This is a genomic window from Paracoccus sp. MC1862, from assembly GCF_016617715.1.
In the GTDB taxonomy this organism is placed as follows: Bacteria; Pseudomonadota; Alphaproteobacteria; order Rhodobacterales; family Rhodobacteraceae; genus Paracoccus.
The window spans coordinates 2282501-2338056 of sequence record NZ_CP067225.1 but is presented as its reverse complement, the minus strand read 5'-3'; the positions used below and the strand labels follow the sequence as shown (position 1 = coordinate 2338056).

Below are 55556 nucleotides of genomic sequence, written 5' to 3'. Positions count from 1 at the left end.
TGGGGCGGCTGGCCGTGGGTGATCCGCCAGAAGGCGGGGCCTCCGCGCCGCAGGAACAGGGGCAGGGCCAGCACGATCCCGGCGACGAAGCCCCCCGCATGGGCCCAGTAGGCCACACCCGCATCGCCCCCGATCATCGCGTAGCCCGAGAAAAGCTGGACCGCGAACCAGACCGCCAGCATCACCCAGGCCGGGATGGTGAACATCTTGATGAGAATGATGATGATCGCCACCACATCCACCTTGGCGCGCGGGAACATCAGCAGGTAGCCCCCCATCACCCCGGCGATCGCGCCCGAGGCGCCGACCATCGGCACGCCCAGCATCGGCTCGGCCCAGACCTGCGCCGCGGCCGCCGCCAGCCCGCAGCCGAGGTAAAAGACCAGAAAGCCAAGATGCCCCATCTGATCCTCAAGGTTGTCCCCGAAAATCCACAGGAACAGCATGTTGCCGCCAAGGTGCAGCAGGCCCGCGTGCAGGAACATGTGGGTGACCCAGCCCCACAGCAGTTCCCCATGCACCACCGCGACGGGGTAAAGCGCCAGCCGTTCCCACAGCCAGACCATGCCGCCGGCCCAGGGCATGGTCAGCAGGAACATCGCCACGTTCAGCACGATCAGCGCATAGGTGACAACGGGCGTGCGCTCGGACGGGTTGTGGTCGCGGATCGGGAACATGGCCGGCCCTTTCGGCTGCAGGGATGGTGGGGTGCGGTGCCCGACCGTGCCACCCAAACACCCCATTGTGCGGATCGGTTCACAGGCTACAGATAAGGCCGACGGGCGCCGATGGCGCCGATGCACGCCGGGGAACGCGCCGATGACCACGATGACCGACCGCAGGAACGCCGCGATCTCGCGCGGGGTGGGGATGACCACGCAGATCTATGCCGAGCGGGCCGAGAACGCCGAGATCTGGGACAAGGACGGCAACCGCTATATCGACTTCGCCGCAGGCATCGCGGTGGTGAACACGGGCCACCGGCACCCGAAGGTGGTGCAGGCAGTGAAGGACCAATTGGACCGCTTCACCCACACCTGCCACCAGGTCGTGCCCTATGAGAACTACGTTTCGCTGGCCGAGCGGCTGAACGCGCTGGTCCCCGGCGATTTCGAGAAGAAGACCATCTTCGCCACTACCGGCGCCGAGGCGGTGGAAAACGCGATCAAGATCGCCCGCTTCGCCACCGGCCGCAGCGCCGTCGTGGCCTTCACCGGGGCCTTCCACGGCCGCACCTTCATGGGGATGACGCTGACCGGCAAGGTCCAGCCCTACAAGGCGGGCTTCGGGGCGATGATGCCCGACGTCTGGCACCTGCCCTTTCCGAACGAGTTGCACGGAGTCACCCAGGCGGATGCGCTTGCCGCCGTGGACAAGCTGTTCAAGGCCGACGTCGATCCCGCCCGCGTGGCCGCGATCATCGTCGAACCCGTGCAGGGCGAGGGCGGCTTCTACCCCGTCCCTTCGGGCTTCATGCAGAAGCTGCGCCAGCTTTGCGACGACCACGGGATGCTGCTGATCGCCGACGAGGTGCAGACCGGCTTTGCCCGCACAGGGCGGTTGTTCGCAATGGAGCTGCACGGGGTCGCGGCCGACATCACCTGCATGGCCAAGGGTCTGGGCGGTGGACTGCCGATTTCCGCTGTCACTGGCCGTGCCGAGGTCATGGACGCGCCGAACCCCGGCGGGCTTGGCGGCACCTATGCCGGCAACCCGCTGGGCGTGGCCGCCGCCCATGCGGTGCTGGACGTGATCGAGGAGGAGGGGCTGGCCGAGCGGGCCGAGCGGCTGGGCCAGCGGCTCAAGCAGCGCCTCGCGTCCTTGCGCGACGATGTGCCCGAGATCGTGGACATCCGCGGCCCCGGCCTGATGAACGCGGTCGAGTTCAACGTCGCAAACAGCGACAGGCCCTCGCCCGAGTTCACCAACCGCGTGCGAGAAGAGGCGCTGAGGCGCGGCCTGATCCTTCTGACCTGCGGCGTTCACGGCAATGTGATTCGTTTCCTGCCGCCGCTTACCGTGCCCGATCCGGTCTTTGACGAGGCGCTGGACATCATCGAGGATTCAATCAGGGCGGCGCGCGTATCCTCCCGCGGGGCCTTGGAAAAAGATGGGCAACTGGCACCGGGAAAGCAGGAGGCCTGAGGCGCGGCGCACGGTCCCGGCAGTGCCGCCTGCCCGCGGAACAGGCAGACCTGCGGTGATCTGCCTGTAAACCAAGCGGCATCGAAAAACATTGTCCTTGTGTCGCCGCTGCCACAGCGGCTGTGCAAAAGGAGGATGTTCCCAATGCAGGACGACAATCGCTACGACCGTGACAACCGGCGCCGCGAGGCGGGGCGCAATGACCGGGACGACGAGTTGCGGGCCAGCCGCCGCTATGGCGACCCCGACCATCCCGGCATGATCAGCGACCGTGACTGGGCGGGGCCTTCGGAATATGGCCGTCATGACAGTGGCCGGGGCTATCGCGGCGGTGACTACGGCAGCGGCTATGGCGGCGGCGACTCGGGCCGCGGCGGTTACGGCGGCACAGAACAGGGCCGCGGTGGCTACGGCGGGGGTGGCTACGGCGGCCGAGGCTACGGTGGACAGGGTGATTACGGCCAGTCCGGCCGTGGCATGTCCACCAGCTATGACTATGCCGGCCGCAATCTCAGCGGCGGCTCGTCGCGCGGCTATGGCGGCGACTACGGCCGCAGCGGCGGCTATGGCGGTGGCGGTCAGGACCGCGACTGGAGCGACGAAGCGGACCGCGGCGCCCAGCGCGGCGGGCAGTGGCGCGGCTCGGACTTCGGGTCCGCTGGCTACTCGGGTGGCTCGGGTGGCTATGGCTCCGGCTATTCGGGCGACTACGGGTCCGGCTACTCGGGCGACTACGGCTCGGGCTACGGCGGCGGTATGGGCGCGCGGCGCGGTGCCGGAATGGGCGCGGGCATGGGCGCGGCCGGCGGCGGCTTCGGCCGGGGCGTGGACACATGGGGCGAGGACGGCTCGTTCCGCGGCGCCCAGGGCGGCAGCGGAGAGACGGGTTCCCATCGCGGGCGAGGCCCCAAGGGCTATTCGCGGTCCGATGACCGGGTGCGCGAGGACGTGTCCGACCGCCTGTCCGACGACCACATGATCGACGCCTCTGACATCGAGGTCGAGGTCAAGGGCGGCGAGGTCACGCTGAGCGGCCAAGTGGAGAACCGCCAGGCCAAGCGCCTGGCAGAGGACATCGCCGAGCGGGTCATGGGCGTGAACCACGTCCAGAACAACCTGCGCGTCAAGGGCTCGTCCTCGGGGTCGATGAGCGGGTCAGGCGGGTCCTCGGGCGGCAGCAGCGGGACGACCGGGGGCTTCGGCTCCGGCGAGTCCGGCGGCTCGTCGGGCACGATGAGCGGCTCGGTCGGGTCGGGTAGCGGTTCGTCCAGCGGTTCCAGCGGCAGCGGCTCGTCCGGCTCGTCCTTGGGCTCGTCCAGCGGTTCCTCGACGGGTTCGGGTTCGTCCAGCCGCAGTTGAGCGGAGCGGATGAAAGAGGCGGGCGGCCGACGGGCCGCCCGTTTCCGCGTCTAGAGGCCGCCCAGAAGCGCCTCGGTCAACGGATGCGCAGGGTCGGTCAGCCCGTCGATGACATCCAGGTGGTGCCGCCCGGCCTCGACCATCAGCTCGGTCCGGTTCGGGATACCCGCCCATGCCGCGTGGATCAGGCGCGACTGCTGGACAAAGACTGGCCGCTCGTCCGCGCCGACCCAGACATGCAGGTCGAGATCGCGGGCGGGCAGGTGGAACAGCGGGCTTTCGCTATGCGCGACCTCGTCCGTCAGCCCGAGGTCGCCCTGCATGGCGGTGAACTGCAGCGGCCGCAGGTCGAAGAGGCCCGAGATCGTCAGGCAGCGCCGGATGCGGGCCAGCACCGGCGCCGGAAGCGGGCTGTCCCTGCAGATCAGCCGCGCGGCCAGATGACCCCCTGCGGAATGGCCGGCTAGCGCGATCGGTCCCTTTATCCGCTCGGCCGCCATGGCCACCTGCGCCGCCACCGCGTCCCGCATTTCGGCCAGTGTGCCCGCCGGCGCAAGCGGATAGCCGGGTAGCACCACCGCCCAGCCCCGCGCCAGAGCGCCTTGCGAGAAGTGAGAGAACCACCCCGGCCCGAACTTCACCCAGTAGCCGCCGTGGACAAAGACCATCAGCCCCTTGGGTGGCCCCTCGGGGCGGTAAAATTCGCCAGCTTCGCCCGCCTCGGGTGGGTGCATGGCCCGAAAGGCGGCGGCGTCGCGCAGCCATCGGTCCGGGATCTCCGCACCGCCGGGGATATGGGCGATATTGGCATAAGCGTCGTCCCAGTCGGCGATGCCATCCACGATCATGCGGGCTTCACCTTGGCCGCCGTCCCCTTGGCGAAAGCTTCCAGCCGGGCCTTGGCGGCCTCCTGCGTGTTCACCATGCCGGCCACGACCGACTCGGCATAGGCCGCGTCCAGCGCGCTCATGTTCTGCATGTGGCTGATGGCCGAGCAGATGGCGAAGTTGGAAAGCGGCGGGTTCTGGGCCGCGGCGCGAGCGATCTCGTAGGCCTTGGCCTCGGCATCATCGACCAGATACTGGGCAAGGCCCACGTCCACCGCCTCCTGCCCGCGATACAGGCGGCCCGACAGCATCATGTCGATCATCCGCGCCTTGCCGATCAGGTCCGCCACCCGGATCGTCGCGCCCCCGCCGGTGAACAACCCGCGCTGGCCTTCCGGCAGGCCAAAATAGGTGGACTGGTCCGCGACCCGGATATGGGCGGCCGAGGCAAGCTCCAGCCCCCCGCCCACGACCGCGCCCTTCAGGGCGGCGATGATGGGGACGCCGCCGTATTCCATCTTGTTGAAGGCCTCGTGCCAGCGCAGGCAGACATGCATGAAGTCGGACGCGCTGCGGTTCGCGTGGTAATGTTCCACCAGATCCAGCCCTGCGCTGAAGTGCGTGCCTTCGCCCCGCAGCACGCAGGCGCGCACGCCCGCGCGGGGCAGGGCGGTGAAGACGTCCACCAGTTCCTCGACCGTGGCCGCGTCCAGCGCGTTGCGCTTGGCGAGGCGGTTCAGCGTCACCGTGGCGATGCCATCTTCGTCCACGTTCAGGCGGAGGTTTTCCAAGGGCAGGTCAGGGAGGGTCCGCATGAGGTTCAGCCTTTCGTAATCAGGTGGATGACATAGGGCAGGGTCAGGATGCAGCCCGCCGTGGACACGAGGATCGTGGCCGAGACGCGCTGCTCGGCCAGCGCGAAGTGGTGCGCGAGGATATGGACGGTGCCCGCGACCGGCAGGGCGGCGGCGGCGATCATCACCCCGGCGGCCGTGGGTTCGACCGCCAGCACGAAGGCCGCAAGCGCCACGGCGGCCGGGTGCAGGATCAGCTTGGCCCCGCTGAGCCACGCGGCCGGCCCCAGCCGTTCGGCCGGACGGTGCGCCAGCGAAGCGCCGATGGCGAACAGCGCGCCGGGGGTCGCGGCCCCGCCCAGAAGCGTCATGAACTCGGCCGCGGGCGCGGGCCATGGCAGGCGCAGGGCGGACCACAGCAGCCCCGCCGCCATCGAGCCGATCATCGGGTTGCGGATGATGCCCTTCAGGACCGGCAGGAAGGTGCCGAACCCGATGCGGCCGTGGCGGACCGCCGCGACGATCAGCGTGACCAGCATGGCGAAGACCGCCAGATCCAGCGCCAGCACCATCAGCACCGGCCCGACCGCCGCCGGCCCCAGCAGCACGACCAGCATCGGCACGCCCAGAAAGCCCGTGTTCCCCGTGATCGCCGTATGGGCCAGCATCGCTGCCTCGGGGGCGGGCGAGCCACGGCTACGGGCGATGGCTGCGACCAGCAGCCAGACCACGGCAGAACCTGCCACATAGGCCAGCGCGAAACGCAGGTCGAACAGTTCGCGGATGTTCAGCGAGGCGGCAAAGCCGAACAGCATCGCCGACAGCGCGAAATAGAAGACGAATTTCGTCAGCGCCGCCGTCGCCTCGGCCGAGAACAGCCGCAGCCGCCCGGCCAGCCAGCCGGTCCCGATCAGTGCAAAGAACGGCAGCGTCTTGAGAAAGATCGCCAGCACGGGCGTTCCTCCCTCGACCGCCTTCGGGGCGCGACAGAAGCATCCCCGTGCGCGGGACGCAAGATCAGCCGCGCCGCACGAGGTAGCGGCGGGCGCCGTCGGGCAGGGGGTTTGAGGCGACCAGTTCATGCCCGCCCTCGGCGCAGAAATGCGGCACGTCCAGCACCGCCGCCGGGTCGGTCGCCACCAGTGCCACCGTCGCCCCGGCGGGCAGGGAAGAGAGCGTCCGGCGCAGCTTCAGCACCGGCAGGGGGCAGAGAAGATGCCGCGCGTCGATTTCCGCGTCCGCGGTCATGCGGCGGCGCGGTGGCTGCGACACCAGCCTTCGGCCCCGGCCCAGGTCAGCGGCCGGGCATAATCTCCGGCGAAATCGATGAAGGCGGGGACAAGCTCGGGCGCGACGGCGACCAGGACGGGGGTGCCGTTTGCCAGCGCGTCGGCGATGAAGTCGCGGAAGCCCCGACCCGCGGCCTCCTGCTTGCCGAACTTGTTGACCAGCGCGAGGTCGGCGCCTTCCAGCCCCCGGGCCGCCAGCGCCGCCGCCCGTTCCAGCGCATCCGTATCCAGCCGGCAGCCCTGCGCGCCCGCGCCCAGCGATTGCGAGATGCGGATGGGCGGGGCGTCTGTGCCCAGCACCGTCAGTTCCATGTCGCAGGCGCAGTCGCCGCCGCGGTCAAGGTTGGCCTGCACGGCGCCCGCCAGCCGCAGCCCTTGCGCCGCAAGCCTGCAGGCCAGCGCGGCCATCCGGGCGTTGCCGTCGTCCTCGTCGTGGATCACATATCCCAGCATGGCCGCGATCCTAAGATGAGCGGCCTGCCCCGGCAAGCCGCTGCGTGCCTGCTTGCGGCCCTCCGACGCGCAGCGCAGACTGTGCCGGATGAGCAGGGAAATCGCGGGAATCGTGCTGGCCGGGGGGCAGTCGCGTCGGATGGGCGGCGGCGACAAGGGGCTGCTGGACCTCGGCGGGCGCCCGGTCATCGCCCATGTGATCGAACGTCTGGGCTGCGCCCGCGCGATCAGTGCGAACGGCGATCCGGCGCGTTTTGCAGACTTCGGCCTGCCCGTTCTGCCCGACAGCCTGCCGGACTGGCCGGGGCCGCTGGCGGGCGTGCTGGCCGGGATGGACTGGGCGGCGGCGCGGGGTATCCCCCGCATCGTCACCGCCGCCGCCGACACGCCCTTCTTCCCGCGCGACCTCGCGGCGCGGCTTGCAGGCGTCGAGGCGCCGGTGATCATGGCGAGCAACGACGGCGACCATCCCGCCTTCGCCCTCTGGGACGTTTCCCTGCGCGACGACCTGCGTGCCGCGCTGCACTCGGGCACCCGGCGGATGCGCGACTGGATGGACGCGCATGGCGCCGTCCGGGTCGGGTTTCCGGGCGACGATCCCTTCTTCAACATCAACACGCCCGCCGAGCTGGCAACGGCCCGCCTCAGGCTGTCGCAGGAACAGGAATGGACCTGAAATCCGCCCTCATGGGCCTGAGCTTCGCGGCGATCTGGGCCTCGGCCTTCACCTCGACGCGGATCGCGGTGATCGAAATGCCGCCGCTGCTGGCGCTGGTGATCCGATTCAGTGCCTCTGCCGTCATCGCCATCGGGCTGGCCTATGCGATGGGCCAGTCGATGCGGCTGTCGCGGGCCGAGTGGCGCACGGTGGTCGTCTTCGGCCTCTGCCAGAACGCGCTCTACCTTGGCCTCAACTGGGTCGGGATGCAGTGGGTCGAGGCGTCGGCCGCCTCGATCATCGCCTCGATGATGCCGCTGCTGGTGGCCTTCGCGGGCTGGGCCTTCCTGCGCCAGCCGCTGCGGCCGCAGGCGGTGGCGGGACTGGTGATCGGCGTTGTCGGAGTCGTCATCATCATGAGCGTGCGGATCTCGCAGGGGATGAACCTTCTCGGCCTCGCTCTGTGCCTTGCCGCCGTGGTGGCGCTGACCGTCGCCACGCTGGCGGTGCGCGGCGCGGGCGGGGGGCCGAACGTGATGATGATCGTGGGCCTGCAGATGGCGGTGGGTGCGGTGGCGCTGGTCCTGCCCGCGGCGGCGCTCGAATGGGGCCGGTCTTTCGAATGGAGCGGGCGGCTGATCGGCGCGCTGGCCTATTCGGTCCTCGTGCCCGGCATCCTTGCGACTTTTATCTGGTTCCGGCTGGTCACGCGCATCGGCGCGGTCAGGGCGGCGGCCTTCCATTTCCTGTCCCCGCCCTTGGGCGTCGCTACCGCCGCGCTGTGGCTGGGCGAAAGCTTCGGCTGGTCGGACGTGATCGGGTCCATCATCGTCGCCATCGGCATCCTGATGGTGCAGCTTGCCCGTGTCGCCCCCACGCCTGCCGTGCCGGGCCTCGCGGCGGAACCACGGAACGCATGACCCCCCGCCGAGGTTGAGCGGCGATGCGCGCCGACGATTTCCTTCATCCCACCGATGCCGGGCTTTACTGCCCTTCGGGTGATTTTTTCATTGACCCACTGCGACCCGTGCCCCGCGCCCTCATCACCCACGGCCACGGCGACCACGCCCGGTCCGGCCACGGCGCGGTCATGGCCACGCGCGAGACGCTGGAGATCATGGCGATCCGCTATGGCGAGGATTTCACTGCCTCCCGGCAGGTGGCCGACGGGCCAACGCAAGTGGGCAGCGTTGAGGTCAGCTTCCACCCCGCGGGCCACATCCTCGGCTCGGCCCAGATCCGGCTGGCCTGTCAGGGCGGGCCAGTCATCACCGTTTCCGGCGACTACTGCCGCACCCCCAACCCCGTCTGCGCCCCGTGGGAACCTGTCCCCTGCGACATCTTCGTGACCGAGGCGACCTTCGGCCTGCCGGTCTTCAAGCATCCCGACCCGGCGGCGGAAACGCAGAAGCTGCTCGCCAGCATGGCCGAGTTCCCCGACCGCCCGCATCTGGTCGGCGCCTATGCCTTGGGCAAGGCGCAGCGGGTGATCGCCCTGCTACGGCAGGCGGGCTACGACGCGCCGATCCACCTGCACGGCAGCGCCCAGCGGCTGAGCGACTACCATGTGGCCGAGGGCATCCCGCTGGGCGACTTGCGCCCCGCCACCACGCCGAAACAGATCGAGGGGCAGGTGGTCATCGCCCCCCCCTCGGCTTTCGCCTCGCCTTGGGTCCAGCGCTTCCGCGATCCGGTGATCTGCTTCGCCTCCGGCTGGATGGCCGTCCGCGCCCGTGCCCGGCAAAGGGGCGTGGAACTGCCGCTGGTCATCAGCGACCACGTGGACTGGCCACAACTGACGCAGACGCTCACTGAACTGCGCCCCTCGGAAGTCTGGGTCACCCATGGCGCCGAGGAAGCGCTGGTCCGCTGGTGCGAGCTGAACCAGCTTCGCGCCCGCCCCCTGCGGCTGGTCGGCTACGAGGACGAGGAAGAATGAGAGGTTCTTCTTCGGACAAATATCCCCGGGGGGCTCGGGGGGCAGGCAGCCCCCCGTCCGGCGGTGCCGCATGAAGGCCTTCGCCGCCCTGCTGGAACGGCTGGCCTTCACGCCCGCGCGCAATGCCAAGCTGCAGATCCTGCAGCACTACCTGGAACGCACGCCCGACCCCAACCGCGGCTATGCCTTTGCCGCTCTGACGGGCAATCTCAAGCTGCGCGCCGTCACACCCGGCCTGCTGCGCGGCCTCGCGGTCGATCGCTTCGACGAGCTGCTCTTCGCCCTGTCCTACGACTTCGTCGGCGACCTCGCCGAAACCATCGCGCTGATCTGGGAAGGCGAGCCGCAGGGTGACCTGTCCATCACCGAAGCCGTTCACCTGCTGGAAACCACCGGCAAGGCCGGGCTGCCCGCCGCCATCGCCGGCGTTCTGGACCGGCTCGGCCCCTCCGAGCGGCTGGCCTTCCTCAAGCTCGCCACCGGCAACCTGCGGATCGGCCTGTCGGCGCGGCTGGCGCGCACGGCGCTGGCGCAGATGGGGGCGCCCACGCTGGGCGAGATCGAGGAGGTCTGGCACGGCCTCAAGCCCCCCTATCCCGAGGTCTTCGCCTGGGTCGAGGGCGGCCCGCGCCCTGACCGCGCGGCGCTGGCGCCCTTCCGGCCGGTGATGCTCTCGACCCCCACGGACTTGGACGAACTCCGCGCGCTCGACCCTGCCGACCATGTCGCGGAATGGAAATGGGACGGCATCCGCGTGCAGGCTGTCAGCGAGGGCGGGGTCAGCCGCCTTTATTCCCGGACCGGAGAGGACATTTCCGGCGCCTTCCCCGACCTGATCGCCGAGATGACCTGGGAAGGCGCGGTCGATGGCGAGCTTCTGGTCCGCAACGAGGGCGGGGTCGCCACATTCAACGACCTCCAGCAGCGGCTGAACCGCAAGACGGTCAGCCGCGCCATGCTGCAAAGCCACCCGGCGGGCCTGCGCGTCTATGACCTGCTGATCTGGAACGGCGAGGACCAGCGCGCCCGCCCCCTGACGGACCGCCGCGCCGTGCTTGAGACGGCGGATTTCCGGTCCGACCGCATCGACATCTCGCCGCTTCTGCCGTTCGGGACATGGGACGACCTCGCCGCCCTGCGCGCCGATCCGCCCGACCCGGTGATCGAGGGGGTGATGATCAAGCGCCGCGACGCGCCTTACACCGGCGGCCGTCCCCGTGGTCCCTGGTTCAAGTGGAAGCGCGACCCCCGCGTGGTGGACGCGGTGCTGATCTATGCCCAGCGCGGGCACGGCAAACGCTCGGGCTATTATTCGGACTTCACCTTCGGCCTCTGGGATGGCGACACGCTGGTCCCGGTCGGCAAGGCCTATTTCGGCTTCACTGATGAGGAGCTGCGCGAACTTGACCGCTTCGTCCGCAACAACACGACGGAACGCTTCGGCCCCGTCCGCGCCGTCGCCCCGAAGCTGGTGGTCGAGGTCGCCTTCGAGGGCGTCAACCGATCCGCCCGCCACCGTTCCGGCGTGGCCCTGCGCTTCCCGCGCATCAGCCACATTCGCTGGGACAAGCCGGCGGTCGAGGCGGACCGGCTGGACACGCTGGAAGCGATGATCGACGCGCCCAATGTCTTCGACGCCGAGGCAGCTCGGGCCGGCGTGCGCCACGGGCGGACGAAGCGGCGTAACGGGGCGAGCGATCTGCCCGAAGAAGCGGGGGCTTCGCGCCCCCTGAATGGCGTCGAGACGCCATCCACCCCCGCGGGATATTTGGACGAAGAAGAATGAGCCTTCCCCCCGCCTTCGCCGACTGGTTCGCGCGGCAGGGCTGGACTCCGCATCCGCACCAGCTTGCGCTGCTGGAGGCCACGGGCGACAGCCTGCTGATCGCGCCCACGGGGGGCGGCAAGACGCTGGCCGGGTTCCTGCCCTCGCTGGTGGAACTGGCCGGGGGGTGGAGGGGGCTGCACACACTCTATGTCTCGCCGCTGAAGGCGCTGACGGCGGACATCGGGCGCAACCTCGCGCGCCCTGTCGCGGACCTGAACCTGCCCATCCGGGTCGAGGATCGCACCGGCGACACCAAGGCCAGCGCCCGCCAGCGCCAGCGCACCGACCCGCCGCAGATCCTGCTGACGACGCCCGAAAGCCTCGCGCTGATGCTGAGCTACCTCGAGGCGCCGAAGATCTTCGGCAGCCTCCGCCGCGTGGTGCTGGATGAATTGCACGCGCTGGCGGAATCCAAGCGCGGCGACCAGTTGATGCTGGGACTCGCGCGGCTGCGCAGCCTTTCGCCCGGCCTGATCGCCACCGGCCTGTCGGCGACGGTTGAGGACCCGCAGGCGCTGGCCGGGTTCATGGGCGGGGCGCAGGTCGTCCATGCCGATCCCGGCCCCGACCCGGACATCGCCATGCTGCCGACCAGCCGCCCGCCGCCCTGGGCCGGGGCAGGGGGGCGCTATGCCGTCAGCGACGTGCTGAAGGCCGTGGCCGAGGCCCGCACGACGATCATCTTCATCAACACCCGCGCCCAGGCCGAGCTGTTCTTCCAGGCGCTCTGGGCCGAGAACGACCAGAACCTCCCCATCGGTCTGCACCACGGCAGCCTTGCGCGCGAGGCGCGCGCGCGGGTCGAGGCCGCGATGGCCGCGGGCGAGTTGCGGGCAGTTGTGGCGACGGGCAGCCTTGATCTCGGGATCGACTGGGGCGACGTCGATCTGGTGATCCAGGTGGGCGCGCCCAAGAACGTCAAGCGGCTGGTCCAGCGGATCGGACGGGCGAACCACCGCTACAACGCGCCGTCCCGCGCCCGCATGGTCCCCGCCAACCGATTCGAGGTGATCGAGTGCATCGCCGCGCTGGAAGCCGTGCGCGAACGCGACCTTGATGGCGACGCGAGGGGGCCGGGGCCGCTTGACGTCCTCTGCCAGCATATCCTGCTGACCGCCTGCGCGGGGCCTTTCGACGCCGATGCGCTGTATGCCGAGGTCCGCTCCGCCGGTCCCTACCGTGACCTGTCCCGCGCCGATTTCGACGATTGCCTGAACTTCGCGGCGACGGGAGGCTATGCGCTCCGCGCCTATGACCGCTGGCAGCGGCTGATGCAGCGGGGCAACCTGTGGGGCCTGCGCGACCCCCGTGCCGCCCGCGACCTGCGGATGAACGTCGGCACCATCGTGGAAGCCGAGATGACCAAGGTCCGCTGGAAGCGCGGCGGCGGGCTGCTGGGCGAGGTCGAGGAATCCTTCGCCGCCAGCCTCGTCCCCGGCGACAGCTTCCTGACCGGCGGCAAGATCGTCCGCTACGAAGCCCTGCGCGAGTTGGTGGTCGAGGTCAGCCCCAGCCCCCGCAAGGAACCCAAGATCGCCGTCTTCACCGGCGTCAGGATGCCCATGTCGGCGGAACTGAGCCACCGCGTCCTGTCCCTGATCGGCGATCCTTCCCGCTGGGAGGTTCTGCCCCGACCCACCCGCGACTGGCTGTCCCTGCAGGCCCAGGTTTCGGCCGTGCCCCGCCCCGGCACGCTGCTGGCCGAGACCTTTCCGCACATGGGCCGCTGGCACATCGCGGTCTATGGCTTCGCCGGGCACAATGCCATGCAGACGCTGGGCCTGCTTCTGACGCGAGCGATGGAGGAGTCGGGGCTTGGTCCGCTAGGGTTTTCCTCGACCGACTACGCGCTGCTGATCTGGTCGCTGGACCCGGTGAGAGACCTTGCGCCGCTCTTGGACCGTGACAAGCTGCGGGCGGGCCTGGGGGACTGGCTCGCGGGCAATGCGGTGATGAAGCGGACCTTCAAGAACGTCGCCATCATATCTGGCCTGATCCAGCGCAACATGCCGGGCGGGCGGCGGTCGGGCAAGCAGGCGACCTTCTCGACCGACATCCTTTACGACACCCTGCGCCGGCACGACCCCGACCACCTGTTGCTGCGGATCACGGCAGCCGAGGCCGGTCGCGGCCTGGTCGATTTCGGCCGTATTGAGGAGATGCTGGACCGCTCGCCCGTCCTTGACCACCGGCAACTGGACCGCGTATCCCCGCTGGCCGCGCCCCTGATGCTGGAAATGGGGCGCGTCAGGATCGAGGGGCAGGGTCGGATGCGGCTGGCCGAGCAGGAGGCAGAGGCTTTGATGCAGGCGGCAGGATTGCAGTTTACCGACGATCCGGCGGGCTTCGACACGCCGGCCGAGCCGCCGCATCGCTCGCGCCGGGCGCGATGACCGGCTTTGCCTTCACTTGGCACGGGCTTCAGCTTGAGGCGCGCTGCTCGGGCGCGCTGTGGTGGCCCGAGGAGCGCTGGCTGGTTGTGGCCGACCTGCATCTCGGCAAGTCCGAGCGCATGGCCCGGCGCGGCGGCGCGCTGCTGCCGCCCTATGAGGGGATCGAGACCCTGCGCCGCCTTGAGGCAGAGGCCGAGGCGCTGGACCCGGCAGTGATCGTCAGCCTCGGCGATGGCTTCGATGACGACGCGGCCGCAGAGGGGCTGGATCCCGCTGTGGAAAAGGCCGTCGCCGCGCTGGGGCAGGGGCGGCGCTTGCTGTGGATCGCGGGAAACCACGACCCGAAAACCGGTGCCGAGACGCTGAAGATGGGCCGGGCCACCCTGCGGCACGAGCCGGAAGGGGACGGCCCCGACATCAGCGGCCATTTCCACCCGGTCGTGCGGCTGGCGGGGGCGCGGCGGCGGGCGCTGCTGGTCGGGCCGTCGCACATGATCCTGCCGGCCTTCGGGGCCTATACCGGAGGGCTGGATGCGGGCTCGCAGGCGATCACCCGCTGGGTGCCGCATGGGTTCGCGGTCGCTTGCCTGCACAAGGCCCTGCCGGTGCCCCTGCGGGCCGCATGATCGGAAAAGGCCGCCGGAAGAACCGGCGGCCTGCATCCTTGCCTGCGTCCCGCTCAGAAGCGGAAGTTCAGGCCGACCTTGACGTTGTGGAAGCTGGACGAGGCGGAAGTGTTCGCCCCCAGAATTTCGACGTCGGTCGTGCCGAAATCGCTGTACTCCCATTCACCCGTGACGGAGAGGCGATCATTGATGAGCCGCTCGACACCGAGGCCGACGACATACCCATCCGCGTCATATTCGACGTCGCTTCCGCCGGCCGACAAGGTGAAGTTACCCTCCTGATAGCCGGCGATGCCGTAAACCAGGGTATCCGGCCGCGCCAGATAGCCGGTCTTCAGCTTGAGTGCCCAAAGATCGTCCACTTCGGATTTGAACGTTCCGCTTCCCAGACCGGGAATATCATAGCCGAAGTCATCCGAGATGTTGCTGAAGGTGTAAGAGAGTTCCGGTCCGATCACCCACCGATTGCGCTGCCAGCGATACCCGACGTGCAGCCCCCCGTTGGCCCCCGAAATTTCCGCATCCCCCAGGTTGGCGATGAACCGGTCGTCGGCAGTATATGCGCCAACCCTGTCATCCCCCCCGAACGCATAGCCCAGCGTGATGCCGGCATAGCCGCCCTGCCAGTCGGACGCGGCCGGTGCGACGACGACCGGTGCGGGTTCGACATCGACGACGGGGGCGATATAGCCGCCGGCGTAAGCGGAGGGGACCGAGAACAGGACAGCGGCAGAGGCCACGACGAGGTTGATGCGCAAGGTGAACCTCACTTCATAAGGATTCGATTCCGGGCAGGGCCCGGACCATCTATGACTGACAACTGGCATGAAATCGCTCTGTTCCCAAGGGGATGAGCGGAAAACTACGGGTTTGTGTGACGGCATGGGCACGATCCCGAAAGGGGCAGCGGATCATGGTCGGGACCGGCCCGTCGAAGCCTGCTTTCCGTAACTGTCTGATACGAAATCCATTTTCCCGGACAGCTCCGGTGCCCCCCTCGGTCGCGCAGGCCCGAGCCTGTCAGGCGAGGGTGGCGGATTTGTCACGTATCAAGGTTTTCGACGCTCAGCGCATTGGCCTGGATGAAGTCCCGGCGCGGTTCAACCACGTCGCCCATCAGCTTGGTAAAGATGTCGTCGGCCTCGGCCACGTCCTCGACCCGGACCTGCAGCAGGGTGCGGGCCACCGGGTCCAGCGTGGTTTCCCACAACTGCTCGGGGTTCATCTCGCCCAGTCCCTTGTAGCGCTGAAGGGTCAGGCCCTTCTCGCCTTCCGCGAAGATCGCGTCCAGCAGCGACAACGGCCCGTGGATCGGGATGCTGCGGTCCTTGCGGACCAGCGTCGCCCGGTCGCCGTAAACTTCGCGCAGGGCGTCGGTCAGGGTGCCCAGCCGCCGGCTTTCGGCCGAGCGCAGCATCGGGCCGTCGAGCAGCCGCGACTCCTCGACCCCGCGCAGCAGGCGCGACAGGCGGATGCCGCCGTCCTGCGTGGGGCGCGCGGACCAGCCGCGTTCATATTCCTCGGCGATGGCGTCCAGCCGGGCCGCCACGGCCCCGCCGACGCCTGCCGCATCGCTGTCGATGGCGCCGGGAACCATCGCGCCTGCAATGGCCGCCTGTTCGGTGATGTGATGCGGATAATGGGTCGGATAGGTGGCGATGACGCGGCGGGCAAGCCGCGCCTCCTCGACCACGCGGGCGAGGTCGGCGCCGGTGATCTCCTCGCCGGAACCGAGCCGCAGGGCAGTGCCCTCGATCCCCTGCTGGATCAGGTAATCCTCGAGCGCGGCCTGGTCCTTGAGATAGACCTCGGACCGGCCCCGCGCGACTTTGTAAAGCGGGGGCTGGGCGATATAGAGATGGCCTGCTTCGATCAGTTCCGGCATCTGCCGGAAGAAGAAGGTCAGCAGCAGCGTGCGGATATGCGCGCCGTCCACGTCGGCGTCGGTCATGATGACGATCTTGTGGTAGCGCAGCTTCTTCAGGTTGAACTCGTCCCGCCCGATGCCGGTCCCCAGCGCCGTGATCAGCGTGCCGATCATGTCCGAGGACAGCATGCGGTCGAAGCGGGCACGTTCCACGTTCAGGATCTTGCCCCGCAGCGGCAGCACCGCCTGGTTCTGGCGGGAACGCCCCTGCTTGGCCGACCCGCCGGCCGAGTCACCCTCGACAATGAACAGTTCCGCCAGCGAGGGGTCTTTTTCCTGACAGTCGGCCAGCTTGCCGGGCAGGCTCGCCACGTCCATAGCGGTCTTGCGACGGGTGAGTTCGCGGGCCTTGCGGGCAGCTTCGCGGGCCAGGGCGGCCTCGACGATCTTGCCGACGATCTGGCGAGCCTCGGCGGGATGCTCCTCGAACCATTCGGCCAGCTTCTCGTTCACCAGGTTCTCGACCGCAGGTCGCACTTCCGAGGACACCAGCTTGTCCTTGGTCTGGCTGGAGAACTTGGGGTCCGGCACCTTGACCGACAGCACGCAGGTCAGTCCCTCGCGCGCGTCGTCGCCGGTGAAATCGACCTTTTCCTTTTTGGCGATGCCGCTGTCCTGGGCGTATTTCCCGATCACCCGCGTCAGCGCGCCCCGGAAGCCCGCAAGATGGCTGCCGCCGTCGCGCTGGGGGATGTTGTTGGTGAAGGGCAGCACGGTTTCGTGATAGCTGTCGTTCCACCACATGGCGATCTCGACGCCGATGCCGTTGCGTTCGCCCACGATGAAGATCGGCTCGGGCATGACCGGGGTCTTCGAGCGGTCGAGGTATTTGACGAACTCGCGGACCCCGCCCTCGTAGAACAACTCGGTCCGCAGCGGTTCGGCGGGGCGTTCGTCTTCCAGCAGGATGCGGACGCCCGAGTTCAGGAAAGCCAGTTCCCGCAGCCGCGTTTCCAGCGTCTTGAACTGGTAGTCGAGGTTCGAAAAGGTTCCGCCCTGCGCGTTCTCCTTGCAACTGGCGAGAAACCGCACCTCGGTCCCCTTTTCGCCCGGCGCGGCGTCGCCCACGACGCGCAGGTGTTCCACCGTGTCGCCGTTCTCGAAGCGGACGAAATGCTCTTTCCCGCCCCGCCAGATGCGCAGTTCCAGCCAGTCCGACAGGGCGTTGACGACCGAAACGCCGACGCCATGCAGCCCGCCCGAGACCTTGTAGCTGTTGCTGTCGAACTTACCGCCTGCGTGAAGCTGGGTCATGATGACCTCGGCGGCGCTGACGCCCTCGGTCGGGTGCATGTCCACGGGGATGCCGCGGCCGTTGTCGCGGACGCTGACGCTGCTGTCGGCGTGGATGGTGACGCGGACATAGTCGGCGTGGCCCGCCAGCACCTCGTCGATGCCGTTGTCCACGACCTCGGTGACCATGTGATGGAGGCCCGAGCCGTCATCGGTATCGCCGATATACATGCCGGGCCGCTTGCGGACGGCTTCCAGACCCTTCAGAACCTTGATGGAATCGGCGCCGTATTCGATCGGCTGCGCGGTGGCTGCGCTCATTGCTGACATTATCCTGCGATTGTTGCCCATCATATAGGGCTCGCGCGCGCGAATGTCACGGGAAACACACAAGATTTTGCGGGTTTCCGGGGGGTTCCGGCAGGGTCTTGCCTAGCGTTCCTTGACGTAAGGCTCGCCCCCCGCGCGGGGCGGCGTGGCGCGGCCGATGAAGCCCGCGAGGATGATGACGGTCAGCAGGTAGGGCAGGGCGCTCATGACCATCGAGGGAATGGTGACGGGGCCGAGGTCGATCTCGGGATAGCGGTTGGCGACCGCCTCCATCAGCCCGAAGAGGAAGGTTGCCCCCAGCGCCCGCCAAGGCAGCCAGTTGGCGAAGATCAGCGCGGCCAGCGCGATATAGCCGCGGCCCGCCGTCATCTCCTTGACGAAGCCCGCCGAGAGGCCGGTGGCGAGGTAAGCCCCCGCCAGCCCCGTCAGCACCCCGCAGATCGCCACCGCCGCCCAGCGCAGGCGCGGCACCGACACGCCCGCCGTATCGACCGAGGCCGGGTTTTCCCCCACCGCCCGCAGCCGCAGCCCGAAGCGGGTACGGTAAAGCAGCCACCAGGTCCCCGGCACGAGCAGCGCCGCGACATAGACCAGCGCCGTGTGGCCCGACACGACCTCGGCGTAGAAGGGGCCGAGGACGGGGATGCCCCGCAGCGCCTCGGCCCCCGGCAGGGTGATGCTGCCGAAACGCGCCGCGCCCTCCAGCGAGGGCGTGCGGCCGCCCAAGCCGAACCAGCTTTGCCCCAGCAGCACCGTCAGGCCGGAGGCGAGGAAGTTGATCGCTACCCCCGAGATCAACTGGTTGCCACGAAAGGTGATCGCCGCCAGTCCGTGGATCAGCGACATCCCCACGGCCGCCAGAACCCCCGCCAACAGCCCCAGCCAGACGCTGCCCGTGATCGCCGCCGTGGCCGCCGCCGAGAAGGCCGCCATCAGCATCTTGCCTTCCAGCCCGATGTCGAAGACGCCCGCGCGTTCGGAATAAAGCCCGGCGAGGCAGGCCAGCAGCAGCGGCGTCATCAGCCTGACCGCGCTGTCGAGGATCTGCAGGACCGTCGCGTAATCCATCAGCGTGCGCCGAACAGACGGTTGAGGGGCATCCTGACCATGTTGTCCAGCGCCCCCGTGAACAGGATCACCAGCGCCTGGATCACCACGATCAGCTCGCGCGGGATCGAGGTCCAGAGCGCCAGTTCCGCGCCGCCTTGGTAGAGGAACCCGAACAGCAGCGCGGCCAGCACGATGCCGACCGGGTGGTTGCGCCCCATCAGCGCCACGGCGATGCCGATGAAGCCCGCGCCCTCGGCGCTGTTCAGAAGCAGCCGCCCGGCCTCGCCCATGACGTTGTTGATGGCCATCATCCCGGCCAGCCCGCCCGAGATCATCATGGCGATGACGATGATCCGCGTGGGCCGGATGCCCGCATAGCGCGCGGCGCGTTCGGACCGGCCGAAGGCGCGTATCTCGTAGCCCAGCGGCGTGCGCCAGATCAGCAGCCAGACCAGCAGGCAGGCGGCAAGGGCGATGAGGAAGCTGATGTTGGCCGGCGTGGACTTGCCCCACTCGATCCCCATCGCCGCCGCCATGTCGGTCACGCGCGGCAGTTGCGTGCCCTCGGGGAAGCGCGCCGAGGCCGGGTCCATGCTGCCCACGGGGCGCAGCACGTTGACCAGCAGCCAGTTCAGCAGCGCGGCGGCGAGGAAGTTGAACATGATCGTCGTGATGACGATGTGGCTGCCGCGTTTCGCCTGCAGGATCGCCGGGACGAAGGCCCACATCGCCCCGAACAGCGCCGCCCCCACCATCGCGGCGGACAGGGCCACGCCCCAATGCGGCCAGGGCAGCGACAGCGCCACCAGAGCGACGCCAAGCCCGCCAAGGCTCGCCTGCCCCTCGGCCCCGATGTTGAACAGCCCCGCGTGGGCGGCCACTGCCACCGCGAGCCCAGTGAAGATGAAGTTCGTCGCGTAATAAAGCGTGTAGCCCCAGCCGTAGGAGGACCCAAGCGCCCCCGTGACCATCACCCGCAGCGCCTCGATGGGGTTCTGGCCGATGGACAGGATCACCAGCGCCGAGATCGCGAAGGCGAGGGCCAGCGAGATCAGCGGCACCAGCACGAGGTCGGCCCAGCGGGGCAGGCGGGTCATCAGATCATCCCCTTGGTGGGCCCGGGTTCAGGGACATCAGGAACACCCGGCTGGCCTGTCTCGGGCGGGATGCCCGAGGGCGAGGCTCCCGCCATCAGCAGCCCCAGTTCGGCGGCCGAGGTCCGGTCGGGCAGCCGCTCGCCCATGATGCGGCCATCGAACATGACGGCGATGCGGTCGCTGAGCGCCATGATCTCGTCCAGTTCCACCGAGACCAGCAGGATCGCGGCGCCGGCGTCGCGCAGTTCGATCAGGCGGCGGTGGATGAACTCGATGGCGCCGATGTCCACGCCCCGCGTCGGTTGGCCCACCAGCAGCAGAATCGGGCGGCTCTCGATTTCACGTGCGACCACGATCTTCTGCTGGTTGCCGCCGGAAAAATTGCGGGCGGGCAGGTCGGGGTCGCGGGGGCGGACGTCGAAACGCTCCATCTTGGCGGCGGCTTTGCTGCGGATGGCGACGTTGTCCATCAGCGCCCCGCCCTCGCGGTGGTGGCCGAGGACCGTGTTCTCCCAGGCCGAGAACTCCATCACCAGTCCCTCGGCCTGCCGGTCCTCGGGGATATTGGCGATCCCCAACTGACGCCGCGCCCGGGCGTCGGTGCCGGAAAGCGCCAGGGGACGGCCCGCGACCCGGGCGGTGCCCGTGACCTGCGCACCCGCCTCGGGATAGCCCCCAAGAATGTCCAGAAGCTGCGTCTGCCCATTGCCGCTGACGCCCGCGATCCCGAGGATCTCGCCCGCCCGCACCGTCAGGTCGATGCCGCGCAGCCGCTCCACCCCCGCCCGGTCCACCATCCGCAGCCCGCCCAGTTCCAGCACCGGCGCGCCCGGCGCGGCAGGTGCCTTGTCCACCCGCAGCAGCACCTTGCGGCCGACCATCAGTTCGGCCAGCGCCTCGGGCGAGGTTTCGCGTGTGGGCACCGTCGCCACCATCTCGCCGCGCCGCATGACGCTGGTGTTGTCGGTGATCTCCATGATCTCGCGCAGCTTGTGGGTGATCAGGATCACCGTCTTGCCACGATCCCGCAGGCCCTTGAGGATGCGGAACAGGTGGTCCGCCTCGGCCGGGGTCAGCACGCCTGTCGGTTCGTCGAGGATCAGGATGTCGGCCTGCCGGTACAGCGCCTTGAGGATTTCCACCCGCTGCTGGTGGCCGACCGACAGGGTTTCCACCACCGCATCGGGGTTCACGTTCAACTGGTATTCCGCCGCGAGCCGCCGCAACTCCTTGCGCGCCCGCGTCACCGAAGGCGCCAGCAGCGCCCCGTCCTCGGCCCCGAGGATGACGTTCTCGACCACCGTGAAGTTGGGCACCAGCTTGAAATGCTGGAAGACCATGCCGATCCCCGCCCGGATCGCCGACTGGCTGTCGGTGATCCCGGCGTCGCGCCCGCCGACCATGATCTGCCCCGCGTCCGGCCGGTAGAAGCCGTAAAGGATCGACATCAGCGTGGACTTGCCCGCGCCGTTTTCCCCCACGATGCCGTGGATCGTGCCCGAGGGCACGACCAGGCTGATGTCGCGGTTGGCCTGCACCGGCCCGAAGGCCTTGGAGATCCCGCGCAGCTCGATCGCGGGCGGCGCGGGGGCCGGGGTGACCATGCGCCGTCAGTCCGCCGGGCAGGCGTTGTCGGTCATGTAGTCATGCGGCACGATTTCCCCGGCGATGATCTTGGCCTTGGCCTCCTCGACGGCGGCGGTCATCTCGGGCGTGATGAGGGGCGCGTTGTTTTCATCCATCGCCAGACCCACGCCGTCGGCCTTGAGGTCCATCAGCTTGACGCCCGGCTCGACCGCCTCGCCCGCCGTGAACGCCTCGTAGACCGAATTGTCCACGCGCTTGACCATCGAGGTCAGCACCTTGCCCGGATGCAGGTGGTTCTGGTTGGAATCGACGCCGATGGACAGGATGCCCTCGTCCGCCGCGGCCTGCAGGACCCCGATGCCGGTGCCGCCCGCCGCCGCATAGATCACGTCCGCGCCCTGCGCCTTCTGCGCGCGGGCAAGCTCGCCGCCCTTCACAGGGTCGTTCCAGGCCGCAGGCGTGGTGCCGGTGAAGTTGGTGATCACCTTGCCGTCCGGCCGCACGGACTTGAAGCCCTCGGCGTAGCCGCAGCGGAACTTGTGGATCAGCGGGATGTCCATGCCGCCGATGAAGCCGACGGTGCCGGTCTGCGACGCCATCCCCGCCAGAATCCCCGCGAGATAGGACCCCTCGGGTTCGGCATAGACGTTGGACTGGACGTTCGGCTGGTCCACCACCGTGTCGATGATGACGAAGCGGGTGTCGGGATAGTCGGGGGCCACCTTGTTCAGCACCTCGCCAAAGGCGAAGCCCGTGGTCACGATGGGGTTCAGCCCGGACTCGGCCAGCCGCCGCAGCGCCTGCTCGCGCTGGGCCTCGGACTGCATTTCCAGTTCCTTGTAGCTGCCCCCGGTTTCCTCCTTCCAGCGGGTCGCGCCGATATGGGCGGCCTCGTTGAAGGACTTGTCGAACTTGCCGCCGAGGTCGAAGACCAGCGCGGGCTCGGCCCAGGCGGCGGCGGTAGACAGCGCCAGCGCGGCGCTCGCCAGGCGAAGGGTCAGGGTCATGGCGGCTTTCTCCCGTTGGGTCTGGCGGGATTACAGGAAAAGCCCCGTGCGGCGTCAATCGGAAACGCCGCGGATGGCGCAGCGTCCGTTGGACAGGCGGCGGCGTTGCTGCTAACCGGCGGGGCAGACCAGACGAGAGGCCGCCATGAACGCTCCCACTGTTGCCCCCGTGACCGGACGCAGGCACTGGACCGCGGCCGAGGCGCGGGCCGTCATCGACCAGCCCTTCATGGACCTGCTGTTCCAGGCCCAGACGGTGCATCGCCAGCACTTCGACCCCAACCGAATCCAGTTGTCGCGGCTGCTGTCGATCAAGACCGGCGGTTGCCCCGAAGATTGCGGCTACTGCAGCCAGTCCGCGCGGCACGGCTCGGACCTGTCGGCCTCCAAGCTGATCGAGGTCCAGCGCGTGATTGCCGAGGCCGCGAAGGCCAAGGCGGCGGGCGCCACCCGCTACTGCATGGGCGCGGCCTGGCGCAGCCCCAAGGAACGCGACATGGGCGCGGTTCTCGCCATGGTGGAAGGCGTCAAGGCGCTGGGGATGGAGACCTGCATGACGCTGGGGATGCTGGACGCCGGACAGGCGCGGCGGCTGAAGGACGCGGGGCTGGATTACTACAACCACAACGTGGACACGTCCGAGTCGCATTACGCCAACGTGGTCACGACCCGAACCTATGCCGACCGGCTGGAGACGCTGGCGGTGGTGCGCGACAGCGGCATCAAGGTGTGTTCCGGCGGCATCATCGGCCTTGGCGAAGGCCAACAGGACCGCGTCGAGATGCTGGTGACGCTGGCGAACCTGCCCGAGCCGCCGGAGTCGGTGCCGATCAACCTGCTGATCGCCATTCCGGGAACTCCGATGGAAAACGCGGCCCCCGTCGATCCCATCGCCTTCATCCGCACGATTGCGCTGGCGCGGATCATGATGCCCCAAAGCCATGTGCGGCTGTCGGCGGGCAGGACCGAGATGTCGGACGAAATGCAGGCGCTGTGTTTCTTCGCGGGGGCGAACTCGATCTTCATGGGCGACACGCTGCTGACGGCGGCGAACCCCGGCGACGACCATGACATGAAGCTGCTGGCCAAGCTGGGGATGCAGCCGATGGTCGCCTGGGAACACGCGCCCGAGGACGTGGCCGCGCCCGCACCGGGCGAGATGCCGGTGCCGATCCTGCGGTGAGCGTTTCTGCAAAGGACCGGCTCGCGCCCTTCCGCGCGGACCTCGACGCCATCGCGGCGGGCGGGCGGACGCGGCGGCTGATCGGGCGCGCGGGGGTGGATTTCGCGTCGAACGACTACATCGGCCTTGCGGGCTCGCTGCGGCTGGCCAATGCCGTGCGCCGCGCACTGGAGGAAGGCGTGCCGGTCGGCGCTGCCGGTTCCCGCCTGCTGCGGGGCAATACCGAGTGGCACGAGGGCTTCGAGGACACCGCCGCGCGCTTCTTCGGGGCCGAGTCCGCGCTGATGCTGGGCGGCGGCTATCAGGCCAACGTGGCGGTGCTGGCGACCCTGCCCCAGCGTGGCGACCTGCTGCTGATGGACGGGCTGTCCCATGCCTCGACGCGTGAGGGCGCGCGGCTGACCCGCGCCGAGGTTGCCGAGTTCCGCCACAACGATGCGGGCCACGCGGCCGAGGTGATCGCGGGCTGGCGCGCGAAGGGGGGCAAGGGCGCGGTCTGGATCTGCGTCGAAAGCCTTTACAGCATGGACGGCGACCGCGCGCCGCTGGACGCCCTCGCGCCGCTGGCCGACCGCGAGGGCTTCCTTGTGGTGGACGAGGCCCACGCCACCGGCGTCTGGGGGCCTGACGGACGCGGGCTGTCCCATGCGCTGGAAGGCCGCGAGAACGTCGTCACCCTGCACACGCTGGGCAAGGCGCTGGGCGGCTCGGGCGCGGTGCTGACCCTGCCGCGGGTCTTGCGGGACGTCATCGTGAACCGCGGGCGGCCCTTCATTTTCGCCACGGCTCCCTCGCCGCTGATGGCCGTGGCGGCGACCGAGGCGCTGGCGATCCTGCGTGACGAGCCCGAGCGGCGCGCGGCGCTGCAGGGCCTGATCGACCTGTTCACGGCGGAACTGGCGCGGCGGCTGCCGCATCTGCCGCCCTCGGGCAGCCAGATCGCGCCGCTGATCGTGGGGGCCGAGGAGCCCACGATGCGCCTCGCCGCCCGTTTGCAATCCGAGGGGCTGGACGTGCGCGGCATCCGCCCGCCAACCGTGCCCCCCGGCACCTGCCGCTTGCGGGTGTCACTGACGCTGAATGCCCGACCTGCCGATGTCACCCGGCTGGCCGAGGTGCTGGAGGACGCATGGCCCGCTTCGTGATCACCGGCACCGGGACCGACATCGGCAAGACCGTCTTCGCCGCCGGGCTGACCGGACTGATCGGCGCGGATTACTGGAAGCCCGTGCAGACCGGTGTCACGGGGCATGGTCCCGCGCCAAAGGGCAGCGACGCCGCCTTCGTTCATGGGATGACCGGCGCGCGCATCCACGGCAGCCTCGCGATCCTGCCCGTGCCGCTGTCGCCCCATCGCGCGGCGGAACTCGCGGGCGTGACCCTGGAGCCGGACACCTGGACACTCCCCGACGCCGACCCGCTGGTGATCGAGGGGGCGGGGGGCGTGCTGGTGCCGATCACCCGGCAGCTTCTGTCGGCCGACCTCTTCGCCCGCTGGGGTATCCCCGTTGTGCTGGTGGCGACCACGGGACTGGGGACGATCAGCCACAGCGTCACCGCCGTCGAATCCCTGCGCGCGCGGGGCGTGCCCGTGCACGGCATCGCATTCGTGGGCGACGACAACCCCGACAACATCGCCACCATCGCCGACCTGACCGGCGCGCGGGTGCTGGGGCGGCTGCCGCGCCTTGATCCGCTGACGCCCGACGCCTTGCGCGCCGCGATGCAGGCCGCCTTCGACCCGCAGGATTTCACATGAGCGACTCGCCCGTCTGGCGCCCCTTCACCCAGCACGCGACCGAGCCCGAGCCTCCGGTCGTGCGGCGCACCCATGGGGCGATCATCGAGACCGACCACGGCCTCCTGATCGACGCGATCTCAAGCTGGTGGGTCATTACCCACGGCCACAGCCATCCGCCCATCATGCAGGCGATCCGCGAAGCCTCGGAAACGCTGGATCAGGTGATCTTCGCCGGGCTGACCCATGAACCCGCCGAATCCCTTGCCCGCGAACTGGTGGCACTGGCGCCGAAGGGACTCACACGCGTCTTCTACTCCGACAGCGGCTCGACCAGCGTCGAGGTCGCGCTGAAGATGGCGCTGGGCTTCTGGCGCAATACCGGCCGCCCGCGCCACCGCATTGCCGTTCTGCAGGACGGCTATCACGGCGACACCATCGGCACCATGAGCGTGGGCGAGCGCGGCGTTTTCAACGCGGCCTACGAGCCGCTGATGTTCGCCGTGGACAGGCTGCCCTTCCCGGAAGGAGACGGCGCGGAAACCCTTTCCGCCTTCGAGGCGATGGCTGCGGGTGGCGACATGGCCGCCATCATCCTTGAACCGTTGGTGCTGGGCGCGGGCGGGATGCGGATGTATGACCCGCAGGTGCTGGACGGCATCCGCCGCATCTGCGACCGCCACGGCGTGCTGATGATCGCCGACGAGGTGATGACCGGCTGGGGCCGCACCGGCCGGACCTGGGCCTGCGATCACGCGGGGGTCTCGCCGGACATCCTCTGCACGTCCAAGGGCCTGACCGGCGGCGCGATTCCGCTGGCGGCCACGCTGGCGACCGAGGACATCTTTCAGGCCCACTGGTCCGAGGACCGCAGCCGCACATTTTTCCATTCCTCCAGCTACACGGCCAACCCCCTCGCCTGCGCGGCGGGGCTGGCGAACGCCCGCATCTGGGCGGCAGACGGGATGCAGGCGCAACTCGACGCGGTCGCTGCCATGCAGGCCGAGCGGCTGCAGGCAATCGCCCGTGGCAGCCCCTTCACCAACGCCCGCCAGACCGGCACCATCGCCGCCATCGACCTGAGGGTGGATGCGGCGGGCTATCTCGCCGCGGTGGGGCCGCGGTTGCGGGCCCATGCGCTGGATCGCGGTGTGCTGCTGCGGCCCTTGGGGAACACGGTCTATGTCATGCCGCCCTATTGCATCACGGCGGATCAGCTTGATCAGGTCTGGCAGGCCATCGCGGATTTCGCCGGCTGAAACCGCCTGCTGATGCGCGATTGTGACAGGGGCGCCACCTTGCAACCCTGTGATCCCGCGCATGCTTTCCGGCTGCCGGACCCCCGCTTATAGTGGCCGGACCCGGAAAGCGCCGGAACAGGCCGCCCGACGAACAGACTCCAACAACGGTTGATGCGATGACAAGACTGACCGCCCTTGCCCTGACCACCGCCATGCTGGCTGGCTGCGTGGCCGTCCCGCCGCCCGCGCCGGTCGTCATCGACCCGGCCCCGGTGGCCGTCCCGACCGTCACCGGCGTCGCCGGTCTGCAATCGCGCGAACCCGACGGCTGCAAGGCGGGAACCTACCGCAGCGCCATCGGTCAGCCCGGCGCGGCGATCCCGACGCTCGGCATCACGCGGGAATATCGCATCGTTGAATACCGCGGGATCGAGCCGCAGGAGTATGATCCGCTGCGGCTGGTGTTCCGCCTGGACTCCGCCGGCAACATCCAGGCCGTCGATTGCGGCTGACCGAAAAGGAAACGACGATGCGCGCGCTTGCCCTTCTTCCCCTGCTGGCGCTGGCCGCCTGCGTCCAGCCGATCCTCGTTCCGGTCGAGGAACCCGACACCGACCAGTGCAACGCCTCGGCGCTGCAAGGCCTGATCGGCCAGCCCGCCACCGTGCTGCGCGACATGATGCTGAAGGCCGGCACCCGGGTCATCAACCCCGGCGACGCGGTCACGATGGATTTCCGCCCCGACCGCATGAACATCGAGATCGGCGCCTCGGGCCGGATCGAGAAGGTCGCCTGCTACTGAGGCGACCCTGACCGGCAGGCAAGGCGCGGGCGGTCCCGGACGGGGCCGCCCGTTTCCATGCGAGGGCTTTGCGGGCCGACGCGGCGGCGACCCGCATTTTGCCCGTTGATCGCATTCCGGCGCGGTGTCACGCTGGGGGCATGACGGTCCATCCCCTGCCTCCGCCCGGCCCCGCGCCCGATGTCGTTTCCTTCGACCGGCAGGAACTGGGGGTGATCCTGTCGCTTTACGGCCGGATGGTCGCGGCCGGGGAATGGCGCGACTACGGCCTGTCCTTTCTGCGCGAGATGGCGGTGTTCTCCGTCTTCCGCCGCGCGGCCGAGAACCCGCTTTACCGCATCGAGAAGCGGCCGAAGCTGAGGAATGCGCAGGGGATGTATTCGGTCGTGGCCATGGACGGCCAGATCCTGCGCCGCGGCCATGACCTGGCCACCGTTCTGCGCGTCCTGGAACGCAAGCTGATCCGTCCGGTCTGACCCGCGCAAGGGAACCGCGTCCCCTTGCCGCGGTTTGGGGCAGGAAGGCGGCCAGCCCGCTCAACCGGATGGAGATCAAGCGATGAGATGGACCCATGTGCAGGCGAACTGGTCTGCCTTCTACGAGGCCATTCTTGAGAAATGGGAGGATGCCGAGGAATCGATGCTGGACGAGATCGACGGCGACCAGCGCGCCTTTGTCCGCTACATCGCCGAGATCACCCAGCAGGAGCCCGAGGAAGCCCGCGACGAGATCAAGCAATGGCTTGCCGGGGAAATCCCTTCGGACATCGTGATGGACCCGCTGCACGACAATCACTCGATCGCGTTGTCGGGTAAGTATGTGGGCGAGGGCGAGGACGAATACTCGGACGATGCCCGCTTCGGGGATGACGACGATTATCCCGACGACGGCGACAACGAAAGCCGCTGAGGCTCAGTCGTCCGCCCGTTCCGACCACCACAGGTCCGGCAGGAACCCCGGCCAGTCGCCGTATTCGGTGGGCCGCGCCGGATAGCGCAGCCACGAGGCATGGGCGATGCGGCTGACCGGCGAATAGCTGACCGGGATCACATAGCGGCCCGTGGTCAGCAGCCGGTCGAGCGCGCGGATGGCGGCGACATGCCTGGCCTCGGTTTCCGCGTTCACCGCCTCGGCGATCATCGCATCCACCGCGGGTGACCTGACCCCCATCCAGTTGCGCGAACCCTGCTGGTCGGCGCTGGCCGATCCCCAGTAAAGCGCCTGCTCGTTGCCCGGCGACAGCGACAGCCCGCGTTCATACCAGCTCATGTCGAAGGCGAAGCGGTTGGTGCGTTCCACATACTGGGCGCTGTCCAGCACCGTAACGCGCGGTTCGATCCCCAGCGGCCGCAGGGCCTCGGTGTAGATGTCGACGATCTGCTGGACCTCGGACCCGGCGCGCATGGCGCTGCCCGACTGGTTCAGCACGATTTCAGGCGCGAAGACCAGCCCCTCGGCGTTCCTCAGAACCCCGTCGCGCACGGTCCAGCCCGCCTCGGCCAGCAGCCGCATCGCCTCGCGCAGCGACGCGCGGTCCAGCATCCGGTCGGAACCGGGCGGCAGGGCATAGCCCTGGAAGGTGCCGGGCGGCACCTCGGCCGCAAAGGGGGCCAGCAGCGCAGCCTCGCGCCCCTCGGGCGGGCCGGGGCGCATGGCAAGGTCGGAATTGGCGAAATAGCTGGTGATCCGGGGATCGGTGCCGCCGGTCAGGGTCTGGTTGATGAAGCGGTAGTTGAAGGCCAGGATCATCGCCTCGCGCACCCGCCAGTCGGAAAACAGGGGCGAGCGGGTGTTCATCGCCAGCCCCATGATGCCGGATGGCCTGCGGTGCGGGATCTCGGACTTGACGACCCGGCCGCTGGTCATGGCCGGGAAGTTGTATTCCGTCGCCCATTTGACCGGGCTGAATTCGCGCCAGACATCGACCGCCCCGGCCTTGAAAGCCTGAAACATGGCGCTGCTGTCGGCGAAATAATCGTAGCGGATGGTGTCGAAGTTGTGCATCCCCCGCGTCAGGGGCAGGTCGCGCCCCCAGTAGTCGGGGTTGCGGCGGAAGCTGATGGACCGGCCCGGATCGACCCGGTCCACGACGTAAGGCCCCGACCCCACCGGCACCTCCAGCGACGAGGCGGCGAAATCCCGGCCGTCCCACTGGGCCTTCTTCAGAACCGGGCGCAGTCCCATCAGCAGCGGAAGCTCTCGGTCCTGTTCCGAGAACTCGATCCTGAGCGAGCGTTCCCCCGTCCGGCTGATCGAGGCGACCTTGGCCCAAGCCCCGGCATAGCGCGGATGCCCCTCGGTCCCCAAGGTCTGGAAGGACCAGATCACATCCTCGACCGTGACCGGCGAGCCGTCGGAAAACCGGGCCTCGGGACGCAACGTAAAGGCGACCCAAGAGCGGTCCTGATTCGTTTCAACGGTCTCGCACAAAAGACAATACAGCGTGAAAGGCTCGTCCAGGGACCGCAGCATCAGCGGTTCCGCGACATGCACGCCGACCGCCCAGGCCGGGTTGCCTTTCAGAACCCAGGGCTTGAGAGAATCGAAATTTCCGGGTTCGGCGAAACGAATCATTCCGCCTTTCGGGGCGGCGGCGTTGGCGTAGGGCATCTGCCGCAGGTCCGGCGGCTGCGCCGGTTCTCCAAACATTGCAAGGGCATGGGAGGGTTCGGCAGCACTTGCCAGCGGCATCGCTGCAACAGTCGCCAGCCCCAGCAAGATGCCGCGCATTCGGCGCCCGGTCGCGAAATCTTTAACAAACTTGAGGATTCGCATGGTCGCCTGTCCCGCTCTGCACGGCTTGGTTGCCGGTTCTCAGCCGGACACTACCTCTGCCTTAACCTCCCGGCAAACGAAGGCCTTGGCCTCGCGAGGTCTTGGGCGTATATCGAACTCACTGCTCGATAGGTTTCTTGCCTGTATGAAACCTGCCTCAGACTTGGCGCCCGCTTCGTGCGGGCGCCTTTTTTGTCTGGATGCAGTCTTTGCGCAAGTGAAAAACAACCTTGGGATGTTTGCGCTCAGCGGTGCCGGCGGCGTCGTCCGGTCGGCCCGTCCAGCAGCCGCAGCGTGCCTTCCAGCACCGCGCCATAGACCAGATGCGCGACCAGGCCCCGCGCATGGGCCTGTCATGGATATTCCGCGGGCCGCGCGCCAAGGCCGCTGGCAGTGTTCATCCCCTCGTCATGGAGGGCGAACATCCCCAGCCCGAACAGCGTCCCGCCCCCCGCGGTCAGCGAAGGGGCGCGGTTCCGCAGGGCCGCATAGGCCAGCGCTGGCACCATGCCGATGGCAAGATGAACGGCGACCCCGGCGGGATGCTGGTTGTCCCGGCCCTGCGGCTTGATGTCGGTGCCCAGCGCGCGGGCCGCCTTGCGGGCGATCAGGTGGCCGGGGTCCAGCCCCTCGGGGCGGACGCTGCGGGTCCGCTGGCGGGTCTCGGGGCTGAGGTTGTTCCACATGAACCAGTCCAGCCGGTCCAGCGCCACCGTGGCCGCGACCGCCGCCACCGTCCCCTTCAGCAGCGCGCGGCCGAGGTCGTCGTCGTTCCTGTTGCCGTGATGCGCCATGATCGTCGTCCTCCATCGGATCGGCCGGGAATCGAACGGACGGCGAACGCCCCGGTTCCGGCAGGCGGCGCGAGACGTTCCGGCAGGGGGCTGGCGGATGCGCTTTCCTGCGCTAAGGTCGCGGCGCAACGCGAATGAAGGGTGCAGGACATGGCGGACAGGATTCTGGCGGGCAAGGCGGCGGTCGTCACCGGATCGAACAGCGGCATCGGGCTGGGCGTGGCCGAGGCGCTGGCGGCGGCGGGCGCCGACGTGGTCATCAACAGCTTCACCGACACCCCCGAGGATCACGCGCTGGCAAAGCGGCTTTCGGCCGAGCATGGCGTGACCGTCCGCTACATCCAGGCCGACATGAGCAAGGCCGAGGACTGCCGCCGGCTGGTGGAAAGCGCGGGCCGCTGCGACATCCTGGTGAACAACGCGGGCATCCAGCACGTCGCCCCGATCCCCGAGTTCCCGGCGGAAAAATGGGACGCGATCATCGCCATCAACCTGTCCAGCGCCTTCCACACCACCGCCGCGGCGCTGCCGATGATGCGGGCTGCGGGCTGGGGGCGGGTGGTCAACATCGCCTCGGCCCATGGCCTGACAGCCTCGCCCTTCAAGTCGGCCTATGTGGCGGCCAAGCACGGGGTCGTCGGGCTGACCAAGGTGACGGCGCTGGAAACCGCGACCGATCCGATCACCTGCAACGCCATCTGCCCCGGCTACGTGCTGACGCCCATCATCGAGGCGCAGATCCCCGACCAGATGAAGACCCACAACATGGGCCGCGAGGAGGTCATCGCCAAGGTGATGCTCGCCCGCCAGCCCTCGGGCGAGTTCGCCACGGTCGAGCAGATCGGCGGCACCACGGTGTTCCTGTGTTCCGAGACGGCGACGCAGGTCACCGGCACGACGATCTCCGTGGACGGGGGCTGGACGGCGCTCTAGGCGCCGTCCCCTGCCACCTCGGCCAGCAGGAAGCGGCGGAAGGCGCGGATCGCGGGGCGGTTGCGCCGCGCGGGCGGGTGGACCAGCCAATAGGCCTTGCCGTCCGTCGCGGTCAGCGCAAAGGGCTGCACCAGCGCCCCGGCGGCAAGTTCAAAGCGGAAGAAGCGCGGCGTCAGCATCGCCACGCCATTGCCCGCCATCGCCAGCCGCGCCTCGTGGATCTGGGTGCCCAGCGTCAGCGAGGGGCGGGGCGGGTCGTCGCAGGACAGCCGCACCCCGGCCGCCGCCAGCCAGATGCCCCATGAGGGATCGTCGCGGGCGATCCAGGGCAGGGGCACGATCTGCTCGGGGCCAGTCAGCGGCCCGTGCCGCGCGATCAGGGCGGGCGACAGCATCGGCGTGAAATCGACGGTGAACAGCCTCTGCGCCGCCAGCCCCGGCCAGTTCCCGTCGCCGAAGCGGATCGCCACGTCGATATCCTCGCGGGCGAAATCGACAAGGTGGTCCGAGGCTTCCATCCGCACGGACAGATGCGGGTTCTCGGACTGGAAGTGCCCCAGCCGCTGCGAAAGCCAGTTCCCGGCCAGAGTCTGCAGGGTGGAAATCGACAGCGAATCCGCCTCGGCCTGCGGCGCATAGGCCGCGCGCAGCAGGTCGAAGGCTTCGCGCGTCGGTCCCGCAAGGCGCGCGCCCAGCGCGGTCAGCTCGATCCCCTTCGGCTTGCGCAGGAACAGCGGCCCGCCCAGCCGCTCTTCCAGCAGCCGGACCTGGTAGCTGACTCCCGCCTGCGTCATCCCCAGGTCGCGGGCGGCGGCGGTGAAGGACAGGTGCCGCGCGACCGATTCGAAAACGCGCAGCGCCGCCAGCGGAGGCAGGTTTTCCATCAGCCGGGCTTATGCCCCCATGCCGAGCCATGATTGGCGCAATAACGGCAGAGTGGGCATCTTCGGATCAGGCATCAAGCCTGATGTGAAGGATCAGCGACATGGCAACGGTTATGGAATGCGGCGTGGCGCCGGCCACGCGGGGATGGCGGCTGCGCGGCTTCTGGGCCGCGCGGCGGACGCGGGCGCGGCACCGGGCGGAAATCGCCCGGCTGCAGACGATGCCCGACTATCTGCGCAAGGATATCGGGCTGGACGGCGGGCTGCCGCCGACGGGATACGAGAACGGCGGGCGGACATTCGTCAGCCACGGGCTGATCGACCGCACGCTGAGCGACTGGCATTGGTAGCCCCGCGCCAGCACCCGCGGGGCTGCGCCCCAAGGCCCTGCGGGCCGGTCGACACGGGCTTGCGCATGGGACGCATGGTCCTAGACTGAAGCCCGGGACCGCGTCCCCGCCGATGCGCCCGACCGGGGAGGAAGAACCATGACAACAGCCAGCCAGAACGCCGAGCCCGACCGCGGGACCGGCACCGCACCCGCCCCCGCGCGGCCCCGCCTGTCCGCCGACCGCGTCAAGGACATCCTGATCGTCGATGACCACCCGCTGATGTGCGACGCGCTGGCCCTGACGCTGAAGATCAGCTTCGGCCGCAAGACCGTGCGGACGGCGCGCAGCCTTGCCGCCGCCGTGGAACAAATCCGCACCCACGGGGCGCCCGACGCGGTGATCCTGGACCTCAACCTGCCCGATGCGCGGGGAGCGGAAGGCATCGTCACCCTGCGCCGGCAGTTGCCGGACGTGCCGATCACCATGATCTCGGCCGATCTGGAAAACGCCATGATCTCGGCCGCCATCGCCGCGGGGGCGCAGGGCTATATTTCCAAGTCGCTGGGCCGCGAGGCGCTGGTGGACAGCCTGCGCCGCATGTGGGAGGGCGAGCGCGTCACGCCCGAGGGCTACGAGCCCGAGGATGGCGGGACCGAGGAGGACGCGCGGGCCGAGCTTGCCCGCCGCTTCGCCACGCTGACGCCGCAGCAGATGAAGATCCTGCGGCTGATCTGCCAAGGCAAGGCCAACAAGGAAATCAGCTACGAGCTGTCGATCGCCGAGGCGACGGTCAAGACCCACATCACCGCGATCATGTCCAAGATCAACGCCCGCCGCCGCACACAGGCCGTGCTGCTGGCCAACAGCGCCCGCCTGTTCGAGCCGGGCTGAGCGCGATGACAGTCGCCGGCCTTGCGCCCGTCACGGTCAGCGTCCAGGCCGACGATCCGGGCGGCGCCGCAGCCTTGGCGCGCGGGCTCTCCGGCTGCGACCCGGCACTGGTGCTGATGTTCGGCTCGCCCAAGGCGGCGCTGGGCGGGATCGCGGGCGAACTGACCGGGATGCTGCCGGGCACCCGCATCGCCGGCTGTTCCTCGGCGGGCGAGATCGGCGCGCAGGGCTACCAGCGTGGCACCGTGGTCGCCATCGGCTTTCCCCGCCCCGCCTTCCGGGTGGGCGCGCTGGCGCTGGCCGACCAGTCGTCGATCCCGGTCTCGGCCTGGCTGTCGCAACTGCGCCAGTTGCGCGACGGCTTCGCGCCCGACCCTGCCCGCGCGCAGTTCGGCATCCTTCTGGCCGACGGCACCGCCTGCAACGAGGACGTGCTGGTCTCGACCCTCGACGCTGCCTTCCCCGGCCTGCCGGTGGTGGGCGGCTCGGCCGGCGATGGGCCGGATTTCCAGGATAGCTGCCAGATCCTCGACGGCGAGGTGGTCCCCGGCGCCGCCGTCTTCGTGCTGGTCGAAACGGTGCTGTCGGTGTCCGAGGTCAGCTTTGCCCATTTCGCCCCGACCCCCCGGCGCGCTGTCGTCACCCATGCCGATCCCTGCAAGCGCGAGATCCTCGAACTGAACGCCGAACCCGCCGCCCAGGAATACGCCCGCCTTGCGGGCCTCGACCCCGACCACCTGAAACGCGCCGATTTCGCCCGCCACCCGCTGCTGCTGAAGACGGGCCGCCGTTATCACGTCCGCGCCATCAGCGAGGTCGGCGAGACGGGCAGTCTGCGCCTGATGTCGGCGGTGGAACCGGGAACCGTTCTGACGCTGGGGCAGGCGGGCGACGTGACCGCGGGCTTTGCCGACGCGCTGGACGCCCTGCCGCGCCCGCCGCTGATCGTGCTGGGCTTTGACTGCATCCTGCGAAGGCTGGCGGTGGAACAGGCCGGCATGACCGAGGCGATGGCCGACCTGTTTCACCGCTACCGCGTCTGCGGCTTCAACACCTATGGCGAGCAGATGAGCGGGATGCATGTCAACCAGACCTTTGTCGGCCTGGCGCTGATGGAGCCTGACCCGCCGCAATGCTGAGAAACAGTGACGATCCCGTCCGGCGCGCCGAAAAGCTGGAACGCATCGCCGAGGTGCTGATCGAGCGCGTGGACCGGCTTGAGGAAACGCGCGGTTCCGCCTGGTCGATGTTCCAGGCCGCCGTGGCCCTGGAACGCGAGGCGCTGGCCCGCACCCGCGATCTTGAACAGGCGCTTGCGGACCTGTCGGAAAAGAACCGCGACCTCGCCGTGGCCCGCGCGGCGGCCGAGGAGGCCAACCGGTCCAAGACCCGCTTCCTGCGCGCGGCCAGCCACGACCTGCTGCAGCCACTGGCTGCCGCCCGGCTGTTCCTGTCGGCGCTGACCGACACGAACCTCGACCCTCTGCAGCAGGAGCTTGCGGGCCGCCTTGCCGGGGCCTTCGAGTCGGTCGAGGAACTGATGCACGCCGTTCTCGACATCAGCCGGCTGGACAGCCAGCGGATCGAGTTCCACCGCAAGCCCGTCGAACTCGACACCCTGTTCCGCCGCCTCGCCGTCGAATACGCGCCGATGGCCGAGGCCGCGGGGCTGCGGCTCAGCTTCGTGCCGACCTCGGCGGTGGTGGACAGCGACCCGACATTCCTGCGCCGCATCGCCCAGAACCTTGTGTCGAACGCGATCAAGTATACCGAAAGCGGTGGCGTGGTCGTGGGCGTCCGCCGCCGCGCCGGGCTGATCTGGCTTGAGGTGCACGACAGCGGCACCGGCATCAGCGAATCCGACCGCGCCCGCATCTTCGACGAGTTCCAGCGCGCCGTGCGCGACGGCGGGCCGCAGGGCATGGGCCTGGGCCTGTCGATCGTGCGCCGGGCCTGCGTCAAGCTGGGCCACCCGCTGGAGGTGGAGAGCCAGCCCGGCCGCGGCACCGTCTTCCGCGTCGGCCTGCCGCCGGTCCAGCCCAAGGGCGAGTGTCAGGGATGCCCGGATGCCGCCCCCCACGCCCTGCGCGCCCGCGTGGCGCTGATCGTGGAAAACGACGCGGCCATGCGGCGGGGGTATGAGCTGATGCTGGCCGGACGCTTCGGCATGGTCGTGCGCGCGACCGGCGGCACCGCCGAGGCGCTGGCGGCGATGGGGCAGGACGATCCGCCCGACGTGATCCTGGCCGACTACAACCTCGACAACGGCGATACCGGCATGGCCGCGATCCGGGCGCTGCGCGCCGCCGCCGGCCAGCGGGTGCCCGCGGTGATGGTGACGGCCCAGCGCGACCCGCAGATCGCCCGCGACTGCGCCGCGCTGGACGTGCCGCTGGTCGAAAAGCCGGTCCGCCCCGAGGAACTGGGCGCGATCCTGCTGCGGGTGCTCTCACGCTGACGGATGCGCGGGCAGGCAGGGGCTTGGCAAGTGCCGGGCGCCGCTTCATCGTGACCCGCAACGGAGGAGACCCGATGCGATACCTGAAAAGCCTGCGCGCAGGACTGGCCGCCGCGCTGCTGGCCTGCGGCCTCGCCGCGCCGCTTGCCGCCAGCGAGGCGGGCGACCTGATCTTTGCCGAACGTGGCCCCTGGGCCTTGGGCGCGCGGACCCTGACCTGGGCCGAGACGCAGGAAGGCCCGGCGCTGCCCGGCTTCCGCCAGATCCGCGACGGCCGGCTGGTGCTGTCCGAAGCCAGCGATACCTCGGATGGCAAGCCGGTGCTGCAGCTTGAACAGTCGGCGGGCGAGACCAGCCGCAGGATCGGCCCCTTTCCGGTCTCGGGCGGCGATCCGGTGGTGATCCTCTTTCTTGAAAACACCGTCCGCGACATGGCGACCCTGACCGGCGGCAATCCCCATTACATCCGCAACCGCATCAAGGACGCGGTGTTCCGGGGCGGCTCGGTCCAGCGGGAAGGCGGCGTCACCACCGTGGTGGCGCGGCCCTTCGACGGCGACCCCAACGCCGAACGCATGGGCGGCTTCGCCGCGCTGGAACTGCGCTTCGTCATGGGCGAGGACGCCACTGCCCCCATCCGTGAGATGGTGGCCGAGACGGGCCAGCCTGTCGCCGTGGAAACCCCGCGCGAGATGGCGGGGCAGGTGATCGCCCCCGCCCCCTACCGCCATGCGCTGGTGATGCAATGAGGGCCGCTTTCGCCCTGTCGGGGCTGCTCGCCGCCGGCGCTGCGGCCGCGCAAGAGGTGAACGACTACCCGACCGCCAGCCGCGTCGAATACGCGGTCGCCTGCATGGCGGCCAATGGCGAGACACCGGATGCGCTGCAGCGCTGTTCCTGCGCCATCGACGCCATCGCCGACGTGCTGCCCTTTGACGATTATGCCGCCGCCGAGACGGTGCTGCGGATGCGCCAGACCACCGGCGAGCGGTCCGGCATGTTCCGGGGCGGCGGGATGATGGAGATGATGGTCGCCGACCTGCGCCGCGCCGAGGCCGAGGCCGAGATCCTCTGCTTCTAACGCGCACTTGACCTTGGAGGCGGACAAGGGTTCGTTCGGCCAGCACATCGAAAGGGGTTGACCATGGATCTGGGCATCAGGGGCAAGAAGGGGCTGGTCTGCGCGGCTTCGAAGGGCCTGGGGCGCGGCTGCGCCGAGGCGCTGGCGGCCGAGGGCGTGGACCTCGTGATCAACGCGCGCGGGGCCGAGGCGCTGGAACAGGCCGCCCGCGAGATCGCGGAAGCTCACGGCGTCACCGTCATTCCCGTCGCCGCCGACATCACCACCGCCGAAGGCCGCGCACAGGTGCTGGAGGCGCTGGGCGGGCAGGCCGACATTCTCGTGACCAACGCCGGCGGCCCACCCCCCGGCATCTGGACGGACTGGAGCCGCGAGGACTTCATCCGCGCCATCGACGGCAACATGCTGTCGGCCATCGCGCTGATGCAGGCACTAGTGCCCGGCATGATGGACCGCAACTGGGGCCGGGTCGTCAACATCACCTCGGCCGCTGTCCGCGCGCCCATCCCGCAGCTTGGCCTGTCGAACACGGCCCGGAACGGCCTGACCGGCTTCGTTGCCGGCATGTCGCGGCAAGTCGCCGAAAAGGGCGTCTGCGTGAACAACCTGCTGCCCGGCATTCACGACACCGACCGTGCGACCTCGCTGGACCAGGGCGTGTCCAATGCCCAGGGGATCACCCCCGACGAGGCTCGCCGCCAGCGCGAAGCCACGATCCCGACCCGGACCTATGGCCGGGCCGAGGATTTCGGCGCCGCCTGCGCCTTTCTCTGCGCGCAGCAGGCGCGGTTCATCGTGGGGCAGAACCTTGTCCTCGACGGCGGCGCGCTGAACGTCACCGTCTGACGCGCGCGAACAGGGCCGCGTCCTGGCGGCGCGGCCCTAGTGTTTCTTCTTCGTAGAAATATCCCGGGATCGTCGTATACGACGATGGGGCAGCGCCCCGGTCCGACAGTGCCGTCAGGCGCCGACCAGCACCGTCCACCAGATCTTGTTGGTCGGTTCCTGGAACCAGCCCATGCCCAGTTCGCGCGCCGCCGGGTCCATCAGGATGTCGCGGGTGTCGCGGGACTGCATCCAGGCGTTCAGGGTGCCGATCTCGTTCTCGTAGGTTTCCGAGATGTCCTCGCCCAGCAGCCGCCCGGCATACCCTTGCCGCCGCGCCCGGTCCAGGGGTGACGACCCGTCCGAGCCGAAGTGCCAGGCCCGGTTCTGCGCCGACATGTCGCGCGAATGCGCCATCGCCGCCGCGCCCAGTTGCGGGCTCAGCACCAGCGCCTGCAACCCCTGCTGGGTCCGCAGCATGTTGATCTGGGTCAGCGCCCGCGTCGGGATCTCGGCGGCGTCGCGGGCCGAGATCCGGTAGGCCACCGGGATCGGCTGCCCGTCCGGGCCAACGGTGGCCTGCGGTTGGATGGCGCAGGCCGACAGCGTCATCACGGCAAGGGCGGCGGCAAGGGTCAGCTTGGTCATGTCAGGTCCGTTCAAGGGTTTGCGCCCGATTATCGGGCCGCATGGGGTCCTTCAAACCCAAGAATGCGTGTGGGGCGACAATCGCGCCGCAAGCGTTGCATCCCTGCCGTAAAAGGCCAGCCGTAAAGGACCTGCCGTGGCGGGGATCAGGCGGGCGCGCCTTCGTCCTCGACCGACAGGATCGCGGGGACGGCGGGGCAGGGCAGCAGCCCGTTCATCGCCACGTCGCCCAGCGTCGTGTTGTGCAGGAAGACATAGACATGGGCCGACAGCCCTTCCCACAGCCGGTTGGTCAGCGACTGCGCCCGCGTCCCGCTTTGCCCCCCCGAGGCGCCGGCGCCGACATGCAGCGCGCTGACCGTCTCGTCCACCGCGCCCAGGATGTCCGCCACCCGAATCGTTTCGGGCGTGCGGGCCAGCCGGTAGCCGCCCCCCGGGCCGCGCACGCTTTCGACCAGCCCGGCCCGGCGCAGGCGCACGAAAAGCTGTTCCAGGTAGGGCAGCGAGATGTTCTGCCGCTTCGAGATCGCCGCCAGCGTCGTCAGCCGCCCCGGACTGGTCGCCAGGTCGACCAGCGCGACCATCGCATAGCGGCCCTTTGTGGAAAGCTTCATCTGCCCCTCGTGTGATCACGGGCGGGACCGATTGACGCCGTCTCGCGCCCTGCGCTAAGCCCGCCCTGCCGTTTCTTGCGAAATCCGGTCGCGCGTCCCAGATTTCCGTCTAAGGTCTGCCATCCGCTGCGTCAAGGAACCCGCCCGGGCCACACCGCCGCAGGGCGCAGCCGAACAGGAGTGTCATGCCCGAGCTTATCTTCCCCGGACCCGAAGGCCGCCTGGAAGGCCGCTACCACCCGCAGCCCAAGCCCGACGCGCCGCTGGCGATCGTGCTGCACCCGCATCCGCAATACGGGGGCACGATGAACAACCGGGTGGTCTACAACCTGCATTACGCCTTTCACCGGATGGGCTTCACCGTGCTGCGCTTCAATTTCCGGGGCGTCGGCCGCAGCCAGGGCGAGTTCGACCAGGGCATCGGAGAGTTGTCGGACGCGGCATCCGCGCTGGACCACCTGCAGGCGATGAACCCCAATTCCAAGCACTGCTGGGTCGCGGGCTTCAGCTTCGGTGCCTGGATCGGGATGCAGCTTCTGATGCGCCGCCCCGAGATCACGGGCTTCGTCAGCGTCTCGCCGCCCGCGAACATGTATGACTTCAGCTTCCTCGCGCCCTGCCCGTCCTCGGGCCTCATCATCAACGGCACCGCCGACCGGGTGGCGCCCCCCAAGGACACCAACGCCCTTGTGGGCAAGCTGCGCGAGCAGAAGGGCATCACCGTCACCCACGAGGAAATCGAGGGCGCCGACCACTTCTTCCGCGACGACGAGGCCCACATGAAGCCGATGATCGACACCGTGCAGGCCTATGTCCGCCGCAGGCTGACGGAAACCACCCGCTGAAGGACGCAGGCCCCCCGCACCGTGCGGGGGGCCTGCGCCGGATCAGCCGGCCAGCGCGACGCGGTTCTTGCCGTGGCGCTCGGCCAGCTTGCGGGCCAGCCGGCCGGGCACCAGTTGGCGGGCGGGAGGAAAGCTGCCCTCATCCTCGCGCAGTCCGGGGAAGATCGCGTGGATTTCCGCGGCCGCCTCCGCGCCCAGCGCGGCGATCGCCATCGGGCCGGGGTAAAGCGATTCCGTCTCGGCACCGTTCGAGACCAGCACCTCGTGACGGTCGAACATCAGGTGCAGGTAGGTGACGCCGCCCGCGCCGGCCTCCGCCTCGATGCCCGGCAGCGACAGAAGCTGCTTGGCCGCGACCAGCACCTCGGGCGCGCCGAACATCCGCATCGCGATGGACGAGCGCACCAGGACCCGGTGCTGCGGCGAGACGACAAGATCCTGCAGGGGCAGGCCCCCGCCCAGCGCCCCCGCCCCGATGCGGATGGGGCGCAGCTGCGGCCGGGCGGCAAGCTCGGCTTCGGACAGCATCCGCCGCCCGGCCCAGCGGACGGGCTGCAGGCCGTTGTCGCGGGTGCTGACAAGATCGCCGACGGCGATGCTTTCGACGGGACGTTCGGTGTCGCCGGTGCGGATCATGGTGCCCACGGTGAAGCAGGGAACGATGGGAAGATCGAAGATCTCGGCGGTGAAGGAGGTCCGCGACGAGGGATAGGTGCTGGCCGGAAGCGGCTTTGCCTTGAGGATCGTGACCCCGCGCAGCCCGTCGATTCCGTCCCAGTCCTTCAGCGTGTTGACCGAAGGGCGGAAGAACATGTCGCCATTGGCCATCTGGATCAGCACGCCGGACTGCCGGACCGTGGTCTCATCGGGCAGGGTCAGTTCATAGTCGACCTCGAAGAAGCCCGTGATCCGGCTTGAGACCCTGGTTCCGTCCTCGGGCGAGGCATAGGTCATCGCCGAGGCCGCCTGGCTGCCGTAGGTGGTCGCAAAGCCCCAGTCCGGCTTCCACCAGGTGCCGACGTTGTATTCCTTGCCGCTGACCGCGACCGCCTTGATCTCGGAAGGGCCGAAAGCCTCGTGGCCGACCAGCTTGTCGGCTTCCTTCTGCGTCGCCGTCGAATTGGGGGTGGTGTTGAATTGCGGCTTGTTGCCGAACCAGAGCAAATTGACCGTCGCCATGAAAACATCCTGACCTGAAAACTGGTAATGGATGTCGTGCTACATTCCCTTTCAATTTCGGCGAACCTGTGCTTCCAGACAGTTTTACGAGAATTATTAGCTATTTAGACAGGTCAGGCCGATTGACGTAGCGGCAGGCTGCGGGACTGATGGCCTGCGGCATACCATCGCATACCGTCTTCCCATCCGCGGGGATTGGCGCTATGAGCCTGCGACACCAACGCCAAAGGGGGACCCCCATGTCGAAGATCAAGGTCGCCAACCCGGTCGTCGAACTCGACGGCGACGAGATGACCCGGATCATCTGGGACTTCATCAAGCAGAAGCTGATCCTGCCCTACCTGGACATCGACCTGAAATATTACGACCTCGGGATCGAGGAACGTGACCGGACCGAGGACCAGATCACCATCGACGCCGCCAATGCGATCAAGCAATACGGCGTCGGCGTGAAATGCGCGACCATCACGCCCGACGAACAGCGGGTCGAGGAATTCGGCCTCAAGAAGATGTGGAAGTCGCCCAACGGCACCATCCGCAACATCCTGGGCGGCGTGATCTTCCGCGAGCCGATCATCTGCAAGAACGTGCCCCGTCTGGTGCCGCACTGGACCCAGCCGGTCATTGTCGGCCGCCACGCCTTCGGCGACCAGTACAAGGCCACCGACTTCCTGTTCCCCGGCAAGGGCAGGCTGACGATCAAGTTCGTCGGCGAGGATGGCGAAACCATCGAGCACGAGGTCTTCCAGGCCCCCTCCTCGGGCGTCGCGATGGCCATGTACAACCTGGACGACTCGATCCGCGACTTTGCCCGCGCATCCATGAACTACGGGCTGAACCGCGGCTATCCGGTCTACCTGTCCACCAAGAACACCATCCTGAAAGCCTATGACGGCCGCTTCAAGGACCTGTTCCAGGAGGTCTATGAGGCCGAGTTCGCCGACAAGTTCAAGGCCGCCGGCATCACTTACGAACACCGCCTGATCGACGACATGGTGGCGTCCAACCTGAAATGGTCGGGCGGCTATGTCTGGGCCTGCAAGAACTATGACGGCGACGTGCAGTCGGACACCGTGGCGCAGGGCTTCGGCAGCCTCGGGCTGATGACCTCGGTGCTGATGACGCCTGACGGGCAGACCGTCGAGGCCGAGGCGGCGCACGGCACCGTCACCCGCCACTACCGTGAGCATCAGAAGGGCAAGGAGACCTCGACCAACTCCATCGCCTCGATCTTCGCCTGGACCGGCGGGCTGAAGCACCGCGCCAAGCTGGACGGCAACGAGGAACTTCAGCGCTTCGCCGAAACGCTGGAGCGCGTGACCGTGCAGGCGGTCGAGGACGGTCACATGACCAAGGACCTCGCCCTGCTGGTCGGGCCGGACCAGAAGTGGCTGTCCACCATGGGCTACCTGGAAAAGGTGGACGAATACCTGAACAAGGCGCTGGCGGGCTGAGCCTGCGCCCATCAACGGAAAGGGCCGGGCAGCGATGCCCGGCCCTTTTTCCATGCGCCGGGATCAGCCTTCGGGCGCGGCGGCAATGGAATCCACGATCTCTCCGGCCAGCGCATGGGCGCCCCCGACCACGGCAGGGTCGAGTTCCGTGACCTCCTGGCCCGTGACCTCGCCGACCTGCACGTTCAGCGCCCGGCCCCGCACCTCGGCCACGCAGAGCGCGTAGGTCACATCCTTCACCTGGGTTCCCATGCACTCCATTCCGGTGCCGGCAGGGCTTCGGACCGTGGCGCGCGTCATCGGGATGTCCCCGTCCGCCATGTAGGCCGCAGCCCGTTCCACGTTGCCCGCGATGCCGCCCTCATACAGCCGATACAGCAGCACCTGCACGTTCCGGCTGTCGTCCGGGTGATGATAGGTCGCGGCGATCCGCCCTTCCTGTGGCTTGCTCTGGATCGAGGCGCGGGTCAGGCCGTCGATCTCTTCGGGAAAGCCCGGAAGGAAGGCGTTGGTGGGATGGCCCTGCACGACATTGGGCGGGCCGTCGGTCTGGGCGGCAGCAGGGGTGCCAAGCGCGGCAGCCATGGCCGCCGCGAGCAGGACTCTGGTCATGGGTTCTCCTTGTCCCGCGTCACTCGCCCGTGGGATTGTCCGAGGCGGGATACCAGTCCACGATCACGACCTCGGTCCCGGCCCCCGTCGCCTGCAGCTTTTCGGCGAACTCGGCCGGGTCGCTGCCCTTGTGGTGATAGGGGGTGACCATGCGCGGGGCCATTTCCGCCACGCCTTCCACCGCCTGATCCACCTCCATCGTGTAGGGCAGGTTCATCGGTACGAAGGCGACCGCGATGTCGGCCTGCGCGCGGAACTCGGGCGTGGCCTCGGTGTCGCCGGCGATATAGATGCGGCCGTGGTCGGGCGAGGTCAGGACATAGCCGTTGTCGCGGCCCTGCGGGTGATACTGCATCCGCTCGGGCGTGATGTTATAAGCGGGCACGGCCTCGATCGGGATGCCCGCGACCTCGCCGCTGTCGCCGTTGGCCATGACTGTGGCGCGGGCGCGCAGGTCCTCGGGCAGCTTTTCGGCCACGGCGGGGTTGACGACCAGCGCCACGCCCTCGGTGACGATGGCAGCCAGTGTGTCGGGGTCGAAATGGTCGCCATGCTCATGCGTGACCAGCACCGCCGTGGGCGTGCCCGCCGCGGCATATTGCCCGGCGTCCCCCACCGGATCGACAAGGATGCGCTGGCCGCCCAGGGTCAGCATCAGGCTGGCGTGCTCGAAGGGCGTCAGGAACTCCGGCGCCCCGGCGCTGCTGGCGGCAGGAACGGCGGCCTGCGCCCGCAGCATCGCGGGCAGGCTGGCGGCGGTCCCTGCGGCGAGCGCGGCGGCGAGGGTCTGGCGTCGGTTCAGGCGCATGGTGTCTCTCCACGGAACGGGGGTCCACGGTCAATTCCGGCCGGGCGCCTGCGGTTCCCGGCCCCCCAGCCCTTTTCCCGGAGGCCCCGAGGGGCTATCTCCACCTCGTCCCCAGCCCCGGAGCCTTTGCCGATGAAAGCCGCCGTCATCACATTCCCCGGTTCCAACTGCGACCGCGACCTCCTCGTTGCGCTGAAGTCCGCGGGCGCCGGGGTTTCCCGCGTCTGGCACAAGGACGACGCGCTGCCCGAAGGGACCGACCTCGTGGCGGTGCCCGGCGGCTTTTCCTTCGGCGACTACCTGCGCTGCGGGGCCATCGCCGCCCGCTCGCCAGTCGCCGCCGCGATTCGCACCCATGCCGAACGGGGCGGCTATGTGCTGGGGGTCTGCAACGGCTTCCAGGTGCTCACGGAACTCGGCCTGCTGCCCGGGGCGCTGATGCGGAACGCGGGGCTGACCTTTCTTTGCAAGGACGCCCCCCTGCGCGTCACGGCCCGCGACAACCCCTTCCTGTCCGCCTTCTCGGACGCCGAGGAGATCAGCCTGCCCATCGCCCACCATGACGGCAACTACCAGATCGACGCCGAAGGGCTGACCCGGCTCAAGGCCGAGGGCCGCATCGCCCTGACCTATCGCGCCCCGGTCAACGGCTCGGTCGCCGACATCGCGGGCGTCTTGTCGGAAAACCGCCGTGTTCTTGGAATGATGCCGCATCCCGAACGCGCCGCGGAAGCGGCGCATGGCGGCTCGGACGGCGCGCGGCTGTTCCACGGGCTGATCGATTCGACCGTCGCCGCGTAACCCCCGCGCCCCGCAGCGGACGCTTGAGCGGAAGCCCGCCAACCCATAGATTGGCCGGCATGGCAGACCGCGGCCAAGAGATCGAGGACGACCCCGGACATCCCGCCGCGCTGCGCGCGCGCGCGGCCGCACGCAGCCGCCTTGTGAACCGGATCAGCGTCGTCCTGCTGCTGCTGGCGGCGATGGGCGCGATCTGGTGGACCAACGTCTGGCTGACCGATCGGTTCTCGGAAAACACCCGCGTCCGGGCGGAACTGCGCTCGGCGCTTTACACCGGCAACCTTTTGTCCGAACTGCAGCGCACGGCGGTGGTGCCCCTGCTCTTGGCCCGCGACCCGGCGCTGATCGGGGCGCTCAGCAGCAAGGACTACGCCACCGTCTCGGCCCGGCTGATCGCCGCGCAGAAGGAAATCGGCGCGGCCTCGATCCGGCTGCTGGACAACTCGGGCCGCACCGTGGGGGCCACCGACCGCAAGCTTCTGGGCAGCAACTACGTCTCGGCCCCCTTCTATGTCGAGGCGCTGCGGACCAACGACACCGTCTTCACCGTCTCGCCGGGACCCGCCGGCGGCTTCGATTTCACCTACTCCCGCGCGGTGATGCGCGACGGGCGGGCGGTCGGCGTGATCGTGGTCGGGGCCGACCTTTCCCGGCTGGAACGGTCATGGGCGGGGATCTCGGACGCGGTGGTCGTCACCGACAGTTCCGGCCAGATCATCCTGTCCACCGAACCCCGCTGGCGGGGCCATGGCCTGCAGGACGCGCTGGCCGTCAGGTCCGCCCCGACGGCCATCGAGCGCGCTTTCCAGGTCACCGCCGACTGGTCGAACCGACCCGTAGATGCCTATGTCGGCGGCAAGGCGGTGATGGAAACGGAAACCCGCATCCCCTTTCGCGGCTGGCGGATGACGCTGTTCACGACCTTCGATTCGGTGCGCGAAAGGGTGAACACCTTTCTTGCGCTGGAAATCATGGGCTTTGCCATCCTGATGGCGGCGGGCTTCTACATCCTGTCCCGCCGCGCCAGCGTCCAGTCCGCCCGCTATCGCCGCGAATCGGCCGACCTGCGGGCGCTGAACAACCGGCTCACGCGCGAGATCGCCGAACGCGAACGGATGCAGCGCGAATTGCGCGTGGCCGAGCAGACCGTCCAGCAGGCGTCGAAACTGGCCGCGCTGGGCGAGATGTCGGCAGGCGTCAGCCACGAGCTGAACCAGCCCCTTGCCGCGATGAAGACCTATCTCGCCGGCTCGCGCCTGCTCTTGGAACGGGGCCGGGGGGACGAGGCGCTGACCTCGTTCCAGCGCATCGACGACCTTCTGGACCGCATGGGCACGATCACCCGGCAGTTGAAATCCTATGCCCGCAAGGGCGGCGAGGCCTTTGAACCCGTGGACCTGCGCGTGGCCCTGTCGGGCGCGCTGACGATGATGGAACCCCAGTTGCGCAACCGCCGCGTCCGGCTGCAGCGCAGCCTGCCGCGCGAGCCGGTGATGGTCTTCTGCGACCGCATCCGGCTGGAACAGGTCATCATCAACCTGATCCGCAACGCGATGGACGCGACCAAGCAGATCCGCGACCCCTCGATCGAACTGGTGGTGGACAAGCTTTCGCATGCCCATCTGTCGGTCCGGGACAACGGGCCGGGGGTCGAGGACCTGGAACAGTTGTTCGAGCCTTTCTGGACTACGAAAAGCCCCGGCGAGGGCACGGGGCTGGGCCTCGCCATCTCGTCGGGGATCGTTGCCGATTTCGGCGGCCGGCTGACGGCGCATAACCGCGACAGCGGGGGCGCGGTCTTCGATGTCGAGCTGCCATTGTTTGAACCCGCCCGGCATGGCGCAAGGCCGCTGGCTGCGGAATGACGAAAGGAAATGACATGGCGCAGACGATGACGGTCGCGATCGTGGACGACGAACCCGACATGCGCGAATCGATCAGCCAATGGCTGACGCTGTCGGGCTTCCGCACCGAAAGCTACGCCAGCGCCGAAGAGGCGCTGAAGGCCATCGGCCCCGACTGGCCCGGCGTGGTGATCTCGGACATCAGGATGCCGGGGATGGACGGCATGGCGTTTCTCAAGCGGCTGATGGGGCAGGATTCGGGCCTGCCGGTCATCATGATCACCGGCCACGGCGACGTGCCGATGGCGGTCGAGGCGATGCGGCTGGGCGCGATGGACTTCATGGAAAAGCCCTTCAACCCCGACCGGATGACGGAACTGGCCAAGAAGGCCACGCAGGCCCGCCGGATCACGCTGGACAACCGCGCCCTGCGCCGGGATCTTTCCGAAGGCCAGCAGGTCATGTCCAAGCTGGTCGGCGCCTCGCCCGCGATGGACCGGCTGCGCGAGGATATCCTCGATCTGGGGCAGGCCGACGGCCACGTCCTGATCGACGGCGAGACCGGGACCGGCAAGACGCTGGTGGCCCATGCGCTGCATGCGGTCGGGCCGCGGGCGTCCAAGAAGTTCGTCCCCATCAGTTGCGCCGCCTATAACGACGAGGCGCTGGCGACCCGGCTTTTCGGCCCCGTCGAGGAGGGCCTGCCCGCGGTCGAGGAGGCCCGCGGCGGCACCCTCTGCCTTGAGGATATCGAGGCGCTGTCCGATCCGCTGCAGGCCCGGCTGCTGGCCTTCATCGCCGACCAGGGCGCGCCCGCCGAGACGCGCATCATCGCCATTTCCAACGCCCGCGCCGAGGGCCGCCGGGCCGAGGACAGCCTGCGCCCCGACCTGTTCTACCGCCTGTCGGCGCTGAAGATCACCGTGCCCGCCCTGCGCCAGCGGGGCGAGGACATCCTGTCGCTGTTCACCCGGATGACGGAACAGTTCGCCGACGAATACGGATGCGAGCCGCCCCAGGTGACCGCGCAGGAGGCTGCCCAGCTTCTGCAGGCCCCCTGGCCCGGCAACATCCGCCAGCTCATCAACGTGGCCGAGCGCGCGGTCCTGCAGAACCGGCGCGGCACGGGGTCCATCACCTCGCTGCTGATGGGCGACGGCGAAGAGGCGCAGACCGACGCGACGACAACTGAGGGCAAGCCGCTGAAGGAATATGTCGAAAGCTTCGAGAAGATGCTGATCGACAACACCATGCGCCGCCACAAGGGCTCGATCAGCGCGGTGATGGACGAGCTTTGCCTGCCGCGCCGGACGCTGAACGAGAAGATGGCGAAATACGGCCTGAGCCGCGGCGACTATCTCTAGTCGTATCGGACGTGCATCGCCTGTGCATTGAGCGTGCATCGGATGTGCGGCCGGATTCCTGCAACCAAGGGCTGAAATCGGCGGTGACGCTTTCGCATTGTCATTTGCCGGCGTCACGCCCTATGTTGCCCCCATGCGGGGGCACGGCCTCTTGTCGGCCGCGTCCGTCCCGCACCCGGTTTCGCAACGTGGCCGCCCTGCCGGAGCTTCCGGCAAGCGGTCGCGTGGGAAAAGCCGGCGGTCTCGCCCGTCCCCGGACAAGCCGACCGCCTGAACATTCGCCGCCTTCGTTCCTGCAACATGGTCCGAAGGCACAGGAAAAAAGAGACGCGATGGATCGCGCGGTGGACGACGATGGATGGAACCGGCGGGGCGCAAGGCCCGCGGGCCCTGCCGCCACCGGTCCCGCAATCCCGCCCGGCGCTCGTCCCGCGTCCGCATCACACCGCACCCCTTGTCCCTCACCGCCGTTGCGCGGGCGGGCAGGGCTGCGCGAAAGAACACTTCATGGCAAAGAAAATGCTGATCGACGCCACGCATCCCGAGGAAACCCGGGTCGTCGTGGCGGATGGAACCAGGGTCGACGACTTTGATTTCGAGACCCTGAACAAGCGCCAGTTGGCCGGCAACATCTACCTGGCCAAGGTCACGCGGGTCGAGCCGTCGCTGCAGGCGGCCTTCGTGGATTACGGCGGGAACCGCCACGGATTCCTCGCATTCGCCGAGATTCACCCGGATTACTACCAGATCCCCGCAGCCGACCGCCGCGCGCTGATCGAGGAAGACCGCGCCGCCGCCGAGGCCGAGGAGGAGGACAGCGCGCAGGAGCGCCGTCCCCGGAACACCCGCTCGCGCAGCCGTGGTGGCCGCGAGGAACGGGCCGAGCGCGCCTCGCAGGACGACGCGGTGACGAAATCCGACGCCGTGCCGGGGATGGAGGTCATTGACGCCTCGACTGAACAGCCGTCGGCCGAGGATGCCGCCGTCGAATCCGGCTTCTCGGCGGCTGGTGGCGATGCGGTCGATCCTTCGGTCGAAGGGCAGGGCGGTGATGCCAACGCCCCCGAACCCACCCCCGTTGACGCCCCCGAACGGGCCGAGGCGCAGGCGGAAGCCGGTGATTCGGACGACGACCATGCCGAGGACAGCGGCTCGGACGACGAGATCGAATCCGTCGCCGAGGAGGACGTGGCCGAGGAGATCCGCCCCGCCCGCAAGCCCCGCGCGCGCCGCTACAAGATCCAGGAAGTCATCAAGGTCCGGCAGATCATGCTGGTGCAGGTCGTCAAGGAGGAACGCGGCAACAAGGGCGCGGCGCTGACCACCTACCTGAGCCTCGCCGGCCGCTATTGCGTGCTGATGCCCAACACCGCGCGCGGCGGCGGGATTTCCCGCAAGATCACCAATGTCGCCGACCGCAAGAAGCTGAAGGACATCGCCGCGCAGCTTGAGGTCCCGCAGGGCGCGGGGCTGATCATCCGCACGGCGGGCAGCCAGCGGACGCAGACCGAGATCAAGCGCGACTACGAATACCTCATGCGTTTGTGGGAGCAGATCCGTGAGCTGACCTTCAAGTCGGTCGCGCCCGCGCCGATCTACGAGGAAGGCGACCTCATCAAGCGGACGATCCGCGACCTTTACAGCAAGGACATCGACGAGGTGCTGGTCGAGGGCGAGCGCGGCTATTGCACCGCCCGCGACTTCATGGCGATGATCATGCCCTCGCAGGTCCGCGCCGTGAAGCATTACACCGATCCCATGCCGCTGTTCACGCGGCACGGGGTGGAAAGCTACCTGTCGGGGATGTTCAACCCGACAGTGCAACTGAAATCCGGCGGCTATATCGTCATCGGCATCACCGAGGCGCTGGTCGCCATCGACGTGAACTCGGGGCGGGCGACCAAGGAAGGCTCGATCGAGGATACCGCGTTCAAGACGAACTGCGAGGCGGCGGACGAGATCGCGCGGCAGTTGCGCCTGCGCGACCTTGCCGGGCTGATCGTCATCGACTTCATCGACATGGACGAGCGCAAGAACAACGCCGCCGTGGAAAAACGCTTCAAGGATGCGCTGAAGAACGACCGCGCCCGCATCCAGGTCGGCCGCATCTCGGGCTTCGGCCTGATGGAAATGAGCCGCCAGCGGCTGCGGCCGGGGATGCTGGAATCGACGACCCAGCAATGTCCGCATTGCCACGGCACCGGGCTGATCCGGTCGGATGATTCGATGGCGCTGACGATCCTGCGCGCGATCGAGGAAGAGGGAACCCGCAAGCGGTCCCGCGAGGTGCTCGTCAAGGCGCCGGTCGCGGTCGCGAACTACCTGATGAACCAGAAGCGCGAGCATATCGCCACGATGGAAGCGCGGTATGGCCTGTCGGTGCGGGTCGAGGCTGACCCTGGGCTGATCTCGCCCGACTACACGCTTGAGAAGTTCAAGACGGCGACCCGCGCGGTGCCCGAGCCGAGTTCGGCTGCGCTGTCGGTCGATGCCCGCCTGATGGCGCAGATCGACGAGCACGAGGATGCGGCCGAGGAGGAAATCGAGGCCGAGATCGAGACCGAGGCGGATGAATCCGCGGCGCATGAGGTCGTCGAGGATGAGAACGGCAACGGCTCGCGCCGCCGCCGCCGCCGCCGCCGCCGCGGTGGCCGCAACGGGGACGAGGCGAACGACGAGCAGCATCCGGAGGATGACGGTGAGGCGGATGCCGAAATCGCCGAGGACGAAAGCGGGAATGTGGAGGATGAGGCGGGTGGGGACAGCAAACCTGCCGGTTCCAGCCGCTCGCGCCGCTCGCGGTCACGGTCCCGCCGTCGCGTCGAGGATCGGGGCGAGGCTTCAGGGGAAACCACCGGGGGCATCATCGACGAAAGCCGCGACGTTCCGGCGGGCGCGGGCGAGCCGGTGGAAACCGGCGGCATCCCGGCGAATGCGGACGGGTTGGGTGATGATGCAGAGGAGGATGCGCAGGAGGCCGACGGTTCGGCACACGCGCCCGAAGGTGCGATGATAGAAGCCTCGCGGGCATCCGGTGAAGAGCCTGCCCGTGAAGCTGCCGAGCCGCAGGCTGGAAGCGTTCAGCCGCAGGATGCGGGGGAAGAAGCTGCCCCGGTTGCTGCCTCTGATCAGGCCGTGGCTGAGGCAGATCCGGTGTTGGAAGATGCCGGTGCTCAGCAAGGGGAGGCCGCGGCTGAAGCGATCCCGGACGAGCGCGCAGGCGAGGCTGCGATGGCCGATGTGGCAGGTCCGGCGACCGAGGCTGAGGGCAGCCCCGCCGATGAGGCTGCCGCCGGTAAGGACACCGATAGCCCGGCGTCTGCTGTCGATAATGCAGAAGAATACAGGCCCGAAGCGGAGCCGGCCGGAACGGAGGCTTCAGGCGCCGAAGCGGCTGAGGGCGCGAGCGAGGCAGAGGTTGCTCAGCTTGAGCCTCGGGCTGAGGCTGCGACCATCGACGAGCCTGCAGCCGAGGCCGAGCCGCAGCCTGCGCGGCCCAAGCGGCGCGGCTGGTGGTCGAACTGATCCGCTGACGCAGCCGTGACGTTCTGACGCGAGGCCGGGGCTTCCCCGGCCTCGTTCTTTTCTTCATGGTGCCGCCCATGTTTGGGATCGAACTTGCCGACGCCGCCATCCTGCCGGCGGCCCTTGTCGCCATGCTGGCGGGAATCCTGTCCTTCCTGTCGCCCTGCGTCCTGCCGATCGTGCCGCCCTATCTGGCTTACATGACCGGGGTGAAGGTCTCGGCCCTGAAGGAACGCCAGCGCAGCGCGGTGCTGCCGGCGCTGTTCTTCGTCATGGGGCTGTCCACCGTCTTCCTGCTGATGGGCTATGCGGCCTCGGCCTTTGGCCGGGCCTTCCTGCAGTATCAGCCGATGCTGGTGACGATCTCGGGCATCTTCGTGATCCTGCTGGGGCTGCATTTCCTGCATGTCTTCCGCATCCCGATCCTCGACCGCGAGGCGCGGATCGAGGCGGGGGACAAGGGTGGCACGGCGATGGGGGCCTATCTGCTGGGCCTCGCCTTCGCCTTTGGCTGGACGCCCTGCATCGGGCCGCAATTGTCCATGATCCTGACGCTGGCCGCGACCGAGCCCGCTCGCGGCACGACCCTGCTGGGAATCTATGCGCTGGGCCTCGGCATCCCGTTCCTGCTGTCGGCGATCTTCATCGAGCGGTCCATCGGGCTGATGAACCGGCTGAAGCGGCACATGGGGGTGATCGAGCGGATCTCGGGCGTGCTGCTGATCGGGGTGGGCGTGCTGCTTCTGACCGGCTGGCTGGGCGTCATCAGCTACTGGCTGCTGGAAACCTTTCCGGCGCTGGGCGTCATTGGCTGAACGGCCCAGGACGGCGGGCGCTTTTCCAGAAAGGCGGTCAGGCCCTCGTCCGTGTCGGGCAGCATCAGGTTCTCGCACATGACCGCGCCGGTCTGCCGGTAGGCGTCGGCGAGGCTCTGGCCCAGTTGCTCGCGGAAGGCGCGCTTGCCCAACCGCACGGCCGCCGGCAGCTTTGTCGCGACAAGCTGCGCCAGCGCCATGGTTTCCTCGGCCAGCTTTTCGGGCGGGACGACGCGGTTCACCAGCCCCAGCTCGCGGGCACGCTGGGCGTCGATGAACTCGCCCGTCACCAGCATTTCGAAGGCCGCGCGGGGGTGGATGGCGCGAGTCAGGGCCACCATCGGGGTCGCGCAGAACAACCCGATATTGATGCCGTTGACGCCGAAACGGACGCCCTCGGCGGCCACCGCCATGTCGCAACTGGCGACAAGCTGGCAGCCAGCGGCGGTGGCGATGCCCTGCACCTCGGCGATGACCGGCTGGGGCAGGGCGCCGATGGCTTGCATGAGCGTGGCGCATTCGGCGAACAGGGATTCGTAGGCCGCGCGGCCGCCGTCATCGCCTTCCCGCGCCGCCTGCATCTGCCTGAGGTCGTGGCCGGCCGAGAATGCCTTGCCCTCGGCGGCGAGGATCACCGCGCGCACGGGCTGGTCAGCGATCCCGGAGAAGGCCTCGGTCAGCGCGGCGATCATCTCGATCGACAGCGCGTTGTAGTTGGCGCCGCTGGTCATCACCAGCCGGGCCACCGGGCCGTGATCCTCGCGCCGGATCAGTTCACCTGCGTTCGCCATTGTCACCCTCTGCTTCGTCACGCCAAACTCTAGGCCCGCAAGGAGGGTCTGGAAAGCATGATGCAACCGCACGAGATTCAGGCGTTCATCGCCCGCGAGTTCCCGCAGGTCAGCGGCTACAGCGTCACAAGGGTGGACGGCGAAGGCGTGGGGATGCGGCTGGCGGTCGAGCACCGGCATCTGCGTCCGGGCGGGACGGTCTCGGGCCCGACGATGTTCGAGTTGGCAGACCTGGCCATGTATGCCGCGGTTCTGTCGCGGATCGGTCCGGTGGCCCTGACGGTGACGACCGGGGCCAGCATCGACTTCATGCGCAGGCCCGCGGCCGGGCGCGACTTGCTGGCCGAGTGCCGGCTGCTGAAGCTAGGGCGGGTCCTTGCAGTCGGGGACGTGCTGGTCCGCAGCCAGGGCATGGAGGAGCCGGTAGCGCGAGCATCGCTGACCTATTCGATTCCGCCGAAAACAGGCGAGTAGGATAAGGTATCTTATTACCTATACTACAATCCATTGTTTAATATGGATTTTTATATGTGTGCCGTCGTTGACCTTCGGGGCTGCTTTGGTGCATAGACCCCTATCCGAATTCACACCCCCGAAAGGGACGACCGATGAAGACCTATACCGCGAAACCGGCGGAGATCGAGAAGAAGTGGATCCTGATCGACGCCGAGGGCGTCGTTCTGGGCCGCCTCGCCACGATCGTCGCCAGCCGCCTGCGCGGCAAGCACAAGCCGACCTTCACGCCGCACATGGACATGGGCGACAACGTGATCATCATCAACGCCGACAAGGTGCAGATGACCGGCGACAAGCGTGACGACAAGAAATACTACTGGCACACCGGCTATCCGGGCGGGATCAAGCACCGCACCGCCCGCCAGGTGCTGGAAGGCGCCCATCCCGAGCGCGTCGTCATCAAGGCCGTCGAGCGCATGATCAGCCGCAACAAGCTGGGCAAGCAGCAGATGACCAACCTGCGCGTCTATGCCGGCGACCAGCACCCGCACGAGGCCCAGCAGCCCGAAGTGCTGGACGTCAAAGCGATGAACCCCAAGAACACCCGGAGCGCCTGAACATGGCCGAAGACATCAAATCGCTGGACCAGTTGAGGGATGCGGTCACGGCCAGTGCCGGCGCCGTCCAGGGCTCGACCTCGGAAGAAGCGCGCAGCCTGCAGGACGCAGTCGTCCGTGAACCGCAGCGCGACGCGCAGGGCCGTGCCTATGCCACCGGCAAGCGCAAGGACGCGGTGGCCCGCGTCTGGGTCAAGCCGGGTTCGGGCAAGGTCACGGTGAACGGCAAGGACATGGCGGAATATTTCGCCCGTCCCGTGCTGCAGATGATCCTGCGCCAGCCCTTCGACATCGCAGGCGTCGCCAACCAGTATGACGTCTATGCAACTGTTGCGGGCGGGGGGCTCTCGGGCCAGGCCGGTGCGGTGAAGCACGGCATCTCGAAGGCGCTGCAGTTGCATGAGCCCAGCCTGCGCGGCGCGCTGAAGGCCGCGGGCTTCCTGACCCGCGATCCGCGCGTGGTCGAGCGTAAGAAATACGGCAGGGCCAAGGCGCGCCGGTCGTTCCAGTTCTCGAAGCGCTGATCGCTTCGAATCGCACAAGCTCGAAGGGCGCGGCATCTGCCGCGCCTTTTTTCGTTTCGGCAGGCCGATTTCTGCGAGTCGCGACTCGCACGGCAACCGATTCCGTCACCGAAGCGTTGCGATTCCATGTAAGATCCGGCTTGGGAAGCTATCCGGGTCCTGAAACAGCCGTTTCGAGGC

The 55556-nt window shown here is 68.5% G+C and carries 55 protein-coding genes (1 of these 55 cut by a window edge); 34 read left to right on the top strand and 21 right to left on the bottom strand.

What is annotated here, in order from left to right; translation table 11 throughout:
* A protein-coding gene (locus tag JGR78_RS11550) for a rhomboid family intramembrane serine protease (RefSeq protein ID WP_182792094.1) crosses the window boundary here: on the bottom strand, positions 1-677 show its 5' portion. The gene continues 49 nt to the left of window position 1, outside the view; only the first 677 of its 726 coding nucleotides appear in the window; it begins with the start codon at positions 675-677; the stop codon falls past the left edge of the window.
* 142 nt (positions 678-819) lie between these two features.
* Between JGR78_RS11550 and JGR78_RS11545 the strand changes: the two genes are divergently transcribed.
* Both JGR78_RS11545 and JGR78_RS18185 read left to right on the top strand, forming a co-directional pair.
* The gene (locus JGR78_RS11545; RefSeq protein WP_182792095.1) at positions 820-2145 is read left to right on the top strand and encodes a 4-aminobutyrate--2-oxoglutarate transaminase; all 1326 of its coding nucleotides are present in this window, start codon (positions 820-822) and stop codon (positions 2143-2145) included.
* A gap of 144 nt (positions 2146-2289) precedes the next feature.
* Positions 2290-3504, top strand: coding sequence for a BON domain-containing protein (locus JGR78_RS18185; protein WP_234450730.1), 1215 nt, complete (start codon positions 2290-2292; stop codon positions 3502-3504).
* A gap of 50 nt (positions 3505-3554) precedes the next feature.
* On the opposite strand, the gene JGR78_RS11535 is transcribed toward JGR78_RS18185, so the two are convergent.
* The 5 genes from JGR78_RS11535 to JGR78_RS11515 form a co-directional block, all read right to left on the bottom strand.
* The gene (locus tag JGR78_RS11535) at positions 3555-4352 is read right to left on the bottom strand and encodes an alpha/beta hydrolase (RefSeq protein ID WP_182792096.1); all 798 of its coding nucleotides are present in this window, start codon (positions 4350-4352) and stop codon (positions 3555-3557) included.
* Positions 4349-5146, bottom strand: a complete 798-nt coding sequence (locus JGR78_RS11530; protein WP_182803775.1) for a crotonase/enoyl-CoA hydratase family protein — start codon at positions 5144-5146, stop codon at positions 4349-4351. The genes JGR78_RS11535 and JGR78_RS11530 overlap by 4 nt, the downstream gene beginning before the upstream one ends.
* Before the next feature lie 5 nt (positions 5147-5151).
* A complete protein-coding gene (locus JGR78_RS11525) occupies positions 5152-6078 on the bottom strand; it encodes an AEC family transporter (RefSeq protein ID WP_182792098.1) in 927 nt (308 codons plus the stop codon).
* Between the two features lie 64 nt (positions 6079-6142).
* The gene (locus JGR78_RS11520; protein ID WP_182792099.1) at positions 6143-6373 is read right to left on the bottom strand and encodes a sulfurtransferase TusA family protein; all 231 of its coding nucleotides are present in this window, start codon (positions 6371-6373) and stop codon (positions 6143-6145) included.
* Entirely contained in the window at positions 6370-6867 is a 498-nt protein-coding gene (locus JGR78_RS11515) for a DUF2478 domain-containing protein (protein ID WP_182792100.1), read from the bottom strand. Before JGR78_RS11515 ends, JGR78_RS11520 begins: the two co-directional genes overlap by 4 nt.
* A gap of 88 nt (positions 6868-6955) precedes the next feature.
* Between JGR78_RS11515 and mobA the strand changes: the two genes are divergently transcribed.
* The 6 genes from mobA (at position 6956) to pdeM (ending at position 14311) form a co-directional block, all read left to right on the top strand.
* Entirely contained in the window at positions 6956-7543 is a 588-nt protein-coding gene (mobA, locus tag JGR78_RS11510; RefSeq protein WP_182792101.1) for a molybdenum cofactor guanylyltransferase MobA, read from the top strand.
* The gene (locus tag JGR78_RS11505) at positions 7534-8445 is read left to right on the top strand and encodes a DMT family transporter (protein ID WP_182792102.1); all 912 of its coding nucleotides are present in this window, start codon (positions 7534-7536) and stop codon (positions 8443-8445) included. The genes mobA and JGR78_RS11505 overlap by 10 nt, the downstream gene beginning before the upstream one ends.
* A gap of 23 nt (positions 8446-8468) precedes the next feature.
* Positions 8469-9464, top strand: a complete 996-nt coding sequence (locus tag JGR78_RS11500; RefSeq protein ID WP_182792103.1) for a ligase-associated DNA damage response exonuclease — start codon at positions 8469-8471, stop codon at positions 9462-9464.
* Positions 9465-9534: 70 nt separating this feature from the next.
* Positions 9535-11250, top strand: a complete 1716-nt coding sequence (locus tag JGR78_RS11495; protein ID WP_182792104.1) for a cisplatin damage response ATP-dependent DNA ligase — start codon at positions 9535-9537, stop codon at positions 11248-11250.
* The gene (locus JGR78_RS11490) at positions 11247-13685 is read left to right on the top strand and encodes a ligase-associated DNA damage response DEXH box helicase (RefSeq protein ID WP_182803773.1); all 2439 of its coding nucleotides are present in this window, start codon (positions 11247-11249) and stop codon (positions 13683-13685) included. Before JGR78_RS11495 ends, JGR78_RS11490 begins: the two co-directional genes overlap by 4 nt.
* Positions 13682-14311 carry a ligase-associated DNA damage response endonuclease PdeM gene (gene pdeM / locus JGR78_RS11485; protein WP_182803771.1) on the top strand — a complete coding sequence of 210 codons (630 nt, stop codon included), beginning with the start codon at positions 13682-13684 and terminating at the stop codon, positions 14309-14311. The genes JGR78_RS11490 and pdeM overlap by 4 nt, the downstream gene beginning before the upstream one ends.
* Before the next feature lie 53 nt (positions 14312-14364).
* Here the strand turns inward: pdeM and JGR78_RS11480 are convergent, their stop codons facing one another.
* The 6 genes from JGR78_RS11480 to JGR78_RS11455 all read right to left on the bottom strand — a co-directional run bounded on the left by JGR78_RS11480 (position 14365) and on the right by JGR78_RS11455 (position 22542).
* Complete coding sequence (locus JGR78_RS11480; protein ID WP_234450729.1) at positions 14365-15069, bottom strand: outer membrane protein; 705 nt, start codon at positions 15067-15069, stop codon at positions 14365-14367.
* A 284-nt stretch (positions 15070-15353) separates the two neighbouring features.
* Positions 15354-17792, bottom strand: a complete 2439-nt coding sequence (gene gyrB, locus JGR78_RS11475; RefSeq protein WP_182792108.1) for a DNA topoisomerase (ATP-hydrolyzing) subunit B — start codon at positions 17790-17792, stop codon at positions 15354-15356.
* A 111-nt stretch (positions 17793-17903) separates the two neighbouring features.
* Entirely contained in the window at positions 17904-18869 is a 966-nt protein-coding gene (locus JGR78_RS11470) for an ABC transporter permease (protein ID WP_182792109.1), read from the bottom strand.
* On the bottom strand, positions 18869-19948 hold the full coding sequence (locus tag JGR78_RS11465) for an ABC transporter permease (RefSeq protein WP_182803767.1): 1080 nt from the start codon (positions 19946-19948) through the stop codon (positions 18869-18871). The genes JGR78_RS11470 and JGR78_RS11465 overlap by 1 nt, the downstream gene beginning before the upstream one ends.
* Positions 19948-21552 carry an ABC transporter ATP-binding protein gene (locus JGR78_RS11460; RefSeq protein WP_182803765.1) on the bottom strand — a complete coding sequence of 535 codons (1605 nt, stop codon included), beginning with the start codon at positions 21550-21552 and terminating at the stop codon, positions 19948-19950. The genes JGR78_RS11465 and JGR78_RS11460 overlap by 1 nt, the downstream gene beginning before the upstream one ends.
* A gap of 6 nt (positions 21553-21558) precedes the next feature.
* Positions 21559-22542, bottom strand: a complete 984-nt coding sequence (locus tag JGR78_RS11455) for a BMP family protein (RefSeq protein WP_182803763.1) — start codon at positions 22540-22542, stop codon at positions 21559-21561.
* Positions 22543-22687: 145 nt separating this feature from the next.
* On the opposite strand from JGR78_RS11455, the gene bioB reads away from it, so the two are divergent.
* The 8 genes from bioB to JGR78_RS11415 all read left to right on the top strand — a co-directional run bounded on the left by bioB (position 22688) and on the right by JGR78_RS11415 (position 28415).
* Positions 22688-23725, top strand: coding sequence for a biotin synthase BioB (bioB, locus tag JGR78_RS11450; RefSeq protein ID WP_182803761.1), 1038 nt, complete (start codon positions 22688-22690; stop codon positions 23723-23725).
* Entirely contained in the window at positions 23722-24870 is a 1149-nt protein-coding gene (locus JGR78_RS11445; RefSeq protein ID WP_182803759.1) for an 8-amino-7-oxononanoate synthase, read from the top strand. Before bioB ends, JGR78_RS11445 begins: the two co-directional genes overlap by 4 nt.
* The gene (bioD, locus tag JGR78_RS11440) at positions 24855-25484 is read left to right on the top strand and encodes a dethiobiotin synthase (protein ID WP_182803757.1); all 630 of its coding nucleotides are present in this window, start codon (positions 24855-24857) and stop codon (positions 25482-25484) included. The genes JGR78_RS11445 and bioD overlap by 16 nt, the downstream gene beginning before the upstream one ends.
* Positions 25481-26722: an adenosylmethionine--8-amino-7-oxononanoate transaminase gene (locus tag JGR78_RS11435; RefSeq protein ID WP_182803755.1), complete on the top strand. Its 1242-nt coding sequence runs from the start codon at positions 25481-25483 to the stop codon at positions 26720-26722. Before bioD ends, JGR78_RS11435 begins: the two co-directional genes overlap by 4 nt.
* Before the next feature lie 158 nt (positions 26723-26880).
* Complete coding sequence (locus JGR78_RS11430; RefSeq protein WP_234450728.1) at positions 26881-27216, top strand: hypothetical protein; 336 nt, start codon at positions 26881-26883, stop codon at positions 27214-27216.
* 17 nt (positions 27217-27233) lie between these two features.
* The gene (locus JGR78_RS11425) at positions 27234-27506 is read left to right on the top strand and encodes an I78 family peptidase inhibitor (protein WP_182792116.1); all 273 of its coding nucleotides are present in this window, start codon (positions 27234-27236) and stop codon (positions 27504-27506) included.
* A gap of 140 nt (positions 27507-27646) precedes the next feature.
* A complete protein-coding gene (locus JGR78_RS11420) occupies positions 27647-27982 on the top strand; it encodes a DUF2794 domain-containing protein (protein ID WP_182792117.1) in 336 nt (111 codons plus the stop codon).
* Positions 27983-28064: 82 nt separating this feature from the next.
* On the top strand, positions 28065-28415 hold the full coding sequence (locus tag JGR78_RS11415; RefSeq protein WP_182792118.1) for a hypothetical protein: 351 nt from the start codon (positions 28065-28067) through the stop codon (positions 28413-28415).
* A gap of 3 nt (positions 28416-28418) precedes the next feature.
* Here JGR78_RS11415 and JGR78_RS11410 read toward each other — a convergent pair whose 3' ends face one another.
* Both JGR78_RS11410 and JGR78_RS11405 read right to left on the bottom strand, forming a co-directional pair.
* Complete coding sequence (locus JGR78_RS11410; protein ID WP_182792119.1) at positions 28419-30281, bottom strand: extracellular solute-binding protein; 1863 nt, start codon at positions 30279-30281, stop codon at positions 28419-28421.
* A gap of 353 nt (positions 30282-30634) precedes the next feature.
* The gene (locus JGR78_RS11405; protein ID WP_182792120.1) at positions 30635-31075 is read right to left on the bottom strand and encodes a DUF1440 domain-containing protein; all 441 of its coding nucleotides are present in this window, start codon (positions 31073-31075) and stop codon (positions 30635-30637) included.
* Positions 31076-31225: 150 nt separating this feature from the next.
* Between JGR78_RS11405 and JGR78_RS11400 the strand changes: the two genes are divergently transcribed.
* Complete coding sequence (locus JGR78_RS11400) at positions 31226-32008, top strand: 3-hydroxybutyrate dehydrogenase (protein WP_182792121.1); 783 nt, start codon at positions 31226-31228, stop codon at positions 32006-32008.
* Here the strand turns inward: JGR78_RS11400 and JGR78_RS11395 are convergent.
* Positions 32005-32892, bottom strand: a complete 888-nt coding sequence (locus JGR78_RS11395; RefSeq protein WP_182803753.1) for a LysR substrate-binding domain-containing protein — start codon at positions 32890-32892, stop codon at positions 32005-32007. The two genes, JGR78_RS11400 and JGR78_RS11395, sit on opposite strands and share 4 nt — an antisense overlap.
* Positions 32893-32993: 101 nt before the next feature.
* Between JGR78_RS11395 and JGR78_RS11390 the strand changes: the two genes are divergently transcribed.
* The 7 genes from JGR78_RS11390 (at position 32994) to JGR78_RS11360 (ending at position 38500) form a co-directional block, all read left to right on the top strand.
* Complete coding sequence (locus JGR78_RS11390; RefSeq protein WP_182803751.1) at positions 32994-33242, top strand: hypothetical protein; 249 nt, start codon at positions 32994-32996, stop codon at positions 33240-33242.
* 138 nt (positions 33243-33380) lie between these two features.
* Positions 33381-34115 (top strand): response regulator transcription factor, encoded by a 735-nt coding sequence (locus JGR78_RS11385; protein ID WP_182803749.1) that lies wholly within the window; start codon positions 33381-33383, stop codon positions 34113-34115.
* A 5-nt stretch (positions 34116-34120) separates the two neighbouring features.
* Positions 34121-35254, top strand: coding sequence for an FIST N-terminal domain-containing protein (locus JGR78_RS11380; RefSeq protein ID WP_182792125.1), 1134 nt, complete (start codon positions 34121-34123; stop codon positions 35252-35254).
* Positions 35248-36573, top strand: coding sequence for a hybrid sensor histidine kinase/response regulator (locus tag JGR78_RS11375; RefSeq protein WP_182792126.1), 1326 nt, complete (start codon positions 35248-35250; stop codon positions 36571-36573). Before JGR78_RS11380 ends, JGR78_RS11375 begins: the two co-directional genes overlap by 7 nt.
* Positions 36574-36647: 74 nt before the next feature.
* Entirely contained in the window at positions 36648-37322 is a 675-nt protein-coding gene (locus tag JGR78_RS11370) for a hypothetical protein (RefSeq protein WP_182792127.1), read from the top strand.
* Positions 37319-37654 (top strand): hypothetical protein, encoded by a 336-nt coding sequence (locus tag JGR78_RS11365; RefSeq protein WP_182792128.1) that lies wholly within the window; start codon positions 37319-37321, stop codon positions 37652-37654. The genes JGR78_RS11370 and JGR78_RS11365 overlap by 4 nt, the downstream gene beginning before the upstream one ends.
* 63 nt (positions 37655-37717) lie before the next feature.
* Complete coding sequence (locus JGR78_RS11360; RefSeq protein WP_182792129.1) at positions 37718-38500, top strand: SDR family oxidoreductase; 783 nt, start codon at positions 37718-37720, stop codon at positions 38498-38500.
* A 114-nt stretch (positions 38501-38614) separates the two neighbouring features.
* On the opposite strand, the gene JGR78_RS11355 is transcribed toward JGR78_RS11360, so the two are convergent.
* Together JGR78_RS11355 and JGR78_RS11350 are read right to left on the bottom strand one after the other, a co-directional pair.
* Positions 38615-39127 carry a CAP domain-containing protein gene (locus JGR78_RS11355; protein WP_182792130.1) on the bottom strand — a complete coding sequence of 171 codons (513 nt, stop codon included), beginning with the start codon at positions 39125-39127 and terminating at the stop codon, positions 38615-38617.
* 146 nt (positions 39128-39273) lie between these two features.
* Entirely contained in the window at positions 39274-39741 is a 468-nt protein-coding gene (locus JGR78_RS11350) for an Rrf2 family transcriptional regulator (RefSeq protein WP_182792131.1), read from the bottom strand.
* 185 nt (positions 39742-39926) lie between these two features.
* Between JGR78_RS11350 and JGR78_RS11345 the strand changes: the two genes are divergently transcribed.
* Positions 39927-40586 (top strand): alpha/beta hydrolase, encoded by a 660-nt coding sequence (locus tag JGR78_RS11345; protein ID WP_182792132.1) that lies wholly within the window; start codon positions 39927-39929, stop codon positions 40584-40586.
* A gap of 42 nt (positions 40587-40628) precedes the next feature.
* Here JGR78_RS11345 and JGR78_RS11340 read toward each other — a convergent pair whose 3' ends face one another.
* Positions 40629-41765: a Hint domain-containing protein gene (locus JGR78_RS11340; protein ID WP_182792133.1), complete on the bottom strand. Its 1137-nt coding sequence runs from the start codon at positions 41763-41765 to the stop codon at positions 40629-40631.
* A 239-nt stretch (positions 41766-42004) separates the two neighbouring features.
* Between JGR78_RS11340 and JGR78_RS11335 the strand changes: the two genes are divergently transcribed.
* A complete protein-coding gene (locus tag JGR78_RS11335) occupies positions 42005-43219 on the top strand; it encodes an NADP-dependent isocitrate dehydrogenase (RefSeq protein ID WP_182792134.1) in 1215 nt (404 codons plus the stop codon).
* Positions 43220-43282: 63 nt separating this feature from the next.
* Here the strand turns inward: JGR78_RS11335 and JGR78_RS11330 are convergent, their stop codons facing one another.
* Together JGR78_RS11330 and JGR78_RS11325 are read right to left on the bottom strand one after the other, a co-directional pair.
* The gene (locus JGR78_RS11330; RefSeq protein ID WP_182792135.1) at positions 43283-43831 is read right to left on the bottom strand and encodes a hypothetical protein; all 549 of its coding nucleotides are present in this window, start codon (positions 43829-43831) and stop codon (positions 43283-43285) included.
* Positions 43832-43850: 19 nt separating this feature from the next.
* Positions 43851-44639: an MBL fold metallo-hydrolase gene (locus JGR78_RS11325; protein WP_182803747.1), complete on the bottom strand. Its 789-nt coding sequence runs from the start codon at positions 44637-44639 to the stop codon at positions 43851-43853.
* Positions 44640-44771: 132 nt separating this feature from the next.
* Between JGR78_RS11325 and purQ the strand changes: the two genes are divergently transcribed.
* The 5 genes from purQ to JGR78_RS11300 all read left to right on the top strand — a co-directional run bounded on the left by purQ (position 44772) and on the right by JGR78_RS11300 (position 52988).
* A complete protein-coding gene (purQ, locus tag JGR78_RS11320) occupies positions 44772-45440 on the top strand; it encodes a phosphoribosylformylglycinamidine synthase subunit PurQ (protein WP_182803744.1) in 669 nt (222 codons plus the stop codon).
* A 59-nt stretch (positions 45441-45499) separates the two neighbouring features.
* Positions 45500-47305: an ATP-binding protein gene (locus tag JGR78_RS11315; RefSeq protein ID WP_182803742.1), complete on the top strand. Its 1806-nt coding sequence runs from the start codon at positions 45500-45502 to the stop codon at positions 47303-47305.
* 14 nt (positions 47306-47319) lie between these two features.
* Positions 47320-48648 carry a sigma-54 dependent transcriptional regulator gene (locus JGR78_RS11310; protein ID WP_182792139.1) on the top strand — a complete coding sequence of 443 codons (1329 nt, stop codon included), beginning with the start codon at positions 47320-47322 and terminating at the stop codon, positions 48646-48648.
* Between the two features lie 507 nt (positions 48649-49155).
* A complete protein-coding gene (locus JGR78_RS11305; RefSeq protein WP_182803740.1) occupies positions 49156-52173 on the top strand; it encodes a ribonuclease E/G in 3018 nt (1005 codons plus the stop codon).
* A gap of 77 nt (positions 52174-52250) precedes the next feature.
* Complete coding sequence (locus tag JGR78_RS11300) at positions 52251-52988, top strand: cytochrome c biogenesis CcdA family protein (RefSeq protein WP_182803738.1); 738 nt, start codon at positions 52251-52253, stop codon at positions 52986-52988.
* Here the strand turns inward: JGR78_RS11300 and JGR78_RS11295 are convergent.
* A complete protein-coding gene (locus JGR78_RS11295; protein ID WP_182792142.1) occupies positions 52943-53779 on the bottom strand; it encodes an enoyl-CoA hydratase in 837 nt (278 codons plus the stop codon). The two genes, JGR78_RS11300 and JGR78_RS11295, sit on opposite strands and share 46 nt — an antisense overlap.
* Positions 53780-53839: 60 nt before the next feature.
* Between JGR78_RS11295 and JGR78_RS11290 the strand changes: the two genes are divergently transcribed.
* The 3 genes from JGR78_RS11290 (at position 53840) to rpsI (ending at position 55376) form a co-directional block, all read left to right on the top strand.
* Positions 53840-54253: a PaaI family thioesterase gene (locus JGR78_RS11290; RefSeq protein WP_182792161.1), complete on the top strand. Its 414-nt coding sequence runs from the start codon at positions 53840-53842 to the stop codon at positions 54251-54253.
* Between the two features lie 134 nt (positions 54254-54387).
* Positions 54388-54852: a 50S ribosomal protein L13 gene (rplM, locus tag JGR78_RS11285; RefSeq protein WP_182792143.1), complete on the top strand. Its 465-nt coding sequence runs from the start codon at positions 54388-54390 to the stop codon at positions 54850-54852.
* Positions 54853-54854: 2 nt separating this feature from the next.
* The gene (rpsI, locus tag JGR78_RS11280) at positions 54855-55376 is read left to right on the top strand and encodes a 30S ribosomal protein S9 (RefSeq protein ID WP_182792144.1); all 522 of its coding nucleotides are present in this window, start codon (positions 54855-54857) and stop codon (positions 55374-55376) included.
* The last annotated feature ends 180 nt before the right edge of the window (positions 55377-55556 follow it).

Coding starts and splice junctions, on each gene's coding strand:
- JGR78_RS11295 (WP_182792142.1), bottom strand. CDS start 53,779: ATGGCGAACGCAGGTGAACTGATCCGGCGCGAGGATCACGGCCCGGTG.
- JGR78_RS18185 (WP_234450730.1), top strand. CDS start 2,290: ATGCAGGACGACAATCGCTACGACCGTGACAACCGGCGCCGCGAGGCG.
- pdeM (WP_182803771.1), top strand. CDS start 13,682: ATGACCGGCTTTGCCTTCACTTGGCACGGGCTTCAGCTTGAGGCGCGC.
- JGR78_RS11305 (WP_182803740.1), top strand. CDS start 49,156: ATGGCAAAGAAAATGCTGATCGACGCCACGCATCCCGAGGAAACCCGG.
- purQ (WP_182803744.1), top strand. CDS start 44,772: ATGAAAGCCGCCGTCATCACATTCCCCGGTTCCAACTGCGACCGCGAC.
- JGR78_RS11490 (WP_182803773.1), top strand. CDS start 11,247: ATGAGCCTTCCCCCCGCCTTCGCCGACTGGTTCGCGCGGCAGGGCTGG.
- JGR78_RS11315 (WP_182803742.1), top strand. CDS start 45,500: ATGGCAGACCGCGGCCAAGAGATCGAGGACGACCCCGGACATCCCGCC.
- JGR78_RS11515 (WP_182792100.1), bottom strand. CDS start 6,867: ATGCTGGGATATGTGATCCACGACGAGGACGACGGCAACGCCCGGATG.
- JGR78_RS11290 (WP_182792161.1), top strand. CDS start 53,840: ATGCAACCGCACGAGATTCAGGCGTTCATCGCCCGCGAGTTCCCGCAG.
- JGR78_RS11410 (WP_182792119.1), bottom strand. CDS start 30,281: ATGCGAATCCTCAAGTTTGTTAAAGATTTCGCGACCGGGCGCCGAATG.
- JGR78_RS11335 (WP_182792134.1), top strand. CDS start 42,005: ATGTCGAAGATCAAGGTCGCCAACCCGGTCGTCGAACTCGACGGCGAC.
- JGR78_RS11345 (WP_182792132.1), top strand. CDS start 39,927: ATGCCCGAGCTTATCTTCCCCGGACCCGAAGGCCGCCTGGAAGGCCGC.
- JGR78_RS11435 (WP_182803755.1), top strand. CDS start 25,481: ATGAGCGACTCGCCCGTCTGGCGCCCCTTCACCCAGCACGCGACCGAG.
- JGR78_RS11375 (WP_182792126.1), top strand. CDS start 35,248: ATGCTGAGAAACAGTGACGATCCCGTCCGGCGCGCCGAAAAGCTGGAA.
- JGR78_RS11455 (WP_182803763.1), bottom strand. CDS start 22,542: ATGACCCTGACCCTTCGCCTGGCGAGCGCCGCGCTGGCGCTGTCTACC.
- JGR78_RS11395 (WP_182803753.1), bottom strand. CDS start 32,892: ATGGAAAACCTGCCTCCGCTGGCGGCGCTGCGCGTTTTCGAATCGGTC.
- JGR78_RS11520 (WP_182792099.1), bottom strand. CDS start 6,373: ATGACCGCGGACGCGGAAATCGACGCGCGGCATCTTCTCTGCCCCCTG.
- JGR78_RS11300 (WP_182803738.1), top strand. CDS start 52,251: ATGTTTGGGATCGAACTTGCCGACGCCGCCATCCTGCCGGCGGCCCTT.
- rplM (WP_182792143.1), top strand. CDS start 54,388: ATGAAGACCTATACCGCGAAACCGGCGGAGATCGAGAAGAAGTGGATC.
- JGR78_RS11425 (WP_182792116.1), top strand. CDS start 27,234: ATGCGCGCGCTTGCCCTTCTTCCCCTGCTGGCGCTGGCCGCCTGCGTC.
- bioD (WP_182803757.1), top strand. CDS start 24,855: ATGGCCCGCTTCGTGATCACCGGCACCGGGACCGACATCGGCAAGACC.
- JGR78_RS11400 (WP_182792121.1), top strand. CDS start 31,226: ATGGCGGACAGGATTCTGGCGGGCAAGGCGGCGGTCGTCACCGGATCG.
- JGR78_RS11355 (WP_182792130.1), bottom strand. CDS start 39,127: ATGACCAAGCTGACCCTTGCCGCCGCCCTTGCCGTGATGACGCTGTCG.
- JGR78_RS11495 (WP_182792104.1), top strand. CDS start 9,535: ATGAAGGCCTTCGCCGCCCTGCTGGAACGGCTGGCCTTCACGCCCGCG.
- JGR78_RS11390 (WP_182803751.1), top strand. CDS start 32,994: ATGGCAACGGTTATGGAATGCGGCGTGGCGCCGGCCACGCGGGGATGG.
- JGR78_RS11310 (WP_182792139.1), top strand. CDS start 47,320: ATGGCGCAGACGATGACGGTCGCGATCGTGGACGACGAACCCGACATG.
- JGR78_RS11465 (WP_182803767.1), bottom strand. CDS start 19,948: ATGACCCGCCTGCCCCGCTGGGCCGACCTCGTGCTGGTGCCGCTGATC.
- JGR78_RS11500 (WP_182792103.1), top strand. CDS start 8,469: ATGCGCGCCGACGATTTCCTTCATCCCACCGATGCCGGGCTTTACTGC.
- JGR78_RS11405 (WP_182792120.1), bottom strand. CDS start 31,075: ATGGCGCATCACGGCAACAGGAACGACGACGACCTCGGCCGCGCGCTG.
- mobA (WP_182792101.1), top strand. CDS start 6,956: ATGAGCAGGGAAATCGCGGGAATCGTGCTGGCCGGGGGGCAGTCGCGT.
- JGR78_RS11370 (WP_182792127.1), top strand. CDS start 36,648: ATGCGATACCTGAAAAGCCTGCGCGCAGGACTGGCCGCCGCGCTGCTG.
- JGR78_RS11505 (WP_182792102.1), top strand. CDS start 7,534: ATGGACCTGAAATCCGCCCTCATGGGCCTGAGCTTCGCGGCGATCTGG.
- gyrB (WP_182792108.1), bottom strand. CDS start 17,792: ATGAGCGCAGCCACCGCGCAGCCGATCGAATACGGCGCCGATTCCATC.
- JGR78_RS11415 (WP_182792118.1), top strand. CDS start 28,065: ATGAGATGGACCCATGTGCAGGCGAACTGGTCTGCCTTCTACGAGGCC.
- rpsI (WP_182792144.1), top strand. CDS start 54,855: ATGGCCGAAGACATCAAATCGCTGGACCAGTTGAGGGATGCGGTCACG.
- JGR78_RS11470 (WP_182792109.1), bottom strand. CDS start 18,869: ATGGATTACGCGACGGTCCTGCAGATCCTCGACAGCGCGGTCAGGCTG.
- JGR78_RS11535 (WP_182792096.1), bottom strand. CDS start 4,352: ATGATCGTGGATGGCATCGCCGACTGGGACGACGCTTATGCCAATATC.
- JGR78_RS11545 (WP_182792095.1), top strand. CDS start 820: ATGACCACGATGACCGACCGCAGGAACGCCGCGATCTCGCGCGGGGTG.
- JGR78_RS11340 (WP_182792133.1), bottom strand. CDS start 41,765: ATGGCGACGGTCAATTTGCTCTGGTTCGGCAACAAGCCGCAATTCAAC.
- JGR78_RS11365 (WP_182792128.1), top strand. CDS start 37,319: ATGAGGGCCGCTTTCGCCCTGTCGGGGCTGCTCGCCGCCGGCGCTGCG.
- JGR78_RS11350 (WP_182792131.1), bottom strand. CDS start 39,741: ATGAAGCTTTCCACAAAGGGCCGCTATGCGATGGTCGCGCTGGTCGAC.
- JGR78_RS11385 (WP_182803749.1), top strand. CDS start 33,381: ATGACAACAGCCAGCCAGAACGCCGAGCCCGACCGCGGGACCGGCACC.
- JGR78_RS11530 (WP_182803775.1), bottom strand. CDS start 5,146: ATGCGGACCCTCCCTGACCTGCCCTTGGAAAACCTCCGCCTGAACGTG.
- JGR78_RS11380 (WP_182792125.1), top strand. CDS start 34,121: ATGACAGTCGCCGGCCTTGCGCCCGTCACGGTCAGCGTCCAGGCCGAC.
- JGR78_RS11430 (WP_234450728.1), top strand. CDS start 26,881: ATGACAAGACTGACCGCCCTTGCCCTGACCACCGCCATGCTGGCTGGC.
- JGR78_RS11325 (WP_182803747.1), bottom strand. CDS start 44,639: ATGCGCCTGAACCGACGCCAGACCCTCGCCGCCGCGCTCGCCGCAGGG.
- JGR78_RS11360 (WP_182792129.1), top strand. CDS start 37,718: ATGGATCTGGGCATCAGGGGCAAGAAGGGGCTGGTCTGCGCGGCTTCG.
- bioB (WP_182803761.1), top strand. CDS start 22,688: ATGAACGCTCCCACTGTTGCCCCCGTGACCGGACGCAGGCACTGGACC.
- JGR78_RS11330 (WP_182792135.1), bottom strand. CDS start 43,831: ATGACCAGAGTCCTGCTCGCGGCGGCCATGGCTGCCGCGCTTGGCACC.
- JGR78_RS11420 (WP_182792117.1), top strand. CDS start 27,647: ATGACGGTCCATCCCCTGCCTCCGCCCGGCCCCGCGCCCGATGTCGTT.
- JGR78_RS11460 (WP_182803765.1), bottom strand. CDS start 21,552: ATGGTCACCCCGGCCCCCGCGCCGCCCGCGATCGAGCTGCGCGGGATC.